Source organism: Rudanella paleaurantiibacter, from assembly GCF_009184635.1.
In the GTDB taxonomy this organism is placed as follows: Bacteria; Bacteroidota; Bacteroidia; order Cytophagales; family Spirosomataceae; genus Rudanella; species Rudanella paleaurantiibacter.
Window position 1 is genome coordinate 519,043 of the sequence record NZ_WELI01000005.1, and the last position, 57,671, is coordinate 576,713.

The 57,671-nt window shown below is 53.3% G+C and carries 47 protein-coding genes, 1 tRNA gene and 1 other RNA gene (1 of these 49 running past the window's edge); 31 read left to right on the top strand and 18 right to left on the bottom strand.

All coding sequences use genetic code 11. The features are described from left to right. The 5 genes from F5984_RS14290 to F5984_RS14310 form a co-directional block, all read left to right on the top strand. Positions 1 to 703 carry the 3' portion of a RelA/SpoT family protein gene (locus F5984_RS14290; RefSeq protein ID WP_152124917.1) on the top strand. The gene continues 1,547 nt to the left of window position 1, outside the view, so only the last 703 of its 2,250 coding nucleotides appear in the window; its start codon lies beyond the left edge, outside the window; its stop codon occupies positions 701 to 703. 132 nt (positions 704 to 835) lie between these two features. Further along, on the top strand, positions 836 to 1,369 hold the full coding sequence (locus F5984_RS14295) for a Fur family transcriptional regulator (protein ID WP_019990834.1): 534 nt from the start codon (positions 836 to 838) through the stop codon (positions 1,367 to 1,369). Positions 1,370 to 1,574: 205 nt separating this feature from the next. Beyond that, positions 1,575 to 2,867 (top strand): adenylosuccinate synthase, encoded by a 1,293-nt coding sequence (locus F5984_RS14300; RefSeq protein ID WP_152124918.1) that lies wholly within the window; start codon positions 1,575 to 1,577, stop codon positions 2,865 to 2,867. Between the two features lie 121 nt (positions 2,868 to 2,988). Then, on the top strand, positions 2,989 to 3,213 hold the full coding sequence (locus F5984_RS14305; RefSeq protein WP_152124919.1) for a YgaP family membrane protein: 225 nt from the start codon (positions 2,989 to 2,991) through the stop codon (positions 3,211 to 3,213). A 63-nt stretch (positions 3,214 to 3,276) separates the two neighbouring features. Beyond that, positions 3,277 to 4,020 (top strand): helical backbone metal receptor, encoded by a 744-nt coding sequence (locus F5984_RS14310; protein WP_152124920.1) that lies wholly within the window; start codon positions 3,277 to 3,279, stop codon positions 4,018 to 4,020. Positions 4,021 to 4,103: 83 nt separating this feature from the next. On the opposite strand, the gene F5984_RS14315 is transcribed toward F5984_RS14310, so the two are convergent. Further along, complete coding sequence (locus F5984_RS14315) at positions 4,104 to 4,619, bottom strand: acyl-CoA thioesterase (RefSeq protein ID WP_152124921.1); 516 nt, start codon at positions 4,617 to 4,619, stop codon at positions 4,104 to 4,106. Positions 4,620 to 4,747: 128 nt separating this feature from the next. Here F5984_RS14315 and F5984_RS14320 point away from each other — a divergent pair, with 128 nt between their 5' ends. The 12 genes from F5984_RS14320 (at position 4,748) to F5984_RS14375 (ending at position 18,377) form a co-directional block, all read left to right on the top strand. Beyond that, the gene (locus F5984_RS14320) at positions 4,748 to 5,188 is read left to right on the top strand and encodes a DUF2147 domain-containing protein (RefSeq protein WP_246169008.1); all 441 of its coding nucleotides are present in this window, start codon (positions 4,748 to 4,750) and stop codon (positions 5,186 to 5,188) included. 20 nt (positions 5,189 to 5,208) lie between these two features. Continuing rightward, positions 5,209 to 6,354: a flavin-containing monooxygenase gene (locus tag F5984_RS14325; RefSeq protein ID WP_152124923.1), complete on the top strand. Its 1,146-nt coding sequence runs from the start codon at positions 5,209 to 5,211 to the stop codon at positions 6,352 to 6,354. A gap of 93 nt (positions 6,355 to 6,447) precedes the next feature. Next, entirely contained in the window at positions 6,448 to 7,290 is an 843-nt protein-coding gene (locus F5984_RS14330; protein WP_152124924.1) for a TatD family hydrolase, read from the top strand. Positions 7,291 to 7,335: 45 nt separating this feature from the next. After that, on the top strand, positions 7,336 to 8,397 hold the full coding sequence (locus F5984_RS14335) for an asparaginase (RefSeq protein ID WP_152124925.1): 1,062 nt from the start codon (positions 7,336 to 7,338) through the stop codon (positions 8,395 to 8,397). Further along, complete coding sequence (locus F5984_RS14340) at positions 8,394 to 8,627, top strand: hypothetical protein (RefSeq protein ID WP_152124926.1); 234 nt, start codon at positions 8,394 to 8,396, stop codon at positions 8,625 to 8,627. The genes F5984_RS14335 and F5984_RS14340 overlap by 4 nt, the downstream gene beginning before the upstream one ends. A 161-nt stretch (positions 8,628 to 8,788) precedes the next feature. Beyond that, positions 8,789 to 11,359, top strand: a complete 2,571-nt coding sequence (locus tag F5984_RS14345) for a DUF7133 domain-containing protein (RefSeq protein WP_152124927.1) — start codon at positions 8,789 to 8,791, stop codon at positions 11,357 to 11,359. Positions 11,360 to 11,385: 26 nt separating this feature from the next. Next, complete coding sequence (locus F5984_RS14350) at positions 11,386 to 12,444, top strand: sugar phosphate isomerase/epimerase family protein (protein ID WP_152124928.1); 1,059 nt, start codon at positions 11,386 to 11,388, stop codon at positions 12,442 to 12,444. Positions 12,445 to 12,537: 93 nt separating this feature from the next. Continuing rightward, positions 12,538 to 13,323 carry an SDR family NAD(P)-dependent oxidoreductase gene (locus tag F5984_RS14355; RefSeq protein WP_152124929.1) on the top strand — a complete coding sequence of 262 codons (786 nt, stop codon included), beginning with the start codon at positions 12,538 to 12,540 and terminating at the stop codon, positions 13,321 to 13,323. A 109-nt stretch (positions 13,324 to 13,432) separates the two neighbouring features. Further along, positions 13,433 to 14,749 carry an MFS transporter gene (locus F5984_RS14360; RefSeq protein WP_152124930.1) on the top strand — a complete coding sequence of 439 codons (1,317 nt, stop codon included), beginning with the start codon at positions 13,433 to 13,435 and terminating at the stop codon, positions 14,747 to 14,749. A gap of 142 nt (positions 14,750 to 14,891) precedes the next feature. Further along, positions 14,892 to 15,977, top strand: a complete 1,086-nt coding sequence (locus tag F5984_RS14365; RefSeq protein WP_152124931.1) for a type I restriction endonuclease — start codon at positions 14,892 to 14,894, stop codon at positions 15,975 to 15,977. 16 nt (positions 15,978 to 15,993) lie between these two features. Further along, positions 15,994 to 16,081, top strand: a tRNA-Ser gene (locus F5984_RS14370). Between the two features lie 91 nt (positions 16,082 to 16,172). After that, positions 16,173 to 18,377, top strand: a complete 2,205-nt coding sequence (locus F5984_RS14375; protein WP_152124932.1) for a transglycosylase domain-containing protein — start codon at positions 16,173 to 16,175, stop codon at positions 18,375 to 18,377. 176 nt (positions 18,378 to 18,553) lie between these two features. Here the strand turns inward: F5984_RS14375 and trmD are convergent, their stop codons facing one another. The 9 genes from trmD to fabG form a co-directional block, all read right to left on the bottom strand. After that, positions 18,554 to 19,231: a tRNA (guanosine(37)-N1)-methyltransferase TrmD gene (gene trmD, locus F5984_RS14380; RefSeq protein ID WP_152124933.1), complete on the bottom strand. Its 678-nt coding sequence runs from the start codon at positions 19,229 to 19,231 to the stop codon at positions 18,554 to 18,556. After that, complete coding sequence (gene rimM / locus F5984_RS14385) at positions 19,221 to 19,814, bottom strand: ribosome maturation factor RimM (protein WP_152124934.1); 594 nt, start codon at positions 19,812 to 19,814, stop codon at positions 19,221 to 19,223. The genes trmD and rimM overlap by 11 nt, the downstream gene beginning before the upstream one ends. Before the next feature lie 116 nt (positions 19,815 to 19,930). Next, positions 19,931 to 20,479 (bottom strand): 30S ribosomal protein S16, encoded by a 549-nt coding sequence (locus F5984_RS14390; RefSeq protein ID WP_152124935.1) that lies wholly within the window; start codon positions 20,477 to 20,479, stop codon positions 19,931 to 19,933. A gap of 123 nt (positions 20,480 to 20,602) precedes the next feature. Continuing rightward, entirely contained in the window at positions 20,603 to 22,108 is a 1,506-nt protein-coding gene (locus F5984_RS14395; RefSeq protein ID WP_152124936.1) for an OmpA family protein, read from the bottom strand. 68 nt (positions 22,109 to 22,176) lie between these two features. Next, positions 22,177 to 22,682, bottom strand: an RNA gene (gene rnpB, locus F5984_RS14400) — RNase P RNA component class A. A gap of 118 nt (positions 22,683 to 22,800) precedes the next feature. Continuing rightward, on the bottom strand, positions 22,801 to 24,243 hold the full coding sequence (locus tag F5984_RS14405; RefSeq protein ID WP_246169009.1) for a DUF4403 family protein: 1,443 nt from the start codon (positions 24,241 to 24,243) through the stop codon (positions 22,801 to 22,803). Positions 24,244 to 24,286: 43 nt separating this feature from the next. Beyond that, positions 24,287 to 25,282 carry a Smr/MutS family protein gene (locus F5984_RS14410; RefSeq protein WP_152124937.1) on the bottom strand — a complete coding sequence of 332 codons (996 nt, stop codon included), beginning with the start codon at positions 25,280 to 25,282 and terminating at the stop codon, positions 24,287 to 24,289. A 98-nt stretch (positions 25,283 to 25,380) separates the two neighbouring features. Continuing rightward, the gene (locus F5984_RS14415; protein ID WP_152124938.1) at positions 25,381 to 27,525 is read right to left on the bottom strand and encodes a VWA domain-containing protein; all 2,145 of its coding nucleotides are present in this window, start codon (positions 27,523 to 27,525) and stop codon (positions 25,381 to 25,383) included. A 111-nt stretch (positions 27,526 to 27,636) separates the two neighbouring features. Continuing rightward, positions 27,637 to 28,383 (bottom strand): 3-oxoacyl-[acyl-carrier-protein] reductase, encoded by a 747-nt coding sequence (gene fabG / locus F5984_RS14420; protein WP_152124939.1) that lies wholly within the window; start codon positions 28,381 to 28,383, stop codon positions 27,637 to 27,639. A 637-nt stretch (positions 28,384 to 29,020) separates the two neighbouring features. Between fabG and F5984_RS26920 the strand changes: the two genes are divergently transcribed. The 4 genes from F5984_RS26920 (at position 29,021) to F5984_RS14440 (ending at position 33,099) form a co-directional block, all read left to right on the top strand. Beyond that, entirely contained in the window at positions 29,021 to 29,587 is a 567-nt protein-coding gene (locus F5984_RS26920; protein ID WP_221412966.1) for a collagen-like protein, read from the top strand. A 147-nt stretch (positions 29,588 to 29,734) separates the two neighbouring features. After that, positions 29,735 to 30,274: an RICIN domain-containing protein gene (locus F5984_RS14430; RefSeq protein WP_152124940.1), complete on the top strand. Its 540-nt coding sequence runs from the start codon at positions 29,735 to 29,737 to the stop codon at positions 30,272 to 30,274. Positions 30,275 to 30,618: 344 nt separating this feature from the next. Beyond that, a complete protein-coding gene (locus F5984_RS14435) occupies positions 30,619 to 32,427 on the top strand; it encodes a sensor histidine kinase (RefSeq protein WP_152124941.1) in 1,809 nt (602 codons plus the stop codon). Then, on the top strand, positions 32,428 to 33,099 hold the full coding sequence (locus F5984_RS14440) for a LytR/AlgR family response regulator transcription factor (protein ID WP_152124942.1): 672 nt from the start codon (positions 32,428 to 32,430) through the stop codon (positions 33,097 to 33,099). 116 nt (positions 33,100 to 33,215) lie between these two features. Here the strand turns inward: F5984_RS14440 and F5984_RS14445 are convergent, their stop codons facing one another. Continuing rightward, positions 33,216 to 34,361: a hypothetical protein gene (locus F5984_RS14445; RefSeq protein ID WP_152124943.1), complete on the bottom strand. Its 1,146-nt coding sequence runs from the start codon at positions 34,359 to 34,361 to the stop codon at positions 33,216 to 33,218. 299 nt (positions 34,362 to 34,660) lie between these two features. Between F5984_RS14445 and F5984_RS14450 the strand changes: the two genes are divergently transcribed. After that, complete coding sequence (locus F5984_RS14450) at positions 34,661 to 35,179, top strand: C40 family peptidase (protein ID WP_152124944.1); 519 nt, start codon at positions 34,661 to 34,663, stop codon at positions 35,177 to 35,179. A 71-nt stretch (positions 35,180 to 35,250) separates the two neighbouring features. Here F5984_RS14450 and F5984_RS14455 read toward each other — a convergent pair whose 3' ends face one another. Then, positions 35,251 to 38,595 carry a methylmalonyl-CoA mutase family protein gene (locus F5984_RS14455; protein ID WP_152124945.1) on the bottom strand — a complete coding sequence of 1,115 codons (3,345 nt, stop codon included), beginning with the start codon at positions 38,593 to 38,595 and terminating at the stop codon, positions 35,251 to 35,253. A 151-nt stretch (positions 38,596 to 38,746) separates the two neighbouring features. Here F5984_RS14455 and F5984_RS14460 point away from each other — a divergent pair, with 151 nt between their 5' ends. Together F5984_RS14460 and F5984_RS14465 are read left to right on the top strand one after the other, a co-directional pair. After that, positions 38,747 to 39,997 (top strand): alpha/beta hydrolase family protein, encoded by a 1,251-nt coding sequence (locus F5984_RS14460; RefSeq protein WP_152124946.1) that lies wholly within the window; start codon positions 38,747 to 38,749, stop codon positions 39,995 to 39,997. 40 nt (positions 39,998 to 40,037) lie between these two features. Beyond that, positions 40,038 to 40,898, top strand: a complete 861-nt coding sequence (locus F5984_RS14465) for a TraB/GumN family protein (RefSeq protein ID WP_152124947.1) — start codon at positions 40,038 to 40,040, stop codon at positions 40,896 to 40,898. A 209-nt stretch (positions 40,899 to 41,107) separates the two neighbouring features. Here the strand turns inward: F5984_RS14465 and F5984_RS14470 are convergent, their stop codons facing one another. After that, positions 41,108 to 42,370 (bottom strand): ABC transporter permease, encoded by a 1,263-nt coding sequence (locus F5984_RS14470; RefSeq protein WP_152124948.1) that lies wholly within the window; start codon positions 42,368 to 42,370, stop codon positions 41,108 to 41,110. Between the two features lie 157 nt (positions 42,371 to 42,527). Here F5984_RS14470 and F5984_RS14475 point away from each other — a divergent pair, with 157 nt between their 5' ends. Beyond that, positions 42,528 to 43,592 carry an endo-1,4-beta-xylanase gene (locus F5984_RS14475; protein WP_152124949.1) on the top strand — a complete coding sequence of 355 codons (1,065 nt, stop codon included), beginning with the start codon at positions 42,528 to 42,530 and terminating at the stop codon, positions 43,590 to 43,592. Between the two features lie 132 nt (positions 43,593 to 43,724). Next, entirely contained in the window at positions 43,725 to 44,888 is a 1,164-nt protein-coding gene (locus F5984_RS14480) for an exo-beta-N-acetylmuramidase NamZ family protein (protein ID WP_246169010.1), read from the top strand. Between the two features lie 82 nt (positions 44,889 to 44,970). Here F5984_RS14480 and F5984_RS14485 read toward each other — a convergent pair whose 3' ends face one another. Beyond that, positions 44,971 to 46,473: a malate:quinone oxidoreductase gene (locus F5984_RS14485; protein WP_152124950.1), complete on the bottom strand. Its 1,503-nt coding sequence runs from the start codon at positions 46,471 to 46,473 to the stop codon at positions 44,971 to 44,973. A 138-nt stretch (positions 46,474 to 46,611) separates the two neighbouring features. On the opposite strand from F5984_RS14485, the gene guaA reads away from it, so the two are divergent. Further along, positions 46,612 to 48,144, top strand: coding sequence for a glutamine-hydrolyzing GMP synthase (gene guaA / locus F5984_RS14490; RefSeq protein ID WP_152124951.1), 1,533 nt, complete (start codon positions 46,612 to 46,614; stop codon positions 48,142 to 48,144). A 61-nt stretch (positions 48,145 to 48,205) separates the two neighbouring features. Here the strand turns inward: guaA and miaA are convergent, their stop codons facing one another. Then, positions 48,206 to 49,111 carry a tRNA (adenosine(37)-N6)-dimethylallyltransferase MiaA gene (gene miaA / locus F5984_RS14495; RefSeq protein ID WP_152124952.1) on the bottom strand — a complete coding sequence of 302 codons (906 nt, stop codon included), beginning with the start codon at positions 49,109 to 49,111 and terminating at the stop codon, positions 48,206 to 48,208. Between the two features lie 602 nt (positions 49,112 to 49,713). Here miaA and F5984_RS14500 point away from each other — a divergent pair. Beyond that, on the top strand, positions 49,714 to 50,052 hold the full coding sequence (locus F5984_RS14500; protein WP_019990795.1) for a winged helix-turn-helix transcriptional regulator: 339 nt from the start codon (positions 49,714 to 49,716) through the stop codon (positions 50,050 to 50,052). 107 nt (positions 50,053 to 50,159) lie between these two features. Beyond that, complete coding sequence (locus F5984_RS14505) at positions 50,160 to 50,705, top strand: hypothetical protein (protein WP_246169011.1); 546 nt, start codon at positions 50,160 to 50,162, stop codon at positions 50,703 to 50,705. A gap of 74 nt (positions 50,706 to 50,779) precedes the next feature. On the opposite strand, the gene F5984_RS14510 is transcribed toward F5984_RS14505, so the two are convergent. Beyond that, entirely contained in the window at positions 50,780 to 51,592 is an 813-nt protein-coding gene (locus F5984_RS14510; RefSeq protein ID WP_152124953.1) for an outer membrane beta-barrel protein, read from the bottom strand. Positions 51,593 to 51,654: 62 nt separating this feature from the next. After that, complete coding sequence (locus tag F5984_RS14515; protein ID WP_152124954.1) at positions 51,655 to 52,992, bottom strand: SGNH/GDSL hydrolase family protein; 1,338 nt, start codon at positions 52,990 to 52,992, stop codon at positions 51,655 to 51,657. 212 nt (positions 52,993 to 53,204) lie between these two features. Between F5984_RS14515 and lysM the strand changes: the two genes are divergently transcribed. After that, a complete protein-coding gene (gene lysM, locus F5984_RS14520; RefSeq protein WP_019990791.1) occupies positions 53,205 to 53,678 on the top strand; it encodes a peptidoglycan-binding protein LysM in 474 nt (157 codons plus the stop codon). Positions 53,679 to 53,754: 76 nt separating this feature from the next. Here the strand turns inward: lysM and F5984_RS14525 are convergent, their stop codons facing one another. After that, positions 53,755 to 54,552: a DNA/RNA non-specific endonuclease gene (locus F5984_RS14525; protein ID WP_152124955.1), complete on the bottom strand. Its 798-nt coding sequence runs from the start codon at positions 54,550 to 54,552 to the stop codon at positions 53,755 to 53,757. A gap of 203 nt (positions 54,553 to 54,755) precedes the next feature. On the opposite strand from F5984_RS14525, the gene F5984_RS14530 reads away from it, so the two are divergent. After that, complete coding sequence (locus tag F5984_RS14530; RefSeq protein ID WP_317163109.1) at positions 54,756 to 57,290, top strand: tetratricopeptide repeat protein; 2,535 nt, start codon at positions 54,756 to 54,758, stop codon at positions 57,288 to 57,290. Positions 57,291 to 57,671: the final 381 nt, after the last annotated feature.

The following is a 57,671-nucleotide window of genomic DNA, read 5'->3' on the forward strand; positions in this document are numbered from 1 at the left end:
GAAGTTGAAAACGCTCCGGCTCGACATGACCAATGAGCTGCTGAACCAGCTGCGGGCGTTTTTCGGCTCAAAAACCACGGCCGACTTTTTCTACCGGGTCGGAAAAGGGCATATTGAAACCAAAGAAATTGTTCGGTTCAAGTCGGAGAAGGAAGCCAAGGAAAACCGGCAACACAAACTCAATACCGACAATATTGCCGACGGCAAGAGCTTCACCAAAGAGCTCAAGAAGATGCACGGCGACCGGGCCGATGCCGACATGCTCCTGATTGGGGAAGACATGGACAAGATCGACTACACACTCTCCAAGTGCTGTAACCCAATCTCGGGCGACGATGTGTTTGGGTTTGTGACCATCAACGACGGCATCAAGATTCACCGGGTATCGTGCCCCAACGCCGTCGAACTGATGTCGAACCACGGTAATCGGATTATCAAAGCCAAATGGACCTCACAACGCGACCTGGCGTTTCTGGCGGGGTTACGCATTACAGGTACCGACCGCGTCGGGCTGGTTAACGACGTAACCCGGATCATCAGCAACGAGCTCAGCATCAATATGCGCTCGGTCACAATTGATTCGAAAGACGGCATTTTCGAGGGCAAAATTAAGCTCTATGTCCACGACACGGCCCACCTTGAAACCCTCATGAAGAAGCTCGACAACGTCGACGGGGTGTACGAAGTAGTACGCTTCGACTAAGACAATGAACAACGAACAGTGACCAACGAATAACAACCAGCATCCACTGTTTACTGCTCGTTGTTCGTTGGTCACTGTTCATTGTTCGTTGGTCACTGTTCGTTGTTCACCCATAACTGTTAACTTTGCCTCATGCCTGCGCCGAAACAAACGAATTTAGACGCTGCCCGGACGATTTTTACAGCCTATCTGGAGCGGAAGGGCCTGCGCAAAACGCCCGAACGGTTTGCCATACTCGAAGAGATTTACAACCGCGAAGACCACTTCGACGTCGATGAGTTGTACATCTCCATGAAAAATAAAAAGTACCAGGTTAGCCGCGCCACCGTGTACAACACCCTCGACGTGTTGGTGGATTGCGATCTGGTTACGAAGCATCAGTTTGGCCGGAATCTGGCCCAGTACGAGAAATCGTACGGCTACAAACAGCACGATCACCTGATCTGTACCGATTGCCACAAGGTCATGGAGTTTTGCGACCCACGGGTGCAGAACATCCAGAACATGGTTGGCGATATGCTGAAGTTCAACGTGATGCACCACTCGCTTATTTTTTACGGCTCCTGTACCCGCGAACACTGCGAAAACCGAACGCACCCGGCCCATGCCGAAGAGCCGGAAGGGCAACAGGGCACCCTCGAATACCCGGCCGATGTCCGCGACTGAGCCGACCTTTTGCCGGTCGGGTGGGATGACCCACCCGACCGGCATTTAAGTTTTTGTACTGTCCCGGTCCATACCGGCTTTTTATAACGTAATACGCTTAAACAAATAGTTTGCCGTTGGCTGTTTGCGGGGGTTGCGTCTGAGTTGTGGAGCAATCACTTACTTTCGGAAACGATGGGCTATAAACACTGAAGTTTTTAGTTTTATGGTTGATGTTTTATTAGGCCTCCAATGGGGCGATGAAGGAAAAGGTAAAATTGTGGACGTACTGGCACCACAATACGAAGTAGTAGCCCGGTTCCAGGGTGGTCCCAACGCGGGCCATACGCTGGAGTTCGACGGGATTAAACACGTTCTCCACCAGATTCCCTCGGGCATTTTCCGGCCCGACATTCAGAACATTATCGGCAACGGCGTGGTGCTCGACCCCATCGTGTTCCGGCGTGAAATTGACGGGTTGGGCAAGTTCAATCTGGACCTGAGCCGTAACCTGACCATCTCGAAAAAGGCGTCGATTATCATCCCAACGCACCGGCTTCTGGATGCAGCGTATGAGCAGGCCAAGGGTGAATCAAAAATTGGCTCTACCCTGCGCGGTATCGGGCCAGCCTATCAGGACAAAGTAGCCCGGCAGGGATTGCGGGTGGGCGATATTCTGTCGCCTAATTTCCACGACAAATACAACAAACTCGTTAGTCTGCACAAAGTCACGCTCGACCATTACGGGTTCGACTACGCATCGGTGCTTCCCGAGGCCGAAACCGACTTCTTCGCGGCTGTAGCCTTTATGAAGCAGTTCCGGTTGACTGATAGCGAGTACGCGATTAACGAAGCCCTCAGCAGCGGCAAAAAGATCCTGGCCGAAGGGGCACAGGGCTCGTTGCTCGATATCGACTTTGGTTCGTACCCGTTTGTTACCAGCTCAAACACCATGACCGCCGGTGCCTGCACCGGTCTGGGCATTGCCCCTCGGCAGATTGGCGAGGTGTTCGGTATTTTTAAAGCATACTGCACCCGCGTTGGTAGCGGCCCCTTCCCAACCGAACTGTTCGACGAAACCGGCGAACAGATGCGGGCCGAAGGCCGTGAGTTTGGCGCAACAACCGGACGCCCCCGGCGGTGCGGCTGGCTCGATTTGCCCGCCCTTAAATACGCCATCATGCTCAACGGGGTTACCCAGCTGATTATGATGAAAGTCGATGTGCTGAATATCTTCGACGAAATCAAGGTGTGTACCCACTATGAGCTTCCGAACGGCGGCCCCACAACCGATCAGCTTCCGTATGATCTGGTTGATGCCGATGTGACGCCCGTGTACAAAACCTTCAAAGGTTGGAAAACCTCGCTCGAACCATTCCATTCGTTTGACGATATCCCGGCTGAACTGACGCAATACATCGAATTCCTCGAAGAATCGCTGGGTATTCCGATCAGCTTTATCTCAACCGGCCCCGACCGCGAAGCCGTCATTCACCGGCGTTCGCTGGTTTCTGAATAGGCTCATAATCAGGGGGTAGAGGGGTGCCATAAGCACTTTATTTAACACCCTTTTAAATCACTGCTGATTGACATCGTATTCATGCGTTTCTATATTTGTTTTTCTCTTCCATTCACGCGCTATGAGCTTTGTTAAAAACGTAGGATTTGTGGACCAAATGGTTCGCGCTTTGCTGATTATTGATATTTTAGTAGCGTATCTGATGGGCTTTATCACCGGCCTGAGTGCGTTTATGCTCGCTGCACTGGCGCTGGTTCTGACGGTGACCTGTCTGATGGGCTATTGTCCGGTTTACCGGTTGCTTGGCCTCTCAACCCGGCACGAAGAGCAGAACACACGTCTGTAAGCGGTACACCAAAATCATACCCTCACCAACGGAGCAGGCAACCCCTGCTCCGTTTTTTCGTCTATGAAAACGTCGCAACGGATTATTTCGCTGGTACCCTCACTGACCGAGCTCCTGTTTGACTTAGGGCTCGATGAAGAGATTGTGGGGTTGACCAGATTCTGTATTCACCCGGCCGACAAGGTGAAGAATCGACCGATAGTAGGCGGCACCAAACAGGTCGATTTTGAGAAGATTGCGGCCCTCGCCCCCACGCTGATTCTGGCGAACAAGGAGGAAAACACCAAAGTGGATGTTGAGCAACTGGCCCAAACATACCCGGTTTTAGTGACCGATGTTGTGACCGTTGACGATGCCCTATCCATGATTCGAACGGTGGGCCAACACGTAGACCGCCCCGAAGAAGCCGACACGCTGGCTAACCAAATTGGGGCTTCGTTGGCATCACTCCCCCTCACCCCGACACCTCTGCGGGCTGCTTACCTGATCTGGCGAAAACCCTGGATGGTGGCAGGAAGCGAGACGTTTATCCATGCCATGCTGCCCCTGGCAGGCTTCAGCAATGTGTTTGCCGACCGCCCTCGGTATCCGGTAGTTACCCCCGACGATCTGCAACAGGCCGCACCCGAAGTAGTTCTGCTTTCGTCGGAGCCCTACCCATTCGGGCCGAAACACATTGACGAGCTTCGGGCCATTTGTCCGCAGGCCCGGATCGAACTGGTCGATGGGGAACTGTTTAGCTGGTACGGCAGCCGAATTGCCCATTCGGCCGATTATTTCCGAACGCTCTGCAAGCGGATGGCCTAATGGCGTAATCGGGAGTTGGGTTTATGGGCGGCCAGCGTTCTGGTTTCGGGCTGACCCATTCGTGCGCTAAACCCAAAGCCGTTCTACAACTGTAGCTTGCTTTTAATGTCGCGAATGCGGTCGTTAAAGACCAGCTCATCAAACGTAATGTTGGGCTCGCAGGTGGCCTCCAGGAGTTCCATCACAGCCGGATGATGCGGCACGCGCTTACCGGTACGCACGCTGATGTATTTCGACGTTACCCAGAGCACATTTTTCAGCTGCCGCCCGGCATCGTCGGTCATGTAGTATTCGGTTACGGTGGTATCTTCGGTAAAATGAATCACGCGGGATACAATCCGTACCCATTCGCTCACCAACGCCGGCCGGATGTAAGCAATCTGATGCTGATACACCACCCAGCTCGTCCCAAACTCCCGAAACAACTGACCGGGGTTGAAGTCGTACAGCTTGGCTACCTGATCTTCGCGGGCATTGAAATAGTAATCAAAGTATTTGGCGTTGTTGAGGTGCTGAAGCGGGTCGCAGTCCTGAAACCGAATAATCATGCGCGATTCGGTTTCGGTCGGGTAACTTTTATAGGGGTCGCGTTTGAACATGAACGAAGTTTTTCGCAAGATTAACCACTCTATACGTTGTTCAGCACATTTTAGGGCCGGATATTTGCGTTAGTACAATAAAACAAACAAAAAACCATAATTTTCGACGCATGAGTGTTTTAACCCGCATGGCTTTCCTTTTCATTTTTATCGGCCTGTTTTCGTCGTTCCGAACCCTTTCCGTAGCCGACAATCCCGACGCTGTAGTCGGCACCTGGCTCAACGGCACCAAGCGTGGGCATGTGCAAATCTATAAGCAGGGCAACAAGTACTACGGGAAACTGATCTGGCTGAAAGAGCCCAACGACCCGGCCACCAACAAACCGAAGCTCGACAGCAAAAACCCGGATGCCAAGATGCAGTCGCGACCACTGATGGGCCTGAACATCATGAACGATTTTCAGTTCGATGGCGGCAATGTGTGGGACGAAGGGAAGATTTATAACCCCGAAGATGGCAAAACGTACAGCTGCAAAATGACGCTCAAAGACGCCAACACGCTCGATGTACGGGGTTACGTGGGCATCTCGCTCATCGGTAAAACCCAAACCTGGACACGAATTAAATAAGCAGTGCTGCGTTTGGCTGAATGACACACTCAACTCTAATTATCGGTGCTGGTCCGGCCGGACTCGCTATGGCGGGTCAGCTGGCCCACCGGAACCCCACCCAACCGACGTTTACCGTTCTCGAAGCGAGCGAATATGTGGGGGTTGCCTGGCGTAACCATTACGACCGGCTTCACCTGCATACGGTAAAAGAACATTCGGCTCTGCCCCACCTACCCTACCCGAGTACGTACCCTACGTATGTTTCGCGGCTGGAGTTTGTCGAATATCTAGAACAATACGCCGAGCATTTTCGAATCCAGCCCCTGTTCAACCAACCGGTGCAGCGGATAAGCCGGTTAGCAAACGGACACTGGCAGGTGGCCACACCGACCGACACTTTTGAGGCCGAGCGCGTGGTGGTAGCCACCGGCTATAACCGAATACCCAACAAACCTGACCTACCCGGCCTGCGCGACTTCCGTGGCATTGTCTGGCACAGCCACGAATACCGCAACGGGGCCGCTTTTTCCGACGAAAACGTGCTCGTGATTGGCATGGGCAACACGGGGGCCGAGGTGGCCCTCGACCTGCTCGAACACGGCGCCCGACCCACCATATCGGTGCGAGGGCCCATCAGCATTGTCCGGCGCGATATGTTCGGAAAACCCACTCAGCCGTCGGCTATTTTTCTCAACAAATTCCCCAACTGGTTTTACGATTTTGTGGCGGGACTGTCGCAACGGCTCACCGTGGGCGATTTGTCGGCTTACGGGCTGGGCAAGCCTACGCACCCGCCCTCGTACCTGATTCGGGAAAAGGGCCGGATTCCGGTCATCGATCAGGGCACACTCGCCGAGATCAAAGCCGGACGCATTGCCGTGGCCCCGAGTATCGAGCGCATCAACGCCCGAACGGTCACGTTTAGTGACGGGTCGGAGCGGCCGTTTGATGCTATTGTGCTGGCTACCGGCTACCGGCCGGGGCTGCAACCGGTGTTGGGCGAGGCCCTCTGCGCCAACGTTCTGAACGAACGGGGCTACCCAAAATCGCTCTGGTTCGATGAACCCGAACTGAAGGGTTTGTATTTTTTGGGCTTCAAAACACCGCTGACGGGCATTCTCCGCAGTCTCAATATCGATTCGGGTCAGATTGCCGCGCACATTCAAAAGCAAATGAAGGCGTAGACCCGGCCATTTTCGGTTAGTTATGGGTATTAGACTGGGGTTTTTGGTTGATGGCGGGTGCGCCATTCTTCACAATCCCCGTACCTTTGCGGCATGATTTTTATCGACACGCACGCGCACATCTACGATAAACAGTTCGGGGCCGAACGCTACCCCGGCGGGCCCGAAGGTATGTTGCAAACCGCCCGTAGTCAGCAGGTAGAGCAAATCTGGATGCCCAACTGCGATTCGGAGACCATTCCGGGCATGATGGCTCTGGCGCAGGCCTTCCCCGAGCGGTGTCTGCCCATGATGGGCCTGCACCCCACCTACGTCAACGAGACGATGGACACCGAACTGGCCGAGATGGAAAAGCAGTTGAATAGCTATCCGTTCATGGCCGTGGGCGAAATTGGCCTCGACTTTTATTGGGACATGACCCATGTAGACCGGCAGTTCGAAGCCTTTCGGATTCAGTTGGGCTGGGCCTCGGCCCAAAACCGATTTGTGTCGATGCACACCCGCTCCGGGCACGACCGTAACGCCTTCGCCGAAGCCGCCGACCTGATTGAGTCGTTGGCTCTGCCTAACCTGACGGGTATTTTCCACTGCTTTGTGGGTACGCTCGACGAAGCTCGACGCGCCATTGACCTGGGCTTTCTGCTGGGTATTGGCGGAGTGGCAACGTTTAAAAATGGGGGACTCGATAAAGTCCTGCCCTACATTGGCCCCGAACACATTGTGCTCGAAACCGATAGCCCGTACCTGGCGCCGATTCCGTACCGGGGCAAGCGCAATGAACCCGCCTACATTCCGCTGGTAGCCGCCCGAGTTGCCGAGCTGATGAACCTGCCGCTCACCGAGATTGCGCGGCACACCACCGCCAACGCCAACCGGTTGCGGCAGCCAAGTCAGGCATCGATCAACGCTACTTCTGAGGCCACCTCTGACCGCTAACGGGTGTGCCGAATTCTGTTTTTAGTTCAATACACTTCATCCGTCATGATTCGAATTAACCCGGCCCTGCCGCACAAGCCCCGCGTGTCGGTGCTGGTCATTTATACCGGTGGCACCCTCGGTATGGTGTACGACCATCCGACTGGTCAACTGGTTCCGTTCAACTTTGAGCAGGTACTCGACCGTGTACCCGAAATTCACCGGCTCGATTTTGAAATCGACCTGATTACCCTGCCCACCATCATCGATTCGTCGAACATGACCCCGGCCATCTGGGCCGAACTGGCGGGATTAGTGCATACCCATTACAGCACCTACGATAGCTTCGTGATTCTGCACGGCACCGACACAATGGCCTACACGGCTTCGGCGCTCAGTTTTATGCTCTGCAATTTGCAGAAACCCGTGATTCTGACGGGGGCACAACTCCCGATTGGGGTGGCCCGCACCGACGCTCGTGAAAACTTTATAACGGCCCTCGAAATTGCGGCTGCCCTCGACACCGAGGGGCAACCGATGGTGCCTGAGGTGAGTGTCTATTTCAACTCGGTACTGCTGCGGGGCAACCGGGCTACCAAACAGGAGAGCGTTCATTTCAACGCGTTCCACTCTGAAAACTACCCGCATCTGGCTATGGCTGGGGTTCGGATTGAGTATAACCGACCGTTTATCCGCCGGCTTCAGCCCGACGTTGACCTCACCATCCAGACCGAGATGGACGCCAACGTGGCCATTCTGAAGCTATTCCCAGGCATTACCGAACCGGTCGTAAAGGCCATTCTGGAAATGCCCGGCCTGCGCGGGGTGGTACTCGAAACCTTCGGGGCGGGCAATGCCCCCACCGAACGCTGGTTTCTGGATGCCCTGAAAACAGCCAACGACCGGGGCATTGTTCTGTTCAACGTGTCGCAGTGCGAGGGCGGACGCGTAACGCAGGGGCAGTACCAAACGAGTACCCGCATGGGCGAAATCGGGGTAATCAGCGGAGCCGACATTACCACCGAGGCCGCCATTACCAAACTGATGTACCTGTTGGGGCAGGAAACCGACCCGGCCCGGCTGCGGCATCGGCTGGGCGAACCGCTTTGTGGCGAAATGAGTCTATGACAACCTCGCCCCGGCCCCACTCATTTTTCATTCGGCTACTCCGGTTTGTACTGGCGGTTACCATGACCGGCGTAGTACTGGTTACGGCAGTAGGCTGCTTTTTCGCCACCAACTGGTGGGGCACCCTCAGTATCGTGGTGACCGGACTAGGCATTAACATCGTGTTGGCTTTACTGCACAGCTGGCTCAAACACTACCCCCGCCCCTGGGCCGAATGGCGCGAATGGTAAGCCACACAGCGCGTCATCAATCCGTTTAGTTATCCCGAACAGCCCGTTACCCAACGGGCTTTTTTATTGCGGGTAACCGACTGAGTATTTGACCCGGACACCCGGCTTTATCGGGTACAAGTCGACCCGCAACGTTTTGCCCCAAGCCCCGGATTCCAATCATGGTTAAGCCCGCTTTTTACCCGCTGCTTCTGGCCACCGGCCTGCTGAGTATGGTCAGCTTCACGACGAACCTCAGCCCTGCCTACGACGACACCTCGCCCATACTCACGCCCGCGCAGGAAGAAGCTACGTTTCAGCTTGAACCCGGCCTGAGCATACAGCTGGTAGCCGCCGAACCGCTGGTACAAGCCCCGGTCGTGATTAACTTCGATGCCGATGGCCGACTTTGGGTCGTTGAAATGCGGGGGTATATGTCGACGATCGACGCGAGCAAGGAAAGCAAGCCAAGCGGGCGGGTATCGGTGCTGGAAGACACAAACAGCGACGGGCAGATGGACAAAGCGACGGTGTACCTCGATAGTCTCATCATGCCCCGGGCGATGGCGTTTGCGCCCGATGGCGTTCTGGTGGCCGAAAACGGGGCTTTGTGGCTTACCAAAGACCATAACGGCGACCTGAAAGCCGACACTAAAACCCTCATTGATAAAGACTATGCCGGGAGTGCCCTGCCCGAACATGCAGGCAACGGCCTTTGGCGCGGGCTTGACAACTGGTACTACAACGCTAAATCGCGGTTTCGGTACCGGCACACAAACGGCACCTGGCAACGCGATTCCACCGAGTTTCGGGGGCAATGGGGTTTGAGTCACGACAATCAGGGACGGCTGCACTACAACTACAACTGGTCGCAGCTACACGCCGACCTGGTGCCGCCTAATTACCTCAGCGCCAACCGGAACCATACGCCTACCACGGGTATCGACCACGGGCTGACGGTCGAGCGGCAGATTTACCCTATCCGGTCGAACCCAGCCGTGAACCGGGGCTACATTCCGGGAACACTCGACAAAAACAACCGTCTGCTCGAATTTACGGCGGCCTGTTCGCCCCTTGTGTACCGGGGCACCGCACTCCCCGCCGAGTTTTCCAATAATGTGTTTGTCTGCGAACCGGCGGGTAACCTGGTCAAACGCAACGTTGTCACGGCTAATGGCCCGGTGCTGGCAGCCCGCGACTCTCACCCCGGCCGCGAATTTCTGGCATCCACCGACGAACGGTTCCGGCCGGTACACATGGCAACCGGCCCCGATGGGTCGCTGTACGTAGCCGATATGTACCGGGGCATTATTCAACACGCGGCCTACATGACGCCTTACCTCAAGGAACAAACGCTGGCCCGTAACCTGACGCAGCCCATTGACCGGGGGCGTATCTGGCGAATTGTTCCGAAAAACTGGCAGGCCGCCCCCACCCAGAAACTAAGCCGGGCCACTACCGATGAACTGATTCAGGCATTGAACAGCCCCGACGGCTGGCACCGCGATATGGCGCAGCACCTGCTGGTGGCCCGCAACAACGCCGACGCTCGCTCCGCCCTAAACGCACTGGCGCAGAAAGGAACCAACCCATTCGGACGGGCGCAGGCCCTCTGGACACTCGACGGACTGAAACAAAACCGGCCCGATGTGTTGCTCAGTCTGCTGACCGATGCGCATCCGTTTGTGCAGACTACCGCCCTCCGGTTGCTGGAGCCGTTTGCGCAAACCGATGCCACCGTGCGGGCTAAACTCGCTGACGAGTTGCTAAAAAGCGTCAACACGGCCCCGGCCGACGTTTGTTTGCAAATGGCCCTGTCGGCGCGGGTTCTCGACCGCCCGGCGGCCCATGCCTTGCTGGAGGCCATAGTCAGCCGCCCGCTTCTGCGAGAGCCGCTGATGCGGGATGCCGTGCTGAGTAGCCTTTCTAACAGCGAATGGGCCTTTTTGAACCGACTTTGGAAAGCCCCCCGTTGGCAAACCACCGACCCCGCCCGCGAGATTTTTGTAGAAATGCTGGGGACTTCGGTAGTTAGAAAGGGTGCTGCCGAAGAGCTTTCAGCCCTGCTAACCCTGCTCGACAATCCGGCCAAACCCTTCGGGTGGCGCGAAAAAGCCTTGCTTTCGGGCCTGACCGTAGGTAGCTCGGCCACTAAAACTACCGCTGTCCGGCTGGCCAAAGCCCCGCGTTTGCTCAATCGGCCGAATCACCCGCTTACGGCCGCACAAACAGGAGCCCTCACAAACCTGTACGATTGGCCCGGCAAAACACAACGTCTACCAGGAACCGCTTCGGCCGGACAAAAAGCGAACGCCCTGTCGGCCGATGACCAGAAACTCTTTGCCACCGGTCGGCAGATGTACCTGAGCACCTGTTCGGGTTGCCACGGCACCAACGGGGCAGGTATGGCCCGCTTTGCCCCGCCCCTCATCAACTCCGACTGGGTACTGGGCGACGGTAAGCGCCTGGCGCTCATCTTGCTGCACGGCATGGAAGGCCCGGTGAATGTAGCGGGAAAGGTGTATAACGCCCCCGATATTCTGCCGGTTATGCCCGCCCACTCAACCCTCGACGACAACGCCATTGCGGCCATTCTGACCTACATCCGCAACGAATGGGGCCACAACGCCGGTCCTGTAAGTCGGCGGTTGGTGGGCATGACCCGCGTGACCTCGCAGGGGCGCGTGGTACCCTGGACCGTTAAAGACCTAAACGAGTATATGCTTCAAAACGGGGCAGAGTCGGGCAAATAGCCCATTTTCCTAAACCCTTTCCGGCCATGAACAGACGTGCGTTTTTACAACAGGCTTCGGCCGGTGCCGTAGTATTATCCCTGCCCGAACTACCCTCATTGGCCCGTCAGGAGCGAATGGGTATAGTGGTACACTCCTACGCGCACCGCTGGAACGCCAAAACCCCCAGTACCCGTTACCCGGCCCTCACGAGCGCCCTCGACTTGCTCGACCACTGCCAGCAAGTAGGCGGAGGTGGTATTCAGGTGGTGGTGAATAACTGGGCCGACGATTTTGCCCGCAACGTACGCGACTGGCGCGAAAAACTTGGGCTTTACCTCGAAGGCTCAGTAGCAACGCCCAAAACCCCAGCCGATGTGGCCGCTTTTGAGCGCAACGTGATAGCCGCCAAAGAAGCCGGTGCCCGTATTCTCCGAACGGTTTGTTCGAGCGGACGCCGGTACGAGATTCTGCGGTCGGCCGAGGGGTTTGATGAAATGCGTAAAAATGCGCTCGCTTCGCTTCAGCTGGCCGAGCCCATTTTACGCAAACATGGCGTAAAACTGGCCGTTGAAAACCATAAAGACTGGCGCGCGCCTGAGTTGGCCGCCATGATGAAGAGCCTCAGCAGCGAATGGCTTGGCGTAACTATCGACTTTGGTAACAACCTTGCCTTGCTCGAAGATTCGACCGAGGTGGTACAGACCCTGGCCCCCTACGTGTTGTCGACCCATGTGAAAGACATGGCGCTCGAACCGTATGCCGACGGGTTTCTGTTGTCGGAAGTGCCTCTTGGCAAAGGGATTCTGGACTTGCCAACCCTGTTTGCTCTCTGCCGAAAACATAACCCGGCCGTGACTTTCAACCTCGAAATGATTACCCGCGACCCGCTCGAAATTCCGTGCCTGAAACCGGAGTACTGGGCTACATTTGCGCAGGTGCCCGGCTCCGACCTGGCCCGAACGCTGCGGCAGGTCAACGGCCCCAAAACAGCGGAAAAACTGCCCCGCATTTCGCCCCTTAGCCCGGAGGAACGGCTGGCTGCCGAACAGGAGAATATTGTGGCCTGCATACAGTACAGCCAGAAAACACTCGGGCTCCGCTGAGCCAATTAAGCAATTTCCGGTTTACCGACAGGCCACGTTCACAGCGGCTGATTGTCGGCAAACCGTTTCAATCACTTTCTTACCAAAACCTGAATGACCAACGAACGATTACCCGGTATTTCCCAATTTGATCTGAGCGGCCGTGCGGCCATAATCACGGGCGGCTCCAAAGGGCTGGGGCTGGCGATGGCGGCCGGACTGGCCTCGGCTGGCGCTAACCTTTTACTCGTAAACCGCAATGCCGACGAGGGCATCCAAGCCGCCGAAGCCCTCAGCCGCGAATACGGCGTACAGGCCAAGGCGTTTGCCGCCGACGTGACCGATCAGACACAGACCGAAGCGATGGCCCAAGCCGCTATGGATGCTTTTGGCCGAATCGACATTCTAATCAACAGTGCCGGTATCAATATTCGGGGGGCCATCGACGAGCTATCATCGGCCGAATTCCAACAGGTGATGAGCATCAACGTGCACGGCACCTGGCTATGTTGCCGGGCCGTCACGCCGTTTATGAAGGCGGCCGGCAAGGGCAAAATTATCAACCTGGCCAGCACCCTCGGACTGGTGGGGCTGGCCAACCGAACGCCCTACACGTCGAGCAAAGGGGCTGTGGTGCAAATGACCCGAGCTCTGGGTCTGGAGCTGGCTCCGTTCAACATCAACGTCAATGCGATCTGCCCCGGCCCGTTTCTGACGGCCATGAACATACCCATTGCCGATACTGAAGAAGGTAAAAAGTTTGTGGTGGGCGCCACGGCCCTCGGCCGCTGGGGCGAACTGCGCGAAATTCAGGGAGCTGCTATTTTTCTGGCGAGCGATGCGGGCAGCTACATGGTTGGCTCTATGCTCACCGTAGACGGCGGCTGGACAGCCCGGTAAACGAAGAATGAGCGAAAGAGTGAATGTCTGACGCGTAATCTCACTCCCCGACAGCCCACTCTTTCACCCCTTCACTCTCTCAGTCTTTCACTCTTTCACTCTTTTTCCAATGAAAACGACCCGCGTACGCTACGGGATGCTGGCCCTTGTGTTTGTCAACGTCGTGATTAACTACCTCGACCGGAGTAACATTTCGGTGGCCGGCCCGGCCCTGAGCAAAGACCTTAACCTGTCGTCGGTCGATTTGGGGTATATTTTCTCGGCCTTCGGGTGGACCTACGCCCTGCTACAAATACCGGGGGGCCTCGTAGCCGACCGATTTGGGCCACGGGTGCTGTACGCGTTTTGTCTGGCTACCTGGTCGCTGTCGACGGTGTTTCAGGGCTTCGCGCGGGGTTTTGCCTCCTTGTTTGCCCTTCGGCTGGCCACGGGTGCCTTCGAAGCCCCCTCCTACCCAATCAACAACCGGATTGTAACAAGCTGGTTTCCCGACAACGAGCGGGCGTCGGCCATTGCGCTTTATGTATCGGGGCAGTTTATCGGGCTGGCGTTTCTGACGCCTATTCTGGTCACGATTCAGCACTACGCGGGCTGGCAGGGACTTTTCATAACAACGGGACTTGTGGGACTGGTATGGGCCATTGTGTGGTACGCTCTCTACCGCGACCCGCTCGACCACAAAACCGTCAGCGACGCCGAACTGGCGCATATCGAAGCGGGCGGGGGGCATTTTCGGGGGCAAACCGCCAAAACCGATGGCACGTCTATTTGGCAGTGGGTCAACCTGAAACAGGTGTTCTCGCGCCGGACGCTTTGGGGCGTGTACATCGGTCAGTTTTCGGTCAACGCCATGCTCTGGTTTTTCCTGACGTGGTTCCCCACGTATCTGGTCAAATACCGGGGGCTCGATTTTATCAAGTCGGGGTATCTGGCGTCGGTGCCGTTTCTGGCCGCCTGCGCGGGGCTGTTGCTTTCGGGCTTTGTGTCGGACCGGCTTGTGCAGCAGGGCCGCTCGGTGGGGGCCGCTCGCAAAACGCCCATTATTATCGGGATGCTGCTCTCGGTAAGCATTGTCGGGGCCAACTACACCGACGATACCGCCCTGATTATCTTCTTCATGTCGCTGGCGTTTTTTGGGTCGGGCATGGCGCTCATTTCGTGGGTGTTCGTCTCGTTGCTGTCGCCCCGGCACCTGATTGGCCTCACGGGTGGGGTGTTCAACTTCATGGGCAACCTGGCGTCGATTATTGTCCCGATTGTGATCGGGTATCTGGCCAAAGATGGCGACTTCAAACCCGCGCTCGTGTTTATTGCCGTACTTGGTTTTATCGGGGCCTGCTCATACAGTTTTTTGGTCGGCAAGGTCGAGCGGGGCACGGTGACGCCTGCGTCAGATACAGCGGCTTTATTGTCGGAGCGGGAGTGATGCTACGTAAGTGAGCGCATAAGTGAAAGTGAGTACAAAAAAACACTCCACTTCTCAAATTTTTTGCGTGTCTGACTACTTAAAAGCATAGCTTAGTCAACCATTTTTAAAAAACCTTTGTAAAACTTATTCTTCAATCCACATGGACTTTAAAGACCAAATAAAACAGTTAAGCGACAGAGTAAGCAAATTGAAAGATAACATCCAGACCGAGGAAGCGACCAAAACGGCATTCATAATGCCGTTCTTACAATGTCTGGGATATGATGTTTTCAACCCTCTTGAGGTTGTACCTGAATTTATAAGTGACATAGGTACTAAAAAGGGCGAAAAGGTTGATTATGCAATAATGCAAGAAAACGGAGAACCTTGCATGCTAATTGAGTGTAAACATTGGGCTCAAAGTTTGACCCTGCATGATAATCAGTTGTTACGATACTTTCACGTTACGAAAGCCCGTTTCGGTGTCTTGACCAATGGCATTATTTATAAATTCTATACGGATCTTGTTGAGCCTAACAAGATGGATGAGAAGCCATTTCTCGAAATCAACATGCTTGATTTACGCGAACCTTTGGTTGAGGAACTCAAGAAATTCCATAAATCATACTTTGACGTTGAACAAATTATCAGCACAGCAAGCGAATTAAAGTACACAGCAGAGTTAAAATCATTGATTCACAATGAGATGACTAACCCTTCTGATGCTCTCGTTCGCCATTTTGCGAAGCAAGTGTATGGAGGGATGCTTAATGCAAGAATGATGGATTACTTCACAACATTAGTTCGAAAGTCATTCGCCCATTACGTGTCCGACCAGATTACAGACCGACTCAAAACAGCTTTGGGACAAGAGACAGAAATACCTCAGCCTGTTATCAATCAAGACCTTGTAGAACCTACCATTAAAGCGCCCTCAGTAGTTACTACTGCGGAAGAGTTGGAAGGTTACTACATTGTACGCTCAATGCTTAGACCCCATATTGAGGCCAGTCGAATTGTTCATCGGGACGCTCAAAGCTACTTTGCTATACTCTTGGACGATAACAATAGGAAGCCTGTTTGCCGCCTTCATTTTAACGGTGGAAAAAAATACGTTGGCTTTGTTGGGGATGACAAAAAGGAGATCAGATACGAAATTCAATCTCTCGATGATTTATACCAATATGAGGGGCAATTGGCTCAATCAGTCAAACAATACGACAAAACTTCTGGCTCTATCTCGTAACTTTGCCCCTGCAAACAGAGAGGTGTCCGAGCGGTTGAAGGAGCACGCCTGGAAAGTGTGTATACGTCTCAAGCGTATCGAGGGTTCGAATCCCTTCCTCTCTGCCGCTTACTTTAACCCCACCGTTCGGTGGGGTTTTGTTTTCTGGACGTTGGAAAAGGCCTTATCTTTGGGCTTTCGACTCAAACACACAGAATGACTGCTGGTCAACGTAAAGCACTCCGCATCACCGGCTGGACTTTGTTGGGACTCTTTTTGCTGGGAGCCATTGGCGCGGGATACGCTTTCACCAAACGCGAAGCCCTCCTTCAGATTGCCCTCAAACGAGCCACCCAAAAAGCCAAACGCGATTATAAACTGGACCTGAAAATTGGCTCGGCTACCTTTACCGGCCTCAGTTCCGTCGCTTTTTCCAATATTTCCATCGTTCCCGAACAACGCGACAGCCTCGCCCGTATCAACCGGGCCGAAGTGGGCGTGCGGCTTTGGCCTATGCTTCTGGGTCAGATTGCCCTGTCGGACCTCGCCCTTGAAAACGGTATGGTGCAGGTGGTTCGGCGCGATTCGCTGACCAACATCGACTTTATCCTCCGGCGCAAACGCGATTCCACCGCTACTAAATCGACCCGACGGGTGGATTTGGCCGATGTGGCCGAAAACCTCATCGACGAGCTTTTGTCTAAAATTCCAGACAATATGAACGTCCGTAACCTCGATTTTCGGGTGATCGATTCGGACCGCGACACTACGCAGCGGCTCTCGTTGCTCACCGAGCAGGCTACGATTGAGGATGAGGCCGTCTCGTCGACGTTGCGGCTCAACGGTAACGAGGCCACCTGGCACATCTCCGGCACCGCCGACCCTGCCGACCGTGAGTACGACCTCTCGCTCTATGCCGATGGCAAACCCCTCGAACTCAAATACCTCGAAAACCGGTACAAGCTGAAACTTCAGGCCGATACACTCCACGCCGAACTCAAAGATGTGGATCGGGCTGGGGGCGAATTTCGGATGGAGGGCGTCGGGTCGGTGCGTAACCTGCGCATTAATCACCCCGCCATTGCCCGCACCGATGTGTTTGTAGACCGGGCGGCTATGGACGCTAACCTCTTCGTAGGCGAAAACTACGTGGGAATCGACAGTTCGTCGGTGGTATATCTGGGTCAGGTGAGCGGTCGGCCGTTTGTGAAATACACCCTCTCACCTACCAAAACCTACGAAGTCGAGCTGCATACCGACATGATGAATGCGCAGGCGTTGTTCAATTCGTTTCCGCAGGGGTTGTTCGAGTCACTCGAAGGGATGCAGGTGACGGGAGGGCTGAAATACGATATGTCGTTTCAGCTTGACGAAGCTTTGCCCGATTCGGTCAAGTTCAACTCGGGGCTGACGTCCGATAATTTCAAGATTGTCCGCATGGGCCGCGTTGATTTTGGTAAGATCAACAACTCGTTTGTGTACACGCCTTACGAGAAAGATAAGCCGGTTCGTGACATTGTGATTGGCCCTGAAAACCCGGACTTCACCCCTCTCTCGGCTATTTCGCCCGAGTTACGCAACGCCGTTCTGACCTCCGAAGACTACAACTTCATGACCCACAAGGGGTTCAATGAGAAGGCGTTCCGAGTTTCGATTGCGACCAATTTCAAGGAAAAGAAATTCAAGCGGGGCGCCAGTACCATCTCGATGCAGCTGGTCAAAAACGTGTACCTCAACCGCAACAAAACTCTCTCCCGCAAGGTCGAGGAGATTCTGATTGTGTGGCTGATGGAAAACGGGCGACTCGTACCCAAAGAACGCATGTACGAGGTGTACCTCAACCTGATTGAGTGGGGCCGCAATATTTACGGCATTGGCGAGGCTGCCCGGTACTACTTTGGCAAGTCGCCGTCGGAACTGGATCTGGGCGAAAGTATTTTTCTGGCGTTTGTGATTCCAAGCCCCAAACGCGCCCTCAACTGGTTCAACCCCGACGGGACACTTCAGGTACGCAATGTGCGGGGGTATTTCCGAATTATTGGCCGGATTATGGCCCGGCGGGGCCTCACTGAGCCCGACAGCGGAGCTTACGGGTTTTATAACGTTCGATTACGCGAGGGCTTGCGTCAACAGGTGGCCCCCATCGACAGTATGCAGTCGGATAGTTTGATGAATGATACCGACGAAGGCGGTGGCATCGACGATTTCTTCAAACGGCTCTTCAACGGGAACCGCGACCGAGACGACGAAAAAGAAGAAACCGAAAACGTACAAACCCAATCGGAATCAAACAACCCAGCCGCGCCGAATGTCTCCTCGGGCGATACCGTAAAAACACGCCGTCAGCTCAGACAGGAACGACGCGAGCGCAAGCGTCGGGAACGCGAGGAACGGCAACAGCAGGATGACACCAACCGGTAAATGGGGTTTATCGTTTTTAGTTTATCGTTTCTGGTTGTGCGGGGCAAGTTGCCCGTGAACCGGAACTTGCTTAACTGAGCGGAAGCCCCCAAGAACTACAAACCAAAAACCATAAACTAAAAACGCTGTAAGCCGAACGGGCGGGGTTTCAACCCCGCCCGTTCGGCTTACAGCGTTTATTCACCCAGTAAATCGGGCCGTCGGGCACGAGTACGGGCCAAAGCCTGTTCGTAGCGCCATTCATCAATTTTAGCTTCGTGCCCCGACAGCAGAATATCGGGCACCTTCATCCCCTCCCACTCAGCCGGGCGTGTGTACACAGGTGGGGCCAACAGATCGTCCTGAAACGAATCGGTCAGGGCCGAAGTCTCATCGTTGAGTACTCCCGGTATCAGACGGATAATGGCATCGGACAGCACAGCCGCCGGCAACTCACCGCCCGACAACACAAAGTCGCCGATACTAACTTCCCGCGTGATGAACCGCTCCCGAATCCGCTCGTCGACACCTTTGTAATGCCCGCACAGAATAATCAGATTCTGCTTCAGTGAGAACGTATTGACCGTCTGCTGATTAAGCCGTTGCCCATCGGGGGTCATGTAAATCACCTCATCGTAGGTACGTTCGGCCTGCAAAGCACGGATACAGCGGGCAATGGGTTCGATCTGCATCACCATACCGGCTCCTCCGCCAAACATGTAATCATCGACCCGCCGGTGCTTGTCGAGGGTATAGTCGCGCAGGTCGTGCACCACCACTTCGGCGTGTCCGGCCTGTTGCGCCCGCTGCAAAATAGAGTGGGCAAAGTAGCTATCGAGCAGGCGCGGCAGGCAGGTAATAATATCAATCCTCATCGGTATCGTCAGCTTCTTCGTCGCCGTCTACTTCGGGCTTATCGTTGCCGGTATCGCTCGTGTAAATTTCCAACAGGCCCTCCGGCAACACCACATTGATCTGGTTTTGGGCCCGATTCACCGAAGGCACAATATCACTATTGATCGGAATAAGCACCTCATGCCCTGCGTAGTCCATGGCGATCAGGTCCTGTGTAGCCATCGTGTACACCGCTGTCACGGTGCCAAGCGGTCCTTTTTCGGCATCGAGCACCCGAAATCCGATAATCTCGTGAAAGTAAAACCGGGTTTCGTCGTCAATCGGCTCCAGGTTCGCGAGGGGTAACCACAAGCCCGACCCGATGAACCGCTCAGCCTGCTCAATGGTTTCGACGTCTTCGAGCGCTACAATCGCCCGGCTGCCTTTAACAATTGAGATGGATTCAATAAAATAAGGCGTCAATTGACCTTTCACTTCGATCAGGATTGAGTCAATATCGGCGTATTCTTTCGCGTCATCGACGTCCAAGAAAAAGACCAGTTCACCGTTTACGCCATGCGTTTTGGTGATGTGGCCAACCTGATAACAATCGTCTTTTGTCACGCTTTTACAGAGTTTACTCGTTTCGGGCGGCCGTAGGGGCGTGCCTGAAACCGTTAGATACCTACAAAAAGAGCCTGCTCAAACGAACAGGCTCCTTACATACCGAACCAGCGTGCTTATTCAGCAGCGGGGGTTTCCGTTGCGTCAGCAGATGCTTCCGGTGCTTCTTCAGCAGCAGGAGCCTCTTCGGCGGGCGTTTCTTCAACCACAACGTTTTTCTTAGCAATGGCCTCAGCGCGGGCTTCATTCACCTTACGCTCGGCTTCCAGACGCTCCTGACGAGCCTTGTCTTTTGCTTGTTGCTTGGCGTCAGCAGAGTCGGACTTGCGGCCTTCTTTGCCTTCTTTCCAGGATGTAAACTTCTCATCAGCCTGCTCCTGCGTGATAGCGCCTTTGTTTACGCCAACCTGCAGGTGCTTTTTCAGCATGACGCCTTCGTGCGACAGAATTGAACGAGCGGTGTCGGTGGGTTGAGCACCAACCATCAGCCAGTACAAAGCCCGCTCCGACTTCAACACTACGGTTGAGGGGTCTGTGTTGGGGTTGTAAGAACCGATTTTCTCGATGAATGCGCCATCACGGCCAGCTTGAGAAGGAGCTACGACGATGTCATACATCGCCATTTTCTTGCGTCCACGACGCGCTAAACGAATTTTAACAGCCATTTTGCTTGCTTGTTTTCAATGGAGGGAACCCGTCCCCCCGGAGAAACGTGGGCGCAAAGGTAGTATTTTTTTCGCAGTATCTCTACCGTACGGGTCAGATTTTCGGAAAGAGTTTGCCTGTCGCTACTTTCTGAACCCAGCCGGATACCGCGAGCGCATGTCGCTCATGGGTTCAATCCGAATCTCAACCCGTCGGTTAGCCTGCAACCCGGTGCGAGTCGAGTTTGGGGCAGCGGGCCGTATTTCGCCGTAATATTCAAGAGTGATCCGGCTCGGGTCGTTCAGGCCAGCCCGCGTCATAAACCGCTTGACGGCCTCCACCCGGCGTTTAGAGAGCTGTACGTTGTAGGCGTCCGAAGCGCGCGCATCGGCATGACCTACCACAATAGCCCGGCAATTAGGCCGCTCGTTGAGCAACTCAGTTACCTGCCGCAGCAGTGCCTGCGAGGTTGGCCGAAGGGTCGCTTTATCGGTATCGAACTCGACGTTGCTGAACACGTCAACACATTCGCCAGCCTCCCGTTCGGTTTTGGGCCGGGCCAGTAAACTATCCAGATTCATGGCAACGCCCGCCCCCGACACGACACTCCCAGCCGGCGTCCGGGGCTGCTTATCAAACAGGTCGGCCACGCCATCGTTGTCCGAGTCGGTGTACAAGCGCGGGTCTACGGGCTGAGGCATGTTAGCCTTGGCAATGGAGTCAGCCTCGGTTACAGAGGGGTTGTAGGCCGGTTTCACCAGATCGGCAGGATCGGCCCAGCGCAAATGATACCGGCCTTTATCGGCATCGTACCGGCCATCGCGACCGACACGCAGGGGCGCACGACCCAGTTTGTACGTAATCGACAATCCCACAGCCCCGTATTTGTCGAGGGCCGATTGCCCCTTGCGGAACAGGTAAATATTGGCCGGATTGTTATTGTAAGCCGGGTCTGTTGACCCAACGGTCATATCCAGCTTTTCGGTATTGACGTTGTTGTACACAAAATCAAGTCCAATATCGAACCGAGGGCTTAACTCGTAATGAAACGCCGTTCCGACCGGTACCACGAGTTCGCGGGTAAACACGGAGCCGTTGCCTTCCCACCGGCCTGACGTGACGGAATTAAAATTATCCCGGTCGTTGCTGTACCGAACAAGCCGATTGGTTGTCAGGTCATACACGCGCGCATCGAACCAGATACCGCCAATACCGCCGTACACGTCCCATTTCAGGCGCTTGAGCCGTTTGGCACCCAGCAATAACGATTTTACGTTGACCGATGCCAGCAACGCCCCTTGCAGATAATTCGTCCGAAAATACGCGTTGTAGATGGGTTTCTTGGAGCCGCTGAGCATACCACCATTGGCCTGCACCGATACGCCGAAGAGGTGGCTCAGCTGTTTGTTGACTGCCAGCCCTACCCCACCGGTCAGAATTTCTTTCTCACCAAGCTCAGGCACGCCCCGGTACACGCCGTACGACAAATCCCCAAAAAAGCGGGTAAGCTGCGGGGTTACCGAAATCGACCAGGTGTTGAGGGGATAATCGCCGTCGTAGGAACGATTGGGCACGCGGGTGGGCGGTGATTGTGCCCAGGCGTTGCCCATTACCCAGACGCAGAGAAAGGCGAAAAAGCTATTTTTCATGAATCGTTGACAGGCGGAATGACCGGGTAAATAGTCCAGTAATTCTATAGCCAACATCGTGCCAACCGGAGCAATACCGGCCTATAAGCCGGATTCTGTCACTGGATTATCGGTAAAACCGACGCACCGGGTCTTATCATTTATCTGGGATCGCCGTCACCGACGACCTCTATCGACCTACCCGCGACAGCATCGGCCAGCCGAAGCCAACCTACAGGAACGAGCCGCCCCTAATCTGCCGCATATTTGGTCTTTCAGCCCATAAGGTTTATCCTGCCCCGTCGGTCACCCGCCGGGCGGTAGGCCCTTACCCCACCTTTTCACCCTTACCCGAAAACAGTTTACAGTTTGTTGTTTACAGTTTATAGTTGGCTTACGCAGGCAAGACTGCTTCGCGGAACTGCAAGCTATAAACAGAAAACTGTAAACTGTTTTCTGGCGGTATATTTTCTGTGACACTGGCTGTCAGACGGCCGTTCCCAGCCGCCTGCCTTCCCGTTAGGAAGTATGGTGCTCTGCGCTGTCCGGACTTTCCTCCAACCCAGTTCGGGTCAGCGATAAGACAACCGGCACCGCTCCGATTGGCACGCGTTGGCCTGCCAAAGATAGCACAACTTTAGGGTTTCTGGCCTAACGACCCGGTTTCTGATCTAGTCAGGACCTTTCTGGCCCTGCGGCAGCCATCAGACCCGCTATTGCAGTCCCTCAACTTTTACATCCACTTTTCCTTTGGCGAAAACCACCGCCAGAATCGCCGTTGGCGTCAGATACACCCCGTCGGGCCAGATTTCGTCGATTTGGCCATTGAGCACGACACCCTTAGCCAACTGATTATTTTTGAGCTGGGTCTGCACCGAACGCTGAATCTCCGTGATCTGATCGCCGACCGGAATGGTAAACTGCTTTTCGAGCATCCGGGCGAGGGTTCCCTTAAGCAACCAGCTGGCGGTGCGCTGGAGCCAACTACTCGTTTCGAGGTCGTATTGCAAGTCTTTGAGAGCCACCGTTTTCGTTTCGGGATCGTAGTACGGGCGGCCTTTCAGGTAGATATTACCTGTTACACTCCCCGACAGACCGGCTTTGATAATCAGGTTGTCGTTCTGCCCGTACAGGTCAATGTCTTCAATAGTAACGTGGTAGCGGCCCTCCTGAAAGTCGAAGCGTTTCCCGACAAACGTTTGGCCAGCTAGTTTGGCGGCTTCTTCGTAGGTAGCTTCGTTCAGAATACCCACCTGAAAATCGTCTTTGATCGTCGGCACCACCACCAGATCGGGTAGGGATACGGCCGGTTTAACAGCGGGTTTGTTCCCCACACTTGTCAGCGTGTACCCTTCCAGACCAATTTGGGTGCGAATCACGTTGCCCTCGAATCGGAGCGGGGTAATAAGCACCCGGCGGGGCACCACCTGTAGCCACGTTTTGTACTGATCCGACAGCAGGTATGGGGTACGAACCGTGTTCCAGGCCTCCAGAACCGGCGTTCGGAGGTCAATCTGTTTACGGACTTCTGCATCCAGCGATTTGGTGATCGTGCCCAGATTCCGGTCGATGATCCGGCTCACAAGGCCCGTAATGGGAATGGCAAATCCGCCCAGCCGAACCGAGGGCTTGGTACCCCATTCGTAGCCCTCGGCCGTGGTTTGGGTATTGACGGCCCAATTGGGGTCGATACTGAACCGGGTAGCAAACTTGAGCGTGATTTCGAATTCGGTATCGGCACTCTGCATAAAACCCAGAATCCGTTTGCCGGCCTTCGCCCAAATTTTGAGCGGCACCACAAACCGAAACAGGCTATCGGCCCCGCCCGCAGCCGACACACCGATGGGCGCCCGTTTCCAGACTTTCAGGTGGATGGGGTCGCTGCCGTCGGGCGCGGGCGTATCGAAGGTGTTACTCTCAAAAATAAGTCCGTTAACCTGCTTGTTGATCTGCTGCTCTACGTCGCGGAGTGCTATGCGAACGGGCACATTGACCGTCGACAGGTAGGTTTCGTTACGGACTTCCATAGTGGTTCGGGTGTAGGCTTCTTTCGGCGCTTTCGGATTGAGCGTGCCCGCTCCGGGCCTCCCGGATGGGACTTTGCTACACCCGACAAAAATAAACAGCAGGGCAACAGATACCAGCTTTGCTCTCATGTACGGTGGTGAATGTGGGGGCTGGGTACGACTCCCAGACCTCTTACTTAATGAAAACTTTTGTAGCCCCGTAGCCGAATTTCTGCTTCTGGGCATCTTCGAAGTATTTCACGTGTGGGTGCCGACCCAATCGGCGGTGTAGTTCGGTCCGTAAGGTGCCGGTGCCAACGCCGTGGATAAACGTAATCTCGCTCATACCGGTGGCAATGGCGTTTTCAAGCAGCTTTTCGAACGTTTCGAGTTGCAGGTCGAGTAGCTCGCCCGGCTGCCGACCTCCGGGGCCTTTGGGCAGCAGCACATCAATGTGCAGATCGACTACCGACGAGGGACGCTCGAAACTGGGCGGAATGGCCGGGTTATTTTTGGCTTTCAGCATTTCTTCTTTCAATTCCTGCGGGCTGAGCGGTACGGTTGGCAGGGGCATAAGAGCCTCGGCCGGGGCTTCTTTCTCATCGGCATCGAGCTGGTACAAATGGCCTTGCTGATTGAGCACCGGCACCGTTTTTTTGCTCACATGGAAGGTCTGAGCCCGGCATTTCAGCCGTTTCACCAACGGCGACCGGAAGCTCACCTTGGCCGCCCGGAACCAAAGCCCCTGAAACAGAAAGGTGGGCCAGCTATCGAGCGTTGAGAACGAGTAATAGTCGTTCAGCTTGGCCGACGACCGGGGCTTGAGCACCCCACTTTGCAGTCCATTGAGGGTAGTACCCCGCTCTTCGGCAAGGGTATAGGGCATATCCCAGTCGGTATTATTTACCAGATGGACGGCAAACTCGCGGTCGTTCTGGGCCACAAATGCCATGTAAATACCCTGATTTGCCAGAATAACCGGCCCGGTTGGGCGCGGAGGTTGGGCATTACCCGAAGGGCGCAGGAGCCGTTCGGCCTCCAGGGGCGACACAACTACCAGTTCGGAGCGGAGTACCGGAATCCGAAAGCCGTCTTCTATTTCAATTTCAACCTGATTGCCACTCAAAAAGCGCGTCACCACGCCCTGTTCTTTGGCCCGTATCATACGGACTTTATCGCCAATGTTCATTGCTGTTCAGGCCCGGAATGGCCGGGCTTCTGGAGAAACCAACCCGAATCCGGGCCGAAAAGTTACGTTTGCAGCCCACTCTGATGGACTTTACCGGATCAGTACCCGCCGAAATACTTGCGGGTGCCCCATTCGAGGGTTGCCAGGGCCAGAATCATGAAAAAGAGCCACCGCCAGTTGATCAGCTCATTCAGCTCTTCGGTGCTGCTCAGGCGGGCGGGCGTTTCGCGGCTGCTCAGGTCGCGCACGAGGTTAGCCACCGAGGCCGTGTTGTAAAACTTACCCCCGGTCTGCGAGGCCAGTTGCCGCAGCAAGCCGTGGTCGGCCGTGGTGTTGAGGGCTTCGAGTTGCAGATCGCGCACAATAAACTGCCCTTCCGAAACTTCATTCTTACCACTTAAGTTGGTGGTTGCGCGGAAGCGGTAGGCTCCTTCGGGCAGGCGGCTGATTTCGAACCGGCTATTATCGCTTGTTGGGGTGTAGTTGAAACTACGTGTGATACCGCGCTCGTCCAGAATACTCAGGTTAACGGGCTTGTCGTAGATTCGCTCGTAAATATCGTTGTAAAGCTCCGTCTCAAAAATGACCTTTTCGCCCGCTACAAACTCATTTCGGATGGGGTACACGCGCAGCTTGCGCCGGTCTTCTTTCACCGAAATAAGCTGAATAACCTTTTGCAGCATTTCGTCGATCACCTCCTGTTTGTCGGTCAGGTCAAACTCTTCCATGCGCCATTGCCAAAGGCCTTCGCCCGCCAGCACAGCCGCCTTACGCGGACGGTCGGGCGAGCCGGCCGTTACGTTGAGCGCAAGCAGGGGTTTCTGGGTTTGTACGCTGCCCACCTGCTGCCAAAGCACCACCTGACTGCCGGGCAACAGCCGAAACTCACCGTAAGGCACCGACATGGGCGGCATCTTGGTGATAATATCGAGCCGGGCTGCATCCAGGTTCAATTGTTTGTAGGCATCGTTGTAGCGGGCAGTTACCTTATCGCTCTGACCGGGCAGGGCCGTTACCTGCATTACGGGGTTCAGCGTATTGAACGGCCCCATAGCCGACTGGTTCCCCAGCACAAACAGCACTGGGGTGGTGTTGTTACGCGCCAGCAGTTGTTGCACCGAGGCCGTACTGGCCCCACCATTGTCGGGAATCTGGTGGAGAATGATAAGGTCGTATTTCTTATCGGTAGGCGGTGGCCCTTCGATGCCGTTAATCATCCGAACGTCGAGCTCGTAATTCTGATTTCGTTCGAGCATACTCCGAATCGCCTTCACGTCGGGGTGCGGAGCCAGAGCCAGTAAGAGAACCTTCTCGCGCCCGTCGATCACGTCGATGTACACGTCCTGCCGGTTGTTTCGGGTGCTGAACTCGCCCGGCTGCGGCACCACCTCAACGGTAAACCGCTGAACGCCTTTCTGGGTAGCTGTGGTCTGAAACGTCACCGAACCAAAGGTCTGGTTCTGCCCGAAAGATACGCTTTGCCGACCCACCTCTTTGCCGCCCTGCCGCAGCACCACAATACCGGCCCGGCCGCTAAAACCGTTACTCGTCACTTCCACCTGAATCGGAAACTGGTTGTTCAGATACGCAATCCGGTTAGCTACGATGCCTTTGATAGCAATGTCGCGCTTCGGAATGGTGTCGCCGAGCCCCACAGCATGCACCGAAAATGGATATTGCCCAAACGTAGGCGAAAGCCCCTGATTGAAGATACCATCGGAGATAAGCACCACATCGGTAAGATGCCGACCTTCGTAATCTGACCGGATACCCGACAGCAATCCCGACAGGTTGGTCGACCGCTGGGTAAATGGAATCTGGGTCAGGTCTGTCCCTTCGGTCATAGCCGAGTCGCTCAGGGTCCGTACTGATACATCCAATCCGGCACTGCTCAGTTGCTGCTGCAAGGCTTGCAGATTGCTGAGAGCAGTGGTGAGCGCGGGCCGTCCGGCAGCGGCTACCGACTCCGAGTTGTCTACGGCCAGTACCACTTTCGGTTTTTCGGTGAGCGTCTGTACACTGCGGATGAGCGGATTCACCAGCAGAAAACAGAGTAAGCTCACAACCAAAAACCGAACGGCCGCCAGTGCATAGCGGACGTTGCGATCCCAGAACGAAACAGAGTCAGAAACACCGGTACTCAGCCGTGCTGGCAGCGGTTGATACAATGCCGCTGCGTACAGCGCCCCTACCAGCAAACAGACCAGCACCCACCAGGGTGAGGATTGGAAAATGACGTTCATAAAGAAAGTAGTGAGGAGACAGAAGCGAGGAGCGAGGAGAAAAGGGTTGCTCACGAATAAGTAACGTCGGGCTCCGTTTTCTCCTCACTCCTCGCTTCTGCCTCCTATATCCTAAGTAAGCATTCCCCCGTCTACCTGGAGCACCTGCCCCGTAGTGTAGCGGGATAAATCAGAAGCCAGGAATACGCAGGTATCGGCTACCTCTTCGGGTTGGCCGCCCCGCTTGAGCGGGATCTGCTGCTTCCATTCTTCTACGGCTTTTTCGTTGATCTCGCCGGTCATTTCGGTTTCGATGAAGCCCGGAGCCACGGCATTGGAGCGGATATTCCGCGAGCCCAGTTCGAGAGCCACCGACTTGGTAAAGCCGATAATACCTGATTTAGAGGCTGCGTAGTTGGCCTGACCCGCGTTGCCCCGGATACCTACTACCGACGTCAGGTTGATAATCGACCCGGCCTTCGCTTTCATCATGGGTTTGATGGCGGCTTTGGTCAGGTTGAAGACCGACTTAAGGTTAACGTTGATAACCACGTCCCATTGTTCTTCGGACATGCGCATCAGCAAACCATCTTTGGTAATGCCGGCATTGTTGACGAGCACGTCAATCGAACCGAAATCAGCCAGTACGGCGGCTACCAGTTCTTCGGCCGCTTTATAATCCGAGGCATCTGACCGGTATCCTTTGGCCGTAATCCCGAACGCCTTCAGCTCGTCTTCCAGCGCCTGCCCTTTTTCTACGCTCGACAGGTACGTAAACGCCACCTGAGCACCTTCCTGCGCGAAACGCTGGGCAATAGCCCGACCAATTCCGCGTGAGGCACCCGTAATGAGCGCCACTTTTCCTTTCAATAAATCCATTGGCTACAAAATACCCTCTTAATCTGGAGAGAGCTTGGTTTTTGACTGGCTCAAAAATAGCCTTTAAGCGGGGAATGACAATAGTGACGTAGCATCTTCTCCAGAAAGAATATACCTTTCCGGGCCACCTTCAGGCCAGAATAGTCAAAAGCCATTTGCCGCCCGCCATCAGACCGGGCCGTGCCAATTCGAAAGCCAAATACGGCTTCGGCCCCAAGTGAACATAGCGCGCCGGTAGCAACTACTTTGAGGTTGTTACGTACCGAACGCTCAGACCGCTCCCCAGCCTTGCCCACAAATTGGCCGCCTGAGATTGGTTGGACCTATCGTACCACAGACCCCGATACGAGGCTGAGGCCAGGGGCCGTTGCTCACATCCTGCCGGGCTTGATGCCTGCCTGGTTTACCCCAAAACTCCGTCGGTATTCATTCGCAAAACAGATGGCTACTAGCTGCTTAAGTCATTACTAACGTTTTAAGTATTTTCTGAAAAACACACATTATATCCCTAAAATCGGGTTTCTATCCCTAAAAAATTAAGATCTCTAAACAGAAAAATAGCTTTGGACTCAATCAAAAAGCAGGCAGCCGAAAATGCTGATCAGAGTAGGCACCATAAATAATTTGACTTATTACGTTGAAACGAAGTCTTCTCTTCTCGTTGGCAATGTCGCTCTTAGGGGCGCTTTGCATCGTCCAACTGTCGTGTAAAGGCCCCCAAGGGGACGTAGGTCCGGCAGGACCAGCAGGCCCGGCCGGACCAGCAGGAGCAACCGGCCCGGCGGGTGTGTCGGGAGTTAGTGGCAATGCCAATGTGGTTCAATTCACATTCGCCAACCAATCATTTGCTAACACGGTCGGATTGGTCACCACGTTGTCGTTGCCTAATACCACAACGCAGGTTGCGGCTTCCAGTGCTTTCTTTACCTATTTAGGATTCGTTGATGGCACAACACCCATGAACTGGTTTATCATTCCCGGAAGTATTCCCCCGAGTAGTGGCTCCTTCTCAACATGGCTCTTCAACGATGCTAAGCCACAGATTGCTATTCGTCGGGAAACGCTTGCGACAGCAAACGGCCCCATACGTTTCACCCCGCGTGTCGTGATGATTCCGGCCAATGACCTCCGTAATGGCCGCCAAGCCGCCCTTGACTTCACAGATTACAATGCCGTGAAAGCGTTCTATAAGCTGCCTGATTGAAGCTTGAAAAGGCCTTGCTAATGGCCGGAAGTCTTTTTTAATAAAAAATGCGATCAGATTGAGCGGAAAGAACGCATGACTAATCGCGCAGTCGACAGGCAGAGTGCCTGTGCTTACCATCTTTAACAAATCCCATTACACTTACACATGAAAAATATTGCATACTCATTAATGCTGGTTACTTTGTTCAGTACCGTAGCTATGGCCCAGTTTGATCCGAACTACAAAGGGTACTATCGGCTGAAGACTGTCTTTCAGGGACAAGAAGTGTGCCTGGAAGGTAATCAGGCATCTGCGAAAACGAAAAAAGGGTTGGCTTTTATGGACAAAAAAGCAAATTCTCAGGGCCAATTCTGGACAATAGAAGCCTCAGATAAAAGTGGCTATTATATACTAAAGAACCTATTCCGGGGCGCAGGTGAATGCTTAGACATTACAAATGCCAATGATGCTTCGAGACCTGGCTTACTGGCCGCTCAGATGCGGAAAGCTGAAAAACGGACCGGCCAGTACTGGATGATTGAGCCAGTAGGAAATGATACGTATCGTCTAAAAACACTCTACACGGGGAACAACAAATGCCTGGAAGGAAATGCAGCCTGGACTGGAGCTAAAGACGGCATTACTTTTATGGACGATTGCAAAAATGTGACGGGCCAACTTTGGAAGTTTGAGCGCATCAAATAGTAAGGCTCTCAAAAGCAAACCGTTAGCAGAAACTTTCACTACCTGACCCGGCCCAGTCTGCCTATCAAACCAGACTGGGCTTCCTTTTTTCAGTACTGGACATTAGACTTACTAGCTCTATATATGAGAGGTCTAATGTCCAACATCTAATGTCCAGTACTGGGCTTCCTTTTATTCGTTGTGGCCTAAAAGCGGTAATTAGGGTAGTTTGTTTTCGTTGGTACCAGGTTCAAAAAAATCGATGTTTTTGTGACATTTGAGGGTAGCAAAAAAGCCTAGGCGATCTGAACAATGGGAAAGCTGCGAAAGGATACGAGACGGCGATTATCGTAAAACACCGAATCATGAAATTGCTAGTTGCATTCATAGGGTCAATTCTGATCGGAATAGCTACATCTGGATATAGCCAACCCCTCAGTCTGACTACCCAGGAGGTCGAAACGTTGAAGCAAAAACTGGCGGTATCTACAGAAGATACCAGTAAAGTGCTCAGCTTATGGCGTTTGGCCCGGTATCATACCATGACGGAGCCCCAACAAGCTTTGGTCTACGCTACGGAGTCAATTGCCCTGGCCCGAAAACTTACCTATACCTATGGGGAACTGGTTTCATTACAGGCGTTAAGCTTTGTCGCAACCATAACCGGTGATTGGCAAACGGGTATGCGGACCGCTTACGAAGGGCTACGAATAAGCCAGGCAAAGTACCCGGATCTAATCATCGTTTTTTATAATCTGATTGCACTCGTCTACGAAAAACAGCAAGATAGCCGACAACGCCTGGAATGGCTGTTGAAGGCCTATCATGACCCTAAGCTTGCATCACTGCCCAATAATGGAAAATGGCTGATATACCACAACATTGGCGAGGCCTATGAAAATCTAAATGTGTTAGACTCTGCTATGTATTTTGCTAAATCAATCGATGTGCATTGCCGACGATTGAACATTCCCATTGAGGTGTCCTACGCCAATGCAATTATGGGCAGGGTTGAAAAAAAACGAGGGCATTATCCGTTGGCGTTGAACCACTTAAGAATCGCGATTCGTTTTGCGAGGCAATCGGGCAATCTGTTTTTAGAGTCCGAACAGTCGGTGGATTTAGCCGGTGTTTTTCAGGCAATGGGCCAATCGGATTCGGCTCTCGTGTATGCGGGCAGGGCATTAGATGGCGGCAGAAAATTTAAGAACCTTGTTCTGACAGCGAGTGCAGCCAAACTGCTGGCCCAACTTTACGAGCCTGTAAATCCGGCCAAAGCCATTGCTTACTTGAAGCTATTGAATGCTACGGATGACAGCCTGTACACGACCACACGAATTATTCAAACGCAAAACATTATCAAATCCGAACAACAGCGTGAACGCGATTTGATAGACGCTAAAAAAGAGTACGATTATGCCATCAGGCAGAAAACACTCATTGGCCTACTCATTTTTTTAGGATTCATGTCGGTGGTCTTATTCCACAATAACCGTCAAAAACAAAAGGGGAACGCTGTTTTGCTGGCGAAAAACAGGGAGATAAGCCGTCAAAAAGATGAGATTGCAAAAACGGCTGAACAAAAACAGATTCTTCTTTCGGAGTTGCAACATCGGGTGAAGAACAATTTACAATACGTCATCAGCCTGCTGGAAATTCAGAAAGAGTCGGTCAGTTTCAGCACGATCGATGATCTGATTCGTAACAACCAAAACCGAATTCATTCGATCGCCTTGCTGCATAAGAAATTGAATGTTGACGAGGGCGTCAAGGATGTGGATTTGAAACGGTATGTCACTGAGCTCGCCGAACTTGTGAAAGATTCGTACGATACGAGGGAGACTCATGTAAGTCTGTTCACCACTTGCGAAATCGACACATTATCCATCGCCAAAGCATTACCATTAGGGCTCATCATTGTGGAATTGATTAGCAACAGTATGAAACATGCTTTCGCCAACCAGCCCGATGGCCTCATCAATATTGAAATCAAGCAACAAAAAAATACAAAGACAAATTACTTGGGCTACATTGATAACGGTACAGGTTTCGACTTTAATCAACTACAAACCAAAGGATTAGGTATAGAAATCATTAAAGGGTTGATCGACCAGCTAAACGGCAGAGTTGAGACCAGGTCTACAAAGGGGTTTGAACTAAAACTGTATTTTTAAATGAATTCAGAAGTGATTTTAGTGGTCGAGGACGATTTTCTGAACCGAAGGCTAACGAAAAAAATTTTGTTGGAGAATGGTTACCACGTTTTAGAAGCAAAGAATGCTGATGAAGCGATGATGACGCTCCAAAACGAATCGGTCGACCTTGTCATTCTCGACATCAACCTGGGTGATGGAGAGATGGATGGTATTCACTTAGGTAAACTGATTCAGGCCAAACAAAAAACCCCGTTTATTTATCTTACTGCTTACGAAAACGCCAGGGTGATCAGCGAAGCAGTTGCCACTTCACCCTATTCATATCTGACCAAACCGTTCAAAAATAGCGATTTGGTCGCTTCGGTAAAATTGGCCATCATTAAATCGGCCAAGGAAGACCGCATCAAACCAACCATAGCAGTAAAAGATGGGGCTTACCAAGTCGACTTGCCGTTAGAAGCAATTAATTACATTGAATCGGAGGGAAACTATCTGCTCTTTCACACCGATGTGAAAATTTTCAAATCTCGCTCGACGATCTCTCGTATTCTGGAATCGTTACCTGCCACACAATTTATTCAAACACACCGGGCCTATATCGTCAATAAGGAAAAGATTCAGAAATACCGTTCTAAAAGTGTGATTATTGGCAACACAGAAATCCCACTATCGAAAAAAGATCTCCTTTGACGAGTGCCTTTCCATTTTCTGCTTCTATTCTCCTTCTTGAGTAGTCGGATTCAGCGGCTCACACTACCGGTGCATCTGGGCTTCGGCCCCAAGTGAACAAAGTGCGCGAGTAGCGACTACTTTGAGGCTATTACGTACCGAACACTCAGACCGCTCCCCAGCCTTGCCGATAAATTGGCCGCCTGAGATTGGTTAGACCTATCGTACCACAGATTCTGATACGAGGCTGAGGCCAGGGCCGTTTCGATGAGAAACCGGTTGGTCAGTCGGTAGGCTAATCCCAATCGCATAGCCCCACTCAGTGAATGGGTTCGATAGTCCATTCGGGTGGGGCCGCTATTGCTGTACTCGACCGAAGCCCTTACAAAAGGAGTTAGCCGACGGCTGGTTAAATAACGTTGCACAAACGGGCTGACTGAATACGTCTGAAACGGGCCAGACACCGGCGTCGATCCCTCTTTTTGCGAGGAGAATCCCAGGCCAACTCCCACTAATGTATTCGTAGCAACAAAACGACCGATAGAGGCATTAATCGCCAATTGGTTGATGTTGCGTACCGGATTCCCATTAGAGTTGATATTCTCTTCGCGGATAAAATTATGGCTGAAGCCACCCTCAATTACCCAGTTACCCGCTTGTGTGGTGGTAAGCTCCGTTTCGGCGTTGGTTCGGCCTGTTCCCGATGCCCCCGTCCAATACACAAGGCCTAACCCAACCGTACTGGCGGGAATAGGCAAGCTCGTTCCGCTGATAGTCCCCTGCAACCCCAGGCGATTACTCAAAAAATAGGTACCACCAACCTCAAACGTTGGTTTGACTGAAACATTGGTATTCCGATACCTTAAATTGGAGCTGAATTGTCGATACAAATGATTGAGTGAAGTTTCAACACCAGCCCCGGCAAACAGCACTACCGGCCCCACAGACCAGTACCGCCGGAAAAAGGGGTTTATAGAAGCATCTGTAGCATTATCCCGAGTACTTACCTTATTTCCGGGGTTAAACAAACTCTTGGTAAACCTACCTGAATACCCAACGCCAACACCAAGCAACCAATTGTCGGCAACGAACCGCCCAATCTGTACATTTATTTGGGGTCTTGTAGAGGGTACTTCAAACGATTCATTATTGGCATTTGTCACGCTCTGCACGTCATAGCCTAGGCCAATTCCCCCGCTCAGTATTCCGTTTCCTTTTTGGGTTTGCGCCTGAGCCCCGAATACCCCCAGCAGCGAAGCCGCCAGTACAATTGTCTTTTTCATGAAATGGTTGTGTGTAAATGAACAGCCAAAGAAAAGCGACAAATAGAGGTTTACAAATGAAAAAACAAAACTTTTTTAATTGGCATCGAAATCTACCTTTCGTCTACATTAGGTATCCGCATCGCATTTGATCATAGACAAACTACCCTACCCCTTTACCCTATTGTAAATCAGTACCTTACACAGCAATTTGTACAAATTTTATATTAAAATTGTAGAAAAAACACCTCATTTGTTTGGCATTTATTCCACAACGGGGCTATTTTCGCTCACGATACTTGAAACTTAACCTATTTGAAATGATTAAGAAAATGCTCCTGACGGTGCTTTTTGCCGTCTCGTTTAGCACGATTCAAGCTCAGTCAGTACCCGCCGAAACTTCGTCAACAGAGACCTCCTTTTACGACCAGATACCCCTTGTTGGTGAGGTTATCAACTACGCCAAAAAGCATCTCTCTATCCGCTACCGCTCCGGTGGCACTACGCCCAGAGGGTTCGATTGCTCAGGCTTTACCCGGTTCTGTTTCAGCAAATTTGGGATTCAATTACCCCACTCCAGTGCCGCACAGGGTAACGTTGGCCAACCGGTTGACAAAGAAGAAGCCAAACCCGGTGATCTTATTTTCTTCAAAGGCCATTCGGCCGGCGGTAGCCGGATTGGGCACGTGGGAATGATTACCGAGGTAGTGGGCGACAAAATCAAGTTTATTCATTCGGCCTGGAACGGTGGTATTCGTTACGATTACCTGCATGCCGATTATTACCAGCGTCGATTTGTGGGCGTCCGTCGGGTAGTGACGCTCTTAGCCGAGAAGTAATAACATAACCAACCAAAAAAGCCGGAAAGCGAATCGCTCTCCGGCTTTTTTGGTTTATCGAGGCTTCACCTTTACATATTCCGGCGGTACTGCCCCCCCACGGCGTACAGGGCCTTGCTGAGTTGACCCAACGTACATACTTTGGCGGCTTCCATGAGGCTTTCAAAAATATTGCCCCCCGCCAGAGCCGTTTGCTGCAACTGCGCCAGCGCCTGCTCGGCCTCGGACCGGTGCCGCTCCTGAAACGCCCGGCACGAATCGACCTGATACCGGCGCTCCTCTTCGGTCGAGCGGATAACCTCGGCCGGGGTGATCGTTGGCGAACCGTTCGGGTCGAGGAAGGTGTTGACACCCACGATCGGGAGTTGACCGTTGTGCTTGAGGGTTTCGTAATACATCGACTCCTCCTGAATCTTGCTCCGCTGATACATACGCTCCATAGCCCCCAAAACGCCCCCACGCTCGTTAATAGCCAAAAACTCGGCGTAAACAGCCTCCTCAACCAAATCGGTCAGCTCTTCAACCACAAACGAGCCCTGCAACGGGTTTTCGTTTTTGGTCAGCCCAAACTCCCGATTAATGATGAGCTGAATAGCCATGGCCCGCCGAACCGACTCTTCGGTGGGGGTTGTAATGGCTTCGTCGTAGGCGTTGGTGTGCAGCGAGTTAGTGTTGTCGTAAATAGCCAGCAGCGCCTGCAACGTCGTTCGGATGTCGTTGAACGCAATTTCCTGCGCGTGCAGGCTACGGCCCGACGTTTGAATGTGGTATTTCAGTTTCTGACTCCGGTCGTTGCCTTTATATTTGTGTTTCATGGCCTTCGCCCAGATCCGACGCGCCACCCGACCCAGCACGGTGTACTCCGGGTCCATACCGTTGGAAAAGAAAAACGACAGGTTGGGCGCGAAATCGTCGATTTTCAGGCCCCGGCTGAGGTAGTACTCCACAAACGTAAACCCATTGGACAGCGTAAAGGCCAGTTGGGAAATCGGGTTGGCCCCGGCCTCGGCAATGTGATACCCCGAAATCGATACCGAATAGAAATTCTGCACCCGGTTGTGGGTGAAGTACTCCTGAATGTCACCCATCATTCGAAGCGCAAACTCCGTCGAGAAAATACAGGTGTTCTGCGCCTGATCTTCCTTCAGAATATCGGCCTGAACAGTGCCCCGGACAGTACGTAAGGTTTCGGCCTTTATACGTTCGTACACGTCGCGCGGAATCACTTTATCACCGGTCGTACCCAGCAAGGCCAGGCCCAGGCCATCGTTTCCTTCGGGTAGGGAGCCATTGTAAGAAGGCAGGGGCGAAGTAGAAGAAGCGCCTGCCCCATTCTCCTTTCCTCCTTTCTCCCTTTCCTCCCTATTTAGCCACTTCTCACACTGCTGATCAATGGCTGCGTTGAGGAAAAACGCCAGAAGCATAGGCGCAGGCCCGTTGATGGTCATGGACACCGAGGTGCTGGGGTCGCATAAATCAAAGCCCGAATAGAGTTTCTTGGCATCATCGAGGGTGCAGATACTGACCCCTGAGTTACCTACTTTCCCGAAAATGTCGGGCCGAAGTGCCGGGTCTTCGCCGTAAAGTGTCACCGAGTCGAAAGCCGTCGAAAGCCGCTTGGCGGGCATATTTTTCGAGACGTAGTGGAACCGGCGGTTGGTGCGCTCGGGTCCACCCTCGCCCGCAAACATCCGGGTGGGGTCTTCGCCCGCCCGTTTGAGCGGAAACACACCCGCCGTGTACGGGAACTCACCCGGCACGTTCTCGGTCAGGAGCCAACGGAGCACATCGCCCCAATCATGGTATTTGGGCAGGCTTACCTTCGGCATTTTCAGGTGCGAAAGGGTTTCGGTGTAGAGCGGCTGCCGAATCACCTTGTCACGCACTTTGTATTCGTAAAACTCGGCCGTGTACCGCTGTTGCATGGCGGGCCACTGCTGCAACAGCGCCCGGCAGTCGGCGTGCAGGCGACTTTCGAGCGTACTGTATATCTGGCCCAGTTCGTCTTTCAACGGCCCGTCGGGCAGGATTTTCAGCGTACCGTCGATCTGGTAAAGCTGCCGGGCCAAGGCCGACTGTTCGGTCACAAAATCGCCGTACCGGCGGCTTTCTTCCACAATTTCGGCCAAATACCGCACCCGGTCGGCCGGGATAATAGCCTGCGGGCGGGCATCGGTTCTCTCGGTGTTTGTACCAGGCATCTGAATACCCAATACCCCCATAAGTCGTTCGAAAAGGGCGTTCATCCCCCCATCGTTGAACTGAGCCGCAATGGTGCCCAGAATCGGGAGTTCGTCGTCAGGAGCATCCCAGTTGTTGTGGTTCCGGCGGTACTGCTTCCGCACATCGCGCAGGGCATCGAGAGAACCCCGCTTATCGAACTTATTGATGGCAATCACGTCGGCAAAATCGAGCATATCGATTTTTTCGAGCTGCGTAGCGGCCCCGTATTCTGAGGTCATTACGTACAGCGTTTTATCGGCGTGTTCGGTGATTTCGGTATCCGACTGCCCAATACCCGACGTTTCTACAATAATCAGATCGAAATGAGCGGCTTTGCACACGTCGATGGCTTCCTGTACGTGCCGACTCAGCGCCAGATTCGACTGCCGCGTTGCCAGCGAGCGCATGTACACACGCGACGCCCCGTTGTGGTTGTGGATGGCGTTCATCCGAATCCGGTCGCCGAGTAGGGCCCCGCCGGTCTTCCGTTTCGACGGATCGACGGAGATGATGGCCAGCGTTTTGTCGGGAAACGTCCGCAGATACCGCAGCACCAACTCATCTACGAGCGACGATTTGCCCGCCCCGCCCGTGCCCGTGATGCCCAAAACAGGGGAGGAAGAGGAGGAAGGGAGAAAGGGAGGAAGGGATTGGGTAGGGTTGTTTTCGGCCATGGTAATCAGGCGCGGCACCTCGTCGGTAGTTACCTGATCGACCTTATTTAAAGCGGGCAGTTCAAAATCGCACTGCCGCAACAAATCATCAATCATTCCCTGTAAGCCCATAGCCCGGCCATCGTCGGGGCTGTAGATACGGGCAATGCCATACCCGTGAAGCTCTTCGATTTCGGAAGGCAGAATGGTACCTCCGCCCCCACCAAAAATCTTGATATGCCCGGCCCCGCGCTCATTAAGCAGGTCGTACATATACTTGAAAAACTCAACGTGCCCCCCCTGATAGCTGGTGATGGCAATTCCCTGTACGTCTTCCTGAATGGCGCACTCGACAATTTCGGCCACCGACCGGTTATGCCCCAGGTGAATTACTTCCGCCCCGGATGCCTGCATAAGCCGACGCATCAGGTTGATGGCGGCATCGTGCCCGTCGAACAGGGAGGCCGCTGTTACAATTCGTACTTTATGGGTCAGCCCCGTCGTCGTCGAGGATTGGGGCTGAACGTCGGTTGTCGTCATGGCGCTGTTGAAAAATGGATTTCGGTTGATGAAGTTTTGGACAAAAATACGGAAACCGACGAAACCCGGATGGCTTCGGGCGGTATTCCCTTCTCACCAAGTAGGCCCGGTTCGTTTTAGCATTTGGTAACAAACGAGCCCTTTTCAAACCATGTTCCGCTTTCTCTGCCTTTTACTGAGTCTGACAGCCCCGCTGCTGTCGGCTGCCCAGCCCACTTTTGTCGCTAACTACGACGAGAGCAAGGTAGGCTCCTACCCCCTGCCCGACCCACTCATGCCCCCCAATGGCGCCCGCATCACTTCGGCCAAAGCGTGGGAAGCCAGCCGGGGCTACTGGCTCAATCAGTTTGCAGCCCACGTGTACGGGCAAACCCCGACGCGCCCGGTGCGGTTGCGGTTCCAGCCCGGCGAGGTGGTACCCAGTGCCCTCGGCGGCAAGGCCACTCGCAAGCAGGTGGCTATTTACTTTGCCGACTACCCTGCTTTACCGCCCATCAACGTGCTGATATACGTGCCCAACAACGCCCGCAAGGCAGCTCCGGCGTTTCTGAACCTGAATTTCTGCGGCAACCACTGCATCAGCACTGAAGCCGACCTGCCCCTCTCCGACCGCTGGGTGGCGAGCACCGCCGACAATCACCGGGCTACCGAGAAAAGCCGGGGGGCGCAGGCCCGGCGTTGGCCGCTTGATACAATTGTGGCACGGGGATACGCCATCGTGACGGCGTACTATGGCGATATTGAACCCGACCACCCGGCGGGCTGGAAAACGGGTATCCGGTCGGTGCTGGGCGATACTACCCGCACCGACAATTGGGGGGCCATTGGAGCCTGGGCCTGGGGTATGAGCCGTATTCTCGACTACTTACAAACCGACCCGACCATCGACGCTAAACGGGTTATTGCTATGGGGCATTCCCGCATTGGCAAGGCGGCTCTGTGGGCGGCTGCTCAGGATAAACGGTTTGTAGCGGCCATTTCCAACGAAGCCGGTGAGGGAGGGGCCTCACTTGCCCGGCGTACCTACGGCGAAACTGTGGGGCGGCTCAACTACGCCTTTCCGCACTGGTTTGCGCGGCAGTACCGAAGCTACAACGAAAACGTACCGGCTCTGCCCGTCGACCAGCATATTCTGCTCAGTTTGATAGCCACCCGACCCCTGTACGTAGCCAGTGCGGAAGAAGACCGCTGGTCGGACCCACGCGGGGAGTTTTTGAGCGCCAAAGCTACTGAGCCTGTATATGGTTTGTACCGAAAAACGGGCCTTGGGCCAGCAGAATACCCGGCAGTGAACACGAGCGTGGGCAAGAATGTGCGCTACCATGTACGTACCGGCCCGCACGATGTACAGCCATTCGACTGGTGGCAGTATCTGAATTTTGCCGATGCGTTGGTAAAGTGACAGGCATGGTTATCTTTGGGTAACTATCAACCATTTAGCCATGAAAAAAGGGTTTCTCTCCCTATGTGCGGCCATTTTGTGCAGCACAAGCGCCATTGCTCAGGACAATTCACTGCTGTATGAGGTTACGGGTAACGGGCTTACTCAACCGTCGTACCTCTACGGCACATTTCACCTGGTTTGCCCCAATGATCTGGTTCTGACCGAAGCCACTAAAAAAGCCGTTGCCGATACCAAGCAGCTGTATCTGGAAATTGACATGGATGACCCCGCCCTGCAATCGTCTATGATGCGGAGTATGATGCTTACCGGCGGCAAAACCCTTAAAGACTACCTGCCTGCCGACGATTACACCCTGCTCGACAATCACCTGAAGGCCACTTCGGGTATGGGGCTGGCGCAGGTGGGTGGCCTGAAACCCATTGCTATTTACTCGTTTATGACCATGGGGGCGCTGGGTTGTCAACCCGCGTCGTACGATATGACGCTCATGCAGATGGCGGCTAACGACAAAAAAGAGATTCTCGGCCTGGAAAAACTGGAAGATCAGCTCGCCATTTTCGACAAAATCCCGATGGAAAAGCAGGTGACCATGCTGGCCGATATGGCCCGTAAACCGGGCGAGGTAAAAGCCGAACTGGATAAGCTGTTGGCGGCTTACAAGAGTCAGGACCTGACGGCGATGATGAAGCAAATGAAGGAAAGTAAGTACGACGGCGGTCTCGACGATTTCGAAGCCGACCTACTCGATAAGCGTAACCAAAACTGGATTCCGGTGATCGAAAAAGCCGTGAAAGACAAACCGACGCTGTTTGCATTTGGAGCCGGTCACCTCGGGGGCGACAAGGGCGTAATCAATCTCCTCCGCCAGAAAGGCTATACCGTAAAAGGCATTCGGTAACGGAGCCAAATTAAATGTGTAATGAACAATGTATAATTAAAAGTCTGGCTACCAGCAGGCAACCCAATTATTCATTGTGCATTATACATTCACTTAATGGATTTGGGTTTCGAGTAATCTTGTAACACCACTATTCCACAGCTGACATCTCGTTTGGAGAGATGTCAGCTGTTTTTTGTAGCAACTCCCTCAATCCGGCAGCCAGTCGCTTACTTTTTAAACACCAGCGCCCGAACCGGCTCGATCCGGTTGATAACCAGCGTGGGGAGCCAAAGCACAGCGGCAATGAGCACGAGGGTCGCCCCGTTGAGCAGGCCAATTACGCCCCAGTCCCACTGAATCGGGACGAAACTCATGAAGTAATTTTTGGGGTCGAGCGGAATGAGCTTGAAGTAATCCTGCACGAAACAGAAACCGAGCCCAACGGCATTGCCAATAAGCAGCCCCCAGCCCACCATGTTGAGCCCTACGTACAGAAACATGCGCCGAAGCAAGGTATTCTGACTCCCTAAAGCCTTCAAGAGCCCAATCATGGGGGTGCGTTCCATCATCAGCACCAGCAACACCGACACCATGTTGAAGCTGGCCACAAACAGAATCAGAATCAGAAACACGAGTGTATTCCGGTCGAGCAGCACCATCCAGTCGAACAGGGGGCCGTATTGCTCGGTGACTTTAAAAAGCCGGAAGTCGGGCGGAATCTGATCGAAAACAGTACGAAACGTAGCATCGAGCTGGTCGAAGTCGCGGACAAACAGCTCAAAACTGCCCACCATATCGGGTGTCCAGTTGTTGAGCCGCTGAATCAGCCGAAGGTCGCCCAACACAATTTGTTTATCGAACTCCTCCAGCCCAGTCATGTAAATACCGACAACGGTCAGCTTACGCGGCCGGGGCTGACTACCGCCCAGAAAATACGTAATGACCGATTCACCTACCTTTAGCTTCAGCTGATCGGCCAGAAACTGACTCAACAAAATCTCGGTTGAGTAGCCGGCCGTTGTGTCGGGCGGCCCAGTCGCGGCCCGCGCCGAATCGGTACCAATAGCAGGCACCCGCCCCGCCACCAGCGACTGCTCAATGAGCTGCCAGTTATAATCAGGCCCTACCCCTTTGAGCACCACGCCCGCCAGTTCGTCGGGGGTTTTGAGAATCCCCGCCTTGAGTGCCACGGCCTGCACATGCGCTATGCCGGGGTTTGACTTTACCTCCCGAAAAAACCGGGTATTCGTCGAAATAGGGGCTTCTTCGTACGACTGATTAGCCGTGAACTTGCTCACCTGAAGATGGGCGCCGAAAAGAAATATTTTGTCCTGAATGGTCTGCTTGAAGCCAAACAGCACAGCAAACGCCACAATCATAACGGCCAGCCCCACGGCGATACTGGCAATACCGACTTTGGTAACGGTGGCCGAAAAACTTTCGATCGGAGCCTGCCGAATTCGACGGGCTAAAAAAAACGGAACGTTCAAGGATAAAATAGAGAGTAACGATAAACGGCTTCCAACCAATGCCAACCGCTATCCGAATAACCCGTTCGGAACCGGTTCGGTTGTTGCTGGCATAAAAGTAACGGATTTGCCGTGAGCTCCCGCCAATAGGTTTCAGGCGAAAACCGCTTTTAGGGACATGACACGCAACCTGCTTCTGTTTGCCATCCTGCTGATGGGTGGGTGCCGACAACCATCGGCCCAGCCCGGCACAACCCCCAACCCCACGCCCGTAACGTCCACGCTGCGCTCGGTGGCCTCGTTTCCAGTCGGTGCGGCTATCAACCCCAGCCTGCTGACGGGTAAACCCCTCTACCGCCAGACACTCGAAACGGAATTTAGTAGCATAACGTCTGAAAACCACCTTAAAATGCGTCAAGTGCACCCCGAAAAAGATCGGTACGACTGGAGCGGGGGTAATACCATTGTCGATTTTGCCAATCAGACTGGCAAACGGATGCACGGCCATGCGCTTGTCTGGCATCAGTCGGTCCCCGACTGGGTTACTCAATTTAAGGGCGATTCACTGGCCTGGGAAAACCTCTTGCGCGACCATATCACAACGGTGGTGAAACAGTATAAAGGCAAAATTGCGTCCTGGGATGTGGTCAACGAAGCGTTTCTGGACGATGGCACCCTGCGTCCCACGCTCTGGCTTCAGAACCTCGGTCCCGGCTACATGGCCCGCAGTTTTCAATACGCCCGCCAGGCCGACCCTGCCGTGAAGCTATTTTATAACGAATACGGGCAGGAGTACAGTGCCAAAAAACTGGCGGCCGTACTGGCTATGGTGGCCGATTTCCGTAAACGCAACATCCCGATTGATGGCGTGGGCCTCCAGATGCACACGAACATCGACCATCCTGACGCACAGATTGAGAATGCGATCCGGCAAACGGCGGCTACGGGTCTGCTGGTCCATATCTCCGAACTCGACGTTCGGGTGAATCAGGCCAAAACCGCCAACTTCTCCCCGACCGATGCCCTCTGGCAACGGCAAAAAGCCAAATACCAGGCCATTGCCACGGCCTACCGCACAATTGTACCACCGGCGCAACAACACGGCATAACCACCTGGAATGTGAGCGATGCCGATAGCTGGATTCCGAGTTTTTGCCAATGCAACGACTTCCCGCTGCCGTTCGACAAAGACTTCAAGAAGAAAGCGGCTTACGATGGCTTCCTGACCGGACTGAAACCGTAATTACCCGGAACTGCCCTTGACAAGTAATTCTCAGGTGCAGTTACCGTTATTTGTGTATCCGCTTGTTTGCCCCCGATATTTGCGCCCCGGCTGCGTGCGTATAGCCAGCCGAGTCACGATTTTTATTCCACTATGCGTTTTCTGTCCCTACTCCTGATTGCCTGCGCTTGCTTCACAGGCCCAACCTTTGCCCAGATCCAGACGGGTGCCGACCAAACCAACCTGTACGTACCATCGCTCAAGGGGAAGCGAATCGGTATGGTTGTGAACCACACGTCGGTTATCAAGCGGGCGGGCGGCTACACCCACCTCGTTGACAGCCTACAGGCACTCGGCCTCACGATCAAAACAATTTTTGCCCCCGAACACGGCTTCCGGGGTCAGGCCAGCGCGGGCGAAAAAGTAGACAACAGCCGCGACGCCAAAACGGGTATCAGCATCGTATCGCTCTACGGCAAAAACTACAAACCGACTCCCGCCCAGCTCGACTCGCTCGATGTACTGCTGTTTGATATTCAGGATGTAGGCGCGCGGTTTTATACCTACATCAGCACCATGCACTACGCCATGGAAGCGGCCGCCGAAGCAGGTAAGCCGTTTATCGTACTCGACCGCCCCAACCCCAATGGGCACCTTGTTGATGGCCCCGTGCTCGACCCAGCCTTTAAATCATTTGTCGGGATGCACCCTATTCCGGTGGTGCACGGCCTCACTGTGGGCGAGCTGGCCGGTATGATCAACGGCGAAAAGTGGCTCGCGGGTGGCCGTCAGGTAAGCCTCACCGTGATTCCAGTTAAAAATTACACCCACGCTACGGCCTATGAGTTGCCCATTGCTCCGTCGCCCAATCTGCCCAATTTACAATCGATCCTGCTGTACCCGTCGATTTGCTTTTTCGAAGGTACGGTCGTCAGCGTTGGGCGGGGCACCGACAAGCAATTTCAGGTAATTGGCTCTCCCAACCCCAAAAATGGCCCGTTTCAGTTTACCCCCACCGATAAACCCGGTGCCGTAAACCCACCCAATGAAGGGCAGCTTTGCTACGGTCTCGATCTGACAAAGGTGAACGCCCGCAAGCAGGGTTTCACGTTGAAATACGTGATCGACTTTTACGAAAAAGCCCCCGAAAAAGATAAGTTCTTTCTCAAGGGCAACTTTATCGATAAGCTGTACGGCTCCGACCAACTGCGCAAGCAACTAATTGCCGGAGTCAAAGAGTCGGCCATCCGCAAAAGCTGGGAGCCCGCCCTGAGCGGGTACAAGGCCAAACGCAAAGGGTATCTGTTGTACAAATAAGGAGGAAAGGGAAAAAGGAGGAAGGGAGGAAAGGAATCATACGTAGCTGACTCCTTTTTCCCTTTCTCCTTTTTCTTTTTTCCTATTCCTCCAACCCTAACACTTCGCTTGTTCGCTCACGGATTTGGCGTGTCAGTTCGGGATCTTTAGCGAGCGAACGACCGTAGCTCGGAATCATTTCCTTTATTTTCTGCTGGTTATCCTCCCGAATAATCCGGTCGGGAAAACAGCGGTTCAGCAAGTCGAGCATAATCGAGACGGCGGTAGAGGCTCCCGGCGAGGCCCCAAGCAAGGCAGCAATCGTTCCATCAGCCGCGCTTACAATCTCCGTTCCGAACTCCAGCACGCCCCCTTCTTCTTCGTCTTTTTTGATAACCTGCACCCGCTGCCCGGCTACTTCAAGTTCCCAATCCTGCATTTGAGCATTCGGGAAGTACTCGCGCAAGGCAAACAGCCGATCTTCGGGCGACTGCATGACCTGCTGAATCAGGTAGCGCGTCAACGGAATATTGTGCAGACCGGCCATCAGCATCGGGGCCAGATTGGCCATCTGAATGGATTTGGGCAGGTCCAGGTACGAGCCATTTTTCAGAAACTTGGTCGAAAAACCGGCGTAAGGTCCAAACAACAATTCCCGCTTTCCATCGATCATGCGCGTATCCAGGTGCGGCACCGACATAGGCGGGGCGCCTACCGATGCTTTTCCGTAGACCTTGGCATCGTGCTGTTCGATAATCTCGCGGTTGGTACATTTGAGCCACTGCCCGCTTACCGGGAAGCCACCGTACCCACGACCCTCCGGAATATCTGATTTTTCGAGGAGCCGCAGCGAGCCGCCCCCGGCTCCAATAAACACAAATTTAGCCTGCACATCGCGCTCGCGGCCGGTTTCCAGATTCTCGACACGCACCTTCCAGCCGCCCATCGTTTTAGACCGCCACAACTCACGCACATCATGGTTAAAGTGCATGGTGACGCCATCGAGTTGCATGAGCCGTTTGAACATATTGCGGGTAAGTGCCCCAAAGTTCACGTCGGTACCCATATCCATGCGGGTAGCAGCTACTGGCTCGGCCGGGTCGCGACCTTCCATCACGAGCGGAATCCAGTTCGCGATCGTTTGGGGGTCTTCGCTGTAGGCCATGCCATGAAATAAATGGCACTGCTGCAAAGCCTCAAACCGCCGACGCAGGTAATCGACATTTTCTTTCCCCCACACAAAGCTCATGTGCGGAATACTGCGGATAAAATCGGGGGCATCTTCCAGAAACCCCTGTTCTACCAAATATGCCCAAAACTGTTTCGATACTTCAAACGACTCGGCAATCTTTACCGCCTTGTTCGTTTCAACCGTGCCATCTTCACGTTCGGGCGTGTAGTTCAGTTCACAAAAGGCTGAGTGTCCGGTCCCTGCGTTGTTCCAGGCATCGGAACTTTCAGCGGCCGCCCGGTCCAGCCGTTCGTAAATTTCGATGGTAATACTCGGTTGCAACTCCTTGAGTAACACACCCAGGGTTGCACTCATAATGCCCGCTCCGATCAGTACGACATCGGGGGTTGAAGCTGGTTGTTTTGGGGCAGCCATTCGCCTATTTTGATTTATTTCCGCAAGCGGTTCAGTAGCCTGATTATTCCGTTTATAACCATTCTTCTGCCGCTTTTGTAGCATAGGCTGTGATTTTTCTTCTAAAAGGCTCTATTTTTGCACCTTAGAAACCGAAGCATGGTCACCGAGCAAATTCTTATTCTGGATTTCGGTTCGCAATACACCCAACTCATCGCCCGACGGGTTCGCGAACTGAATGTCTATTGCGAAATCCATCCTTACAACAACATTCCCGCCATCACGCCCGACGTTAAAGGAATCATCCTGTCGGGTAGCCCGTGTTCGGTCCGCGATACCGACGCCCCGATGGTCGACCTGAGCCGGTTCCGGCAGCACTTCCCAGTATTGGGTGTGTGCTATGGCGCACAATTACTGGCCCAAACGAGCGGAGGAGAGGTAAAAGCCTCCAGTATTCGAGAGTACGGTCGGGCCAAACTGGGCACTGTAGAAACGACCAACCGACTGATGCAGGGCATTGACCCCCACTCACAGGTCTGGATGTCGCACGCCGATACGATCACGCAGGTTCCCGATTCGTTTCACATCATTGCCTCAACCGAAACGGTCCGCGTGGCCGCTTTTCAGGTCTCTGGCGAGGAAACGTACGGCATTCAGTTCCACCCCGAGGTGACGCACTCTCTACAGGGTAAGCAACTACTGCACAACTTTGTGGTAGATGTGTGCGGCTGCAAACAGGACTGGACCGCCGACTCGTTTGTGGATAGCACCGTGGCCGATCTGAAAGCCAAACTGGGCAACGACAAAGTGGTGATGGCACTCTCTGGCGGGGTCGACTCGTCGGTGGCTGCCATGTTGGTACACCGTGCCATCGGGCAAAACCTGTACTGCATTTTTGTCGACAACGGACTGCTCCGTAAAGACGAGTTTGCGAGTGTACTGGAAAGTTACCGCACGCTGGGTCTCAACATTAAGGGAGTCGACGCCAAAGAGCAGTTCTACACCGCTCTTGCCGGTCTCACCGATCCCGAAGCCAAACGGAAAGCTATTGGGAAGACGTTTATCGACGTTTTCGACCAGGAAGCTCATTTGCTGGAAGATGTTGTATGGCTGGGACAGGGTACCATTTACCCCGACGTAATTGAGTCGGTTTCGGTCAAAGGCCCCTCTGCCACGATCAAATCGCACCATAACGTGGGTGGCCTCCCTGATTTCATGAAGCTGAAAGTAGTAGAGCCACTCAACACCTTGTTTAAAGACGAGGTACGGGCCGTGGGCCGTTCGTTGGGCCTGCCACAGAACATTCTGGGGCGTCACCCATTCCCCGGTCCGGGTTTGGCCATTCGGATTCTGGGTGATATCACGCCCGAGAAAGTGGCCATTCTGCAGGAAGTGGACTATCTGTTTATCGACGGTCTCCGCCGGTATGGCCTATACGACCAGGTTTGGCAAGCCGGTGCCATGTTGCTCCCGATTCAGTCGGTGGGTGTCATGGGCGATGAGCGTACGTACGAGCGCGTAGTGGCTTTACGGGCCGTAACCAGCGTGGATGGTATGACCGCCGACTGGGCACACCTCCCGTACGAGTTTCTGGCCGACATCTCGAACGAGATCATTAACCGGGTCAAAGGCGTCAACCGGGTTGTGTACGACATTTCGAGCAAACCACCAGCGACGATTGAGTGGGAGTAATACGTAGTAAGTTGTAGGCAGTGGCAGTAAGCAGTAGCTGACGCAAGAGCACTGCCTACTGCTACTGCCTACTGCCACTACTTACAAGAGAAGCAATTTTATCGACATCACCGGGAGCAAACCACTGGTAGTTAGCCCGATGCCTGAACCAGGTCAGTTGCCGTTTGGCGTAGCGCCGGGTATTGCGTTTGAGCAGAAATACCATTTCGTCGTAGTCGTACGCCCCATCGAAATAGCCGAATACTTCCTGATAGCCCACCGTACGTAACGCCAGATGATCCCGGTACGGCAGTAAGTTTCGGGCTTCGTCGACGAGCCCAGCCGCAAGCATGGCATCCATACGGGCGTCGATGCGGGCATATAACTCCTCACGGGGTCGGTCGAGCGCACAAAGCACGATCTCGAATGGGCGCGGGGCGGCCTGCTGCCGCCGAAACGACGAAAACGGCTGCCCGGTACCCAGGCAGACCTCCAAAGCCCGCACCACCCGTTGGGTATTTTGTAAATCGGCCTCAGCGGCATAGATTGGATCAAGTTCACGCAGTTCAGCTTGCAGGGGTTCGAGCCCCTCAGCCGCAACCCGAGCCATTAGCCTATCCCGGATGGTCGCGTCTATTGGCGGAATATCATCGAGCCCAAAGCAAAGCGCATCGATATACAAACCCGTTCCACCCGTCAGGATAACCACATCGTGTTGGATGAAGAGCCTATCGAGTAGGGCCAGGCACTCGCGTTCGTAACGGCCCGCGCTGACAACCTCCTGAATCGAATGGGAATCGATAAAGTGATGCCGCACCCCGTCCATCTCAACAGGAGTAGGTTTGGCCGTTCCAATATTCAATTCGCGATATAGCTGCCGGGAGTCGGCCGATACGACGTCGGTTTGTAATTTTTTTGCCAGACGAACGCACAAATCTGTTTTTCCGACAGCGGTGGGTCCGGCAATGACCAGCAACGTTTTTTTCACAAATAAATTACCTTTTCCGCAAAGGTACGGGCCGATTGGTTTATCTCTTCAAGCCGGGTCCGTTGGCCAGCAATTTGGCTATTCTACGAAACAATTTTCAATTAAATCTATATAGATTATAGGCACTAATTTACATACTCATCTGTTATGGAGTCACGTCAGGGAAACACCAATAAATGCATGAACAGTTTGACAATCATTGGATTACTAACTCTACTGTGTGGGTGTAGTAGTTCCACCACGAATGAGCAGAATCCGGCGGGCACTTCGTCGGCTCCTACCGAGCGAGTGATCGGCGACTCAGCACGTACACCTGTCCTGACAGATTCCGTAGCTACTGATATACGTTAATTCGAAATTAATCGACACCATTCACTTTATTCGGAGGTTTGCAATTCAATGATATAACATCTTTCATTGGTTAGGTTGTTTTGCGATTTTATGTGTTATTTATGCGTCCAAAGCACATAAAGTTGCATTTTACAGCTTGATATAACAATTGAGGATTTATATTTGCTTATTCGCACAACCCCTTACAAATCAGTAACTTACACACAAAAAAGTTAGTAAAAAAGATTTTTTAGGTGAATTGTCCAATTGAAATGAAAGACAGTAATCGTGATGTGACTATGGCTGAACGGGATCAGCTGGTTCTGAGAAGAACACTTGATATTATCTGCGGGAAATGGCGACTTTTTATTCTGCTCAATCTTGGTGAACATACCCGGCGCTACGGCGAACTTCGGCGCATGATGCCCGACGTGAGTGAAAAGGTACTCATTCAAGAACTGAAATCACTGATTTCACTTGGAGTACTGGAGAAAGAGTCGTTTAGTGAGGTTCCCCCCCGTGTTGAATATCGGTTAACCACCAAAGGCCGCGGAATTCTGCCTCATCTGAATTCCCTGCACTTGATTGGAGCGCCTTTTATGGAAGACTGATACGGTTCAGTTATTCGCTTCAACTAAATTATATGCGATGACGTTACTGATGTGTACGTCATCGCTTTTTTATGCCCGTTATTCTGGTTTTAGTATTCACGATCGTTTTGTCTCTACTCCGCCCGCCCCTGCCGGAGCAGAGCCCGATTGTGTTTTCTAAGCAGTTGACGTTCAACATCTACAATTTCCAGATAACTGCGTCGGATACAGGAACAAGCGCCGAAGTAGCTATTCAGGCCCGGCGCGGAAGCCTCTTGCTCACCGCTTTTCGCTTACCCGTCGACGGTATTGTGGTGGGGGCCGATGTGGCTGATCTGGATAACAATCGATTTCCCGAAATCTATATTTATCTGCGCAGTACGGGTACCGGCTCGTTTGGTCAGGTAATCGGCTGGCAGTTTTTACCCGATCGGCGCGTCGATATTTTACCCACCGATTGGCCTATGCCGGCCGCAACGGGCTACATGGGACATGATAGCCTATGGACTGAATCGTATATCCTATGCCGTAAGTTTCCGGTCTATGCCTCGGGCGATGCCAATGCCTACCCGACAGGAGGAATACAAATGGTGCGTTACCGCCTAAAGTCTGCCGGACAGGTTTATGTCTTAGAGCCGGAGAAGAGTGACGCCAAAAAAGAACAAGGAGGCTAACACCAAAGTCAACCTCCTTGTCTGTACGGGCAATACACCGCCTGTACGGCATTTAGCCCAGGGTGTACTTCAGGCTAAAATGCCGCGTAACCGATTGTCAGGCTGGCAATACCCAAAAACCCCTTGATGTCGGCATTTTTGTAAACACCCCCAACCGGTACCGCGTACCGAAGGTCTATGTCCATTCGGCGCGTGGGCGACACCCCCAACCCGAACTCAAGCGCATACGTAAAGTCTTTCACTTCCAGATCGGCGGCCTCAAATCGATTAAGCAGATTCGTTTGGCTCGTGGTGAGCGGAATATCCCGCTGCGGAAATCCAATCGTTTTGTTTTCATTCAACCGACCGCTCGTATTCCGAATCGCCTGGGCATTGGTTACAAAGATAAAGTTAGGTCCAAAATAGGCCCGTACTTTATCGTTCAGCAAGCGACGGCCGAGCAGAATAGGCACATTGACCGATTTCAGTGTCGACTCAGACGTGGCATTCAGCGTGGCATTAACCAGTCCGGGGGCTACACTGATCGGGAGCGCATTGACCAACGACGGGTTGGCATTCACATCGAGCGTGACATCAGCAATCTGCTTGAGCACAAACATATTGTAGGTCACCTCGGCCTGAATATACCCTTTCCGCATATTCTTCCGAGCCCAAACCCCGGCCGTATACCCGTAGCCAATACCGTTGTTGTTATTGGTGATTTCGGGAACCTGCACGTTGGCAATGGCCGTGGGCAAGGCTGGAATCACGGTATAGCCATGAGTGGCGGTACCACCCACCTTCAGGCCGTATTGCATGCCCTTGAACAAACTGCCTGTGTTTTGCGACCAGGCCGCCGTCGAAACCAGCAACAAACCCGCTGCCAGCAGTTTTTTATGTGTATTCATAAAGAAAGAGGTCTAAAAGATTCAGCAAGGAGGCCTACTTAACCAGACAGCCCCGGCCATATTTAGGGCTGTAACAGCACCCGCCGGTACCGGCTCGCGTTCAGAGTCGGAATCGTTGCTTTGTATTTCGCGTTGATGGTATTGATAATGTCGTTGGCCGTCAGCGCGTAGCCAGCGGGAGTCAGGTGAACCCCATCGAGGCTGAAGATTCCGCCCTGCACAAACGTGGCATTGTATGTCACCCCGTTTTCGGTGATTCCTTGCTGGGCACGGGTAAGCAACACGCCGGGGTCCAGATACGCGATATTTTTGGCTTCGGCCCCCGTTTTCATAGTCTGGTTAAACGCAGCAATGCGTTGGTTGAGCAAAGCGACCTCTTCGGCGTCGAGCACAAACTGCGAGGGCAATGGGTTGGTAGCTGAGAGCCCGTAAGGCCCGCGACCCGTTCCTGCCGTGGTTGATCCGATTTTGTTGTATTCACCCGAAATGTAGGGTTGCAGCAATAAGAGATCACCGGCCTTGGTAGCGCGCACCCCACCCGGTGCCGCCGGCGATTGAATCACCAGCGCTGTGATAGCCGGAGTACCCGGTGCCTGCTGCTGTACCGCTGCATTGACCTGCGCTAACAGTTGAGGCAATGTTACCGTGGTGAAAAAGGGCACCACCGAAACCGGCGGAATCCCAATGACTATACCCTTGCGGTTGTTTTCGGTTAGTTTGTTTAGAATGGCTGTGTAATTCGTATTGAAAACGGCCTCTTCAGTAAGTGCCGATACCCCACCCGACGTAGCGTACCCCAGCGCATCATTGTTTCCCAGCCAGCAGCTAAAAAACGTAGCCCCATTGAGGTTATCGCTTACGTATTGCAGATAGGTCGTCAGTGAATTGTCGGGGAGTAACCGCTCAAAAAATGCGTTGCCCTGCACGCTTCCGTAACCCGCCCGCTGAATGTCGGCCATCCGAATACCCGGTACACCCAGGTTCTGGCTTGCTCCGTTGTACTTAGTCAGTAATAGTTGACCACTTGTCGTTTGCCCACCGCGGGCCGCCCCTGGCAACACAATGCCTGTTGTGGGGGTCAGGCTGGTCAGCTTCAGATAACCCGAACCGTTGGCCTGAGCCTCGCTAAACAAAGGTTGTACAAAGTCGCCCCCGCCTACGGTTTTAAACTGACCTGCCAGCAAGGCCGGATACGAGCTAAGCTGCCCTTCGCGGTACAAACCCCCATCCTGGTAGCCAGCCGTTAGCGAGTTTCCTACGGCAACGTACTTTGTAAAATCAGCTTCGCCCCGGCTTGGGGTAGGTAACCCGGCATTCGGATCAATATCGTTGGTACAAGCCGCTACCCCGAATAGAGTACCCAGTACCAGCCCCCATCGTAACTGTTTGTTATTTACCATCTTAAGTAAATTAAACAATGGAAAAATTATACTTTCATTTAAAATGAACGCAAAAGTACCCGATTCTGGGGTATCTGAATCGATTTTGTATAAATATTCAGATTAACAGAAAATTAATAAAACGATACGGATGAGCGTACGGGGTTGACTTTTAAAAGCGATTTCTGTTCTTTGCCCCGTTAACTCATGTTTCACATTAATCTATAAAAACGATGGGTCTATTGAATTTTTTTAAAGGCGTTGGTGAGAAAATCTTCGGCAAAGAGCACGAAGCACCAGCCGCTGAGCCCGCCAAACAAGCTGAAGTTGAGCCCCTGAAAGCACAGGCGTTGCTCAACCACGTGAAGCAACTTGGCTTAGCCTACAACAAACTGACGGTTAAAACCAAAGGCGATACGGTCATTCTGGAAGGGGAAGTTAAAACCCAGGAAGATGCCGAAAAGATTGCGTTGGCCGTAGGTAACGTAGAAGGCGTTCAAGTGGTAGACAATCAGCTGGAAGTTGCCGACCCAACCCCAGAAGCACGCTATTACACGGTTAAAGAAGGCGATTCGCTGTCAAAAATCTCGAAAGAGGTGTACGGTGACCCCATGAAATACGGCGTCATTTTCGAAGCTAACAAACCCATGCTCAAAGATCCTGACCTGATTTACCCAAATCAGGTACTGCGGATTCCGCAATTGTAATAAAAGGAGAAGGGAGGAAAGGAAAAGGGATATTAACTCTCCCTTTCCTTCCTCCCTTCTCCTTTCTCCTTTCTCCCTAATTCACTCCACCATCAATCCGGCTTTCGAGTATCTGCTGCAAATCAGCAGGCAGATTCGATAGGAAATCGTAGCCGGTACGTCGCTCCAGATCATCAATGCTGAGCGTGTACGCATACCAGGGTTTATCGGCGGCCGTTTGCCGGTTCGGAATATTTACCGCAATCACCCGGGTATTGCTGTTGACCCGTTGCAGATCGTTAGAACCCACGGGCAGCACAACAATTACTTTCCAGAGCGAAGCCGGCACGGTAATTTTACCATCGGCCAGTTTGCTTGCTTCCCCGTTACTTCCAGTACCTCCTGTACCCGTTGTTCCGGCAATAATGTATAGCTCATTGCTGCCGTTGAGCAGATTCCGGCAATAATCTTCGAGTTCTTTCCACACTTCGCGGTTATGACGCGGAGCTTCTGGCACGATATTGGTCAGTAAAAACGTAGCGCTATTGTCCTCCACCGATCCGTCGCGGTCGTCGGAGGGGCAAAGGTGCCCACGGTCAAAGCCCGTATTGGTGTAATCGGCGGTCTGAATAACGGGCCAATCGCGCGGCAGGGTGGCATCGGCCCGAAAATCGTTACCCCGCCGAACGGTTCCTTTCCAGGCGGTACTCAGGTGCCAGCTTACCCAATTAGCAATACCTCGACGACGATTGTACGAGAGGGTATAAGCCGATTTGACCATGAGGTAGTTGTTGGGGTCGCCCACCGATGCCCCACTCGGATTGCCCATCGCCAGGTTATTGTCGCGGGTGGGTTGCGTGTTGTTGGTGGTAGACCCGCCGGGTTGCGGAATCATGGTTCGGCAACCCTGATTAAGACTTAACAGCAGTGCCGTTGCCAGAACTACACCGAAATGAGTTGAGTAACAAATTGCTTTTTTTAGCATCCTTTTTGAACTTTACAGGGGTTAAACTGTGCCTCTACCTCAACAAGCGTTGAAATGCTTCACTCGCTCGTTGCATACTAATAGACTGAATACTCGTACTTTTTCCTTTTGTCATGTCGAAAAAAAAGCAGCCTTCTTCGTCAAGACCTGCCCCTAACTCAACGCCGAACGCCCGCCCTACTCCACCCCCGCCTATTCGGGTTGGCGGTACGGCAGCAACGGCTCCACGCCCTCAGTCGACGTTTGTGAAGCCTACGCCCCCCAAAGCGGTGACTCCGTCGGAGCCGGAGGTTTCGTTGCCAATTCCAACCCGGCCCGTGGCCTGGTGGCCCCCGGTGGTGCTGGCGCTTGTCGGCTTCTTGCTCTACGTCAACACGTTCAATCACGGTTATGCCCTCGACGATATTGCGGCCATTAGCCAAAACTTATTCGTGAAGGCCGGTCTCAAGGGGATTCCCGATCTGCTCCGCACCGAATTCTGGCACTTCAGCAATATCTCACTCGGTTATTACCGTCCGCTTTCGCTCATCACGTTTGCCATTGAGCACGAATTTGCCGGTAGCAACTCCGGCCTGAATCACCAGATCAACACCATTCTGTACGCTATTATTGGTCTGGTGCTGGGTATGCTGTTGCAAAAATGGTTCGTACAGCCTGCCAAACAAACTGCCGATGGACTCACAACCGAGGGTTCACAGCCCAACCGAACGGGCCAAATCATTACGGCTTTACTCATTGGTCTGATTTTCATAGCCCATCCGGTTCACACTGAGATTGTGGCCAACATCAAAGGGCGCGACGAAATTTTGAGCTTCCTGTTTATTTCGCTCATGTTGCTGTTCCACTGGCGCTACCTCGAAACCAACCGCTGGGGCTGGATCAAGCCCGATGCGCGGCTGGCAGCCGGGGCCGTAGTGAGCCTGATTGGCGGCCTGCTGGGTGGTTCACTGGTTTGGGGTATCATCGGAAAAGACAGTGTGAGCCTTCCTAATCAGATCGAAGCCGGGGTTAACCTGCTCGAAATTTTCCGCATTGCCGCAGCGGGCGTGCTGGGCAGCTTGCTGGTAACGGCGGGGCTGTCGGCACAGTACTCAAAGAAAGTTGGTAAGCAGGAACTCTGGTGGAATAACCCCGAGCTTAACGCTAAACTCACCGGGGTAGCCCTGACAACCGTTGCCGCCGTGATTGGGGCCGTCTTCATGGCAAGTACGCGGGGAATTCCTGAGATTACAACGGGGAAAGCGATCTGGATTGGCCTCGGCGCGGCCACGGGTAGCCTGCTCGTAACAAGCTGGCTTGGGCTGGCCTGTGCGTCGCTCTACTTTGCCTTCCTCTCAAAAGAGTCATCTATTGTTAGTATCGCCTTTATCCCGGCCGCGCAGTACTTCTTTGCCCGACGCAATATCTGGCGGTCGCTGTTGAGTTTGTGGCCGTTCCTGATCGTAGCCGCCCTGTTCTTCTACCAGAAGCTACAGATGATTGGCACATTGAGCGGCAAACCACCTGTCGACTGGGCCAACTACCCCTACGCCATTGAGGGTACGCAGATACGGAGTACGTTCAAGTTCTTTGCGTATTACCTGAAACTGCTGTTCCTGCCCCACCCACTTGTGTACGACTACTCGTACAACGTAATCCCCTCATCGAAAGGCACACAGACGATGCTCGTGGTGACGGGCCTGATTCTGATGCTTGGCCTTATTTACCTGACCATCAAAGGCTTCTTCCGCCGGACGGTCTGGGGCTTCGCCTTGTTCTGGTTCTTTGTAGCTATGGCACCGGGTCTGGGCTTTATCTGGATGCGGGGTGGTATCCTAGCCGAACGCTTCCTGTTTGCGGCCGTGCTGGGCTTCGCTATCGTGGTGGTCTGGGGCCTGCAACAGCTTTTTGCGAAAATACCGGCATTCTCGGCTACCCAGTCTGATGCGTCGGGGGCCGCTACCCCTCGGCCGGTGCTGGCTCAGTACGCTCCGCTGATTGCCTTGCTGACGGTGGTACTCGGGCTGTATTCGTTCAAGACCGTAACACGTAACGAAGACTGGAAAAACAACTTCGTGCTGTTTAACTCTGCCTTGCCGTACTCGCCCAGCAGCTGTCAGGTGCAACGGCACGTGGCTAACGAATGGATCGAAAAAGGGCTGAAAGACCGCTCAAAGGCCGACTCAATTGCCAACGCGACCAATGCCGCTGTGGTTAAACTAACCGATAATCAGAAGAGAGCCGACATGGTTAAAAAAGCGCAGGTGCTTATTGATACCAACGTGGCGGCCGCTAACAAGCACGGCCGGTGGGCACTCGATCACCTGAAAGAGGCCACGCAGATTTACCCCGGTTTTGGTGAGGCTTATTTCTCTATGGCCTACGTGTTCCAGAAAATTATCCCGAACCGCGACTCGGCTGTGTATTATTACAAGCAGACGATCCGGGCGGCCAATGCCTACGCACCGGCCTACAACAACCTCGGGGTTATTTACCAAAACGAAGGCGGTGCTGACCGTCGGAAGCTGGAACTGGCCTCGTACTACTACAATAAGTCGATTGAGGTAAACCCGGCTTACATTGATGGTCGCAACAACCACGCAGCTTTGAAAAGAGCAACGGGTATCGATGTAAAAGTACTGCCCCAGCAAATTATCGATTCCTATTAATACCGGCCTGATAGAATCAGCTACCGACCGACGTAAGCGGAGTCACTTTACAAAGTGGCTCCGCTTTTTTTGTGAATGGTAAGACGAAATATTAAGCGTACTTGTAGAGATACAAATATAATTTTCCCGAGAACAGCCCATTTTGGGGCTTATCCATATAGGCCGCTCGCTCAAAAACGGGAAGTAGCAACGGGGGCTAATTCCCTCTAAAAGCCCCCCTCTCTGATAAAAAATATATCATAAAAAGTCACAAAATCAAATAAATGAATATCAGTGATTTACCCTAAACAAATAAACTAAAATTTACATAAAATACCCATCGGCAAAAACAATAACTAATACAACCTTCCCTCCATAAGGTTACTAAAACAATACAACAAT

Coding starts and splice junctions, on each gene's coding strand:
- F5984_RS14295 (WP_019990834.1), top strand. CDS start 836: ATGCCTGCGCCGAAACAAACGAATTTAGACGCTGCCCGGACGATTTTT.
- F5984_RS14300 (WP_152124918.1), top strand. CDS start 1,575: ATGGTTGATGTTTTATTAGGCCTCCAATGGGGCGATGAAGGAAAAGGT.
- F5984_RS14305 (WP_152124919.1), top strand. CDS start 2,989: ATGAGCTTTGTTAAAAACGTAGGATTTGTGGACCAAATGGTTCGCGCT.
- F5984_RS14310 (WP_152124920.1), top strand. CDS start 3,277: ATGAAAACGTCGCAACGGATTATTTCGCTGGTACCCTCACTGACCGAG.
- F5984_RS14315 (WP_152124921.1), bottom strand. CDS start 4,619: ATGTTCAAACGCGACCCCTATAAAAGTTACCCGACCGAAACCGAATCG.
- F5984_RS14320 (WP_246169008.1), top strand. CDS start 4,748: ATGGCTTTCCTTTTCATTTTTATCGGCCTGTTTTCGTCGTTCCGAACC.
- F5984_RS14325 (WP_152124923.1), top strand. CDS start 5,209: ATGACACACTCAACTCTAATTATCGGTGCTGGTCCGGCCGGACTCGCT.
- F5984_RS14330 (WP_152124924.1), top strand. CDS start 6,448: ATGATTTTTATCGACACGCACGCGCACATCTACGATAAACAGTTCGGG.
- F5984_RS14335 (WP_152124925.1), top strand. CDS start 7,336: ATGATTCGAATTAACCCGGCCCTGCCGCACAAGCCCCGCGTGTCGGTG.
- F5984_RS14340 (WP_152124926.1), top strand. CDS start 8,394: ATGACAACCTCGCCCCGGCCCCACTCATTTTTCATTCGGCTACTCCGG.
- F5984_RS14345 (WP_152124927.1), top strand. CDS start 8,789: ATGGTTAAGCCCGCTTTTTACCCGCTGCTTCTGGCCACCGGCCTGCTG.
- F5984_RS14350 (WP_152124928.1), top strand. CDS start 11,386: ATGAACAGACGTGCGTTTTTACAACAGGCTTCGGCCGGTGCCGTAGTA.
- F5984_RS14355 (WP_152124929.1), top strand. CDS start 12,538: ATGACCAACGAACGATTACCCGGTATTTCCCAATTTGATCTGAGCGGC.
- F5984_RS14360 (WP_152124930.1), top strand. CDS start 13,433: ATGAAAACGACCCGCGTACGCTACGGGATGCTGGCCCTTGTGTTTGTC.
- F5984_RS14365 (WP_152124931.1), top strand. CDS start 14,892: ATGGACTTTAAAGACCAAATAAAACAGTTAAGCGACAGAGTAAGCAAA.
- F5984_RS14375 (WP_152124932.1), top strand. CDS start 16,173: ATGACTGCTGGTCAACGTAAAGCACTCCGCATCACCGGCTGGACTTTG.
- trmD (WP_152124933.1), bottom strand. CDS start 19,231: ATGAGGATTGATATTATTACCTGCCTGCCGCGCCTGCTCGATAGCTAC.
- F5984_RS14390 (WP_152124935.1), bottom strand. CDS start 20,479: ATGGCTGTTAAAATTCGTTTAGCGCGTCGTGGACGCAAGAAAATGGCG.
- F5984_RS14395 (WP_152124936.1), bottom strand. CDS start 22,108: ATGAAAAATAGCTTTTTCGCCTTTCTCTGCGTCTGGGTAATGGGCAAC.
- F5984_RS14405 (WP_246169009.1), bottom strand. CDS start 24,243: ATGAGAGCAAAGCTGGTATCTGTTGCCCTGCTGTTTATTTTTGTCGGG.
- F5984_RS14410 (WP_152124937.1), bottom strand. CDS start 25,282: ATGAACATTGGCGATAAAGTCCGTATGATACGGGCCAAAGAACAGGGC.
- F5984_RS14415 (WP_152124938.1), bottom strand. CDS start 27,525: ATGAACGTCATTTTCCAATCCTCACCCTGGTGGGTGCTGGTCTGTTTG.
- fabG (WP_152124939.1), bottom strand. CDS start 28,383: ATGGATTTATTGAAAGGAAAAGTGGCGCTCATTACGGGTGCCTCACGC.
- F5984_RS14430 (WP_152124940.1), top strand. CDS start 29,735: ATGAAAAATATTGCATACTCATTAATGCTGGTTACTTTGTTCAGTACC.
- F5984_RS14435 (WP_152124941.1), top strand. CDS start 30,619: ATGAAATTGCTAGTTGCATTCATAGGGTCAATTCTGATCGGAATAGCT.
- F5984_RS14440 (WP_152124942.1), top strand. CDS start 32,428: ATGAATTCAGAAGTGATTTTAGTGGTCGAGGACGATTTTCTGAACCGA.
- F5984_RS14445 (WP_152124943.1), bottom strand. CDS start 34,361: ATGAAAAAGACAATTGTACTGGCGGCTTCGCTGCTGGGGGTATTCGGG.
- F5984_RS14450 (WP_152124944.1), top strand. CDS start 34,661: ATGATTAAGAAAATGCTCCTGACGGTGCTTTTTGCCGTCTCGTTTAGC.
- F5984_RS14455 (WP_152124945.1), bottom strand. CDS start 38,595: ATGACGACAACCGACGTTCAGCCCCAATCCTCGACGACGACGGGGCTG.
- F5984_RS14460 (WP_152124946.1), top strand. CDS start 38,747: ATGTTCCGCTTTCTCTGCCTTTTACTGAGTCTGACAGCCCCGCTGCTG.
- F5984_RS14465 (WP_152124947.1), top strand. CDS start 40,038: ATGAAAAAAGGGTTTCTCTCCCTATGTGCGGCCATTTTGTGCAGCACA.
- F5984_RS14475 (WP_152124949.1), top strand. CDS start 42,528: ATGACACGCAACCTGCTTCTGTTTGCCATCCTGCTGATGGGTGGGTGC.
- F5984_RS14480 (WP_246169010.1), top strand. CDS start 43,725: ATGCGTTTTCTGTCCCTACTCCTGATTGCCTGCGCTTGCTTCACAGGC.
- F5984_RS14485 (WP_152124950.1), bottom strand. CDS start 46,473: ATGGCTGCCCCAAAACAACCAGCTTCAACCCCCGATGTCGTACTGATC.
- guaA (WP_152124951.1), top strand. CDS start 46,612: ATGGTCACCGAGCAAATTCTTATTCTGGATTTCGGTTCGCAATACACC.
- F5984_RS14500 (WP_019990795.1), top strand. CDS start 49,714: ATGAAAGACAGTAATCGTGATGTGACTATGGCTGAACGGGATCAGCTG.
- F5984_RS14510 (WP_152124953.1), bottom strand. CDS start 51,592: ATGAATACACATAAAAAACTGCTGGCAGCGGGTTTGTTGCTGGTTTCG.
- F5984_RS14515 (WP_152124954.1), bottom strand. CDS start 52,992: ATGGTAAATAACAAACAGTTACGATGGGGGCTGGTACTGGGTACTCTA.
- lysM (WP_019990791.1), top strand. CDS start 53,205: ATGGGTCTATTGAATTTTTTTAAAGGCGTTGGTGAGAAAATCTTCGGC.
- F5984_RS14525 (WP_152124955.1), bottom strand. CDS start 54,552: ATGATTCCGCAACCCGGCGGGTCTACCACCAACAACACGCAACCCACC.
- F5984_RS14530 (WP_317163109.1), top strand. CDS start 54,756: ATGTCGAAAAAAAAGCAGCCTTCTTCGTCAAGACCTGCCCCTAACTCA.